Origin of the sequence: Streptococcus equinus (assembly GCF_900104225.1) — a bacterium.
In the GTDB taxonomy this organism is placed as follows: Bacteria; Bacillota; Bacilli; order Lactobacillales; family Streptococcaceae; genus Streptococcus; species Streptococcus equinus_D.
The window spans coordinates 1-46,504 of sequence record NZ_FNJK01000008.1 but is presented as its reverse complement, the minus strand read 5'-3'; the positions used below and the strand labels follow the sequence as shown (position 1 = coordinate 46,504).

The window sequence follows — 46,504 nt, the reverse complement described above, 5'->3', positions numbered from 1 at the left end:
ATCGCCGTCTGTTACCGCATGTGGATTAGTATTATTAATATCTACACGTTTATAAGTCACACCATCTTTAACAATTGTATCTGGTTTAAAGTCTGTTGTATCATAATCGGAGTCAATTGAACCTTCACGAGTATCAACTTGTGATTCTGCTAGTGGACTTCCATCTGGAAAGTCGATACGGTTACCATCTTTATCTACTGCATAGTAGTGAACGTAAACATCACCTTTTACTAGTTCATAGTAATAGTTAACATCTTTAGAACCTTCAGCAACTTTTCCCACTTCTGAATCACCGTCTGTTACTGCATGCGGGTTTGTATTGTTAATATCTACACGTTTAAAGGTTTCTGTAACTTCATTTCCATTTTCATCAACTGAGATAACACGAACGATATAATCCGGTTTATGGTCTGTTGTATCATATAGGTCACTTACACTACCACCTTTGGTATCAACAACGCTTTCTGCTAGAGGTTGACCATCATCAAATGTCATCACATCACCATTTTCATCGACAGCAAAGTAATGGACATTGACATCACCCGTAACTTCTTCATAGTAGTAGTTGATAACAGTTGTCTTTTCTGCTGTTACATTACCAGATTCACCACCTGAAATAAAAGCATCAGTACTTTCACCGTCAGCCAATTCTCCATCTGTATAGATATGCGGATTAGTATTGTTAACCGATACTAATTGATAAATTTTACCATCTGATGTTGCAATTCGTGTTGGACGAAGGTCTGTTGTATTATATTCTGTTTCTGGTGCTGTATAAGCTGTATCTTCTCGTTCGTCAGCAATTACACCTGTGACATTACCGTCTTTATCAACACCATGATAACGAACAACTACATTGCCACCTTTTTGATAAACATAAGTAATATTCTTATCTACACCAGCTTCAACGGTTCCTGTTTCATCCGTTGTATAGGTAGATAATTTATTATTAACCGTACTATCTTCAGCAAGTGTTTGTTTAACACCGTTGACTACCTTATCATCATCCTTAGTAACTAGATAATATACAGTACCATCTTCAGCAACAATAGTCGCAGGTTTCAAATCATCAGCCGTGTTATATTCAGTACCTGAATCCCCATGTTCTGTATCGACCTGTGGAACTGCAATGACATTACCTTCAGTATCTTCATAATGAACAATGACATTACCTTTTTCAACGTAGTACCAGTGAACATTTTGTAAATTTTCTTCATATGAGTTTTGAAGATTTTGAGAAGTACCACCAATTTGAATACCAGTAACCTCTTTATCACCATCAATAACTGTATTAGTTCTTCCTACAGCAATTGGGATACGAAGCTGACCATATGTCCATCCAGTTGAACCTGGCTGCGTATGAACATAACGCATATTATTAACTGTTGTTGAATTTTTACCACTTTCCACATCTGTTTTAATTTGCTCTGGATTTGCATCTTTAACCGCGCTTAACTCACGACGTTCTTGCGCAATCATTGAATCTGATGTATTACCATCACCATTTGGATCGTTCAAATCCATAATGTACCATTCTTCGTTATAAGAAGGTGACTCAATAGACTTCGTTGAATAAATAAGTGTGTAAGCTTTTTCTAGCTCTTCTGGATCAACAATTGAATCAATACGACGTTTTTGTTCTTCTTGTTCTTCGACTGGATAGGTTTGGTAATGATAAGAAGACCATCCTTCTTTATTAATATCAAGCATCCAAACTTCAAAGTGAACAGCACCTGTTTCGCTATCAAATTGAACAATACGCTTAATACCATTATTACCATTCCCAACTTGAATTCGACTACCTACAGTATACTCACCCATCAACAAACCATTGATAAACTTCATATTATCATAGGGTGTTTCTACCAACTCATAATCGCTAAAATCAAGGGCATCTGCTATTTCATAAACTTGACCAATATAACCATATTGTTTTAAATGCGCAAGCAATGTTTCATTCCCAGTAGCCTGATCGAGATAAGTTGAATCATTTTTCAAATAAGCTTGGTAAGTTTCTGAATCTACAGCATAATAATAGTTATTTTGTTCAGTGCCTTGCGGAATTCGAACATTAAAGTGATTAACTGCTGAACCTTCACGCATAGGTTCCGAAAGATTGTAAATATAAACGCTTTGGTTGTTGCAACCTACTGAAGTATCATTAACACTCCAAGTATGGTTGTGCCCTTCATCACTCGTGACAAATCCTTCCATAACTGTAGCAGAGATATTAAGGTTATAACCACTATCTTCACTACCTTGAAGAGACATCACATAATTCAAGTTATATTTCCCATTTGTAGCTCCCGTTGTAGGCTCAGCTTTTTCGGTTGTTACTTGAATAGCATCGAGAGTCGCAAAAGTAACAGTTGAAGGATTATCTATATCAAGAGTTTTTGTTTCAACAATCTTATTATTATCAGCTTTATCAACTAGATTAAGGTAAATAATTCTACCGCCGGAACTAGGTTCAAGACTAGCCGTAATATAATATTCCAGATTATTACGTTCATTGTAATCATCCGAAGTAACATGAGCATCATCCGTATTAGTTACCCCTGCAATCACATCATATGGATCTCCGAGATACCCCACTAGAATAGTTACACGACCTGGGTTTGGATCAAGTGCAAAAGAGTTTGCATCAATTGGGATTTTTGAACCATCTGGGCTTAATACCGCATATGTCAAATCAGAGGCGATTGCACGATTATAAACTCCGGCTTTTTCCTTAGCATTATTAACTGACTCATCTGTTGCCTCATTTGTCGCTCCAGTTTCAGAAGTTACTGAACCATCTGGCTTAACAATCCATTCAGATTCTTTTGTTGGATTATTTACACCATCAGTTGACGGTGTTCTGATTTCAGCTGTCTGTGGTGCTACAGCTCGCAAAGACGTTGTAAGAGCATCATTGCTTCCTGAATCCGTCAAATTTGTCGCTACTTGATCTGAATCAGGATTTGCATTTTCAGTTAAAACTGCTGTATCAACAGTTACAGTTTCTGGAGTATTTGTTTCTTCAGCAGCAGGTGTCTCTGAAGTAGCGGCTGTAGTCTGTTCACCATCCGAAGCTTCTGTAACTTGAGGAGCAGATTCCTGAGTACTTGTATCTGCTGCAGTCAAATTAGTAACAGCATCCGAGGTGGTGTCTCCTGACAACTGTTCTACTTCAACAACTTGGTCAGAACTTGTCGCATCAGAAACACTATCTGCAGCAATACTTGCTCCTCCACCAAAAATTAAGATGAAAGCAGAAATCGCAACAGAAGCAACACCTACATTAAATTTCCTAATTGAAAAGCGATAGTGCTTTTCTGACTCGTCTTCATAATGAGGACGTTTAATCGTAAACTTCTTTTCCATATTTGTACTCCTTTCACTAGTCAGCACCTATTCACAAAATGAATCAACCTCCAGAAATGTAAGCGCTTAATTATCTTACGATTTTAATTATACTCTTCAACCTTAGAGAATTCAAGAAAAAACTGTAATTTTTATCTTCGCTTTTCTATTTATTTGCATATTTTTTGTAATATTTTATAAATTTTGTGTTAGTTTTCTGAAAAAATATTTCAAGATTAGATTTTTATTATTCAAAGTATATTATTATTTATTAAAAAAGGAAATCCAGGACTTTTACCCTAGATTTCCTTTTATGATTTCCTACCCATTGGTACGTTTAACGGAATAAACGTCTGGGATAATTTTAATTTTATCAACAACCGCTGTTAGTTCTGTCAAATTAGGAATCGTGAAGCTGACGTGGATATTAGCAAACTTCATATCCTTACTTGGTTGCGCATTAACGGTTGAAATATTCTTAGTGACATTTGAAAGGACTTGAAGAACATCGTTTAGAAGACCTGAACGGTTCAAACCATAAATATCGATTTCAGCTATGTAATCGTTATTGGCACAAGAAGTATCGTCCCATTCAACTTCAATCAGACGTTGTTCGTATCCCTCTTGACTCTTGATATTGTGACAGTCTGCACGGTGGATAGCAACCCCACGACCTTTGGTGATATAACCTTCGATTGGGTCACCTGGCACTGGGTTACAACATTTGGCGATACGCATCAAAAGACCCGAAGCTCCTTGGATGATAACGCCGTTTTCACTACGAACTTTTAAGACATCTTTGTTTTCTGTCTTGATTTCGCCACCGTTCATCAATTCATCTGCTTCAGCTTTCGCTTTAGCACGTTCTTCTTCGCGGCGTTCTTTTTCAGTTAATCGGTTGAAAACAGCAGCTGCGCTAATTTCACCAAATCCAACGGCCGCATAAAGAGCTTCTTCACTACGGACACTAAAGCGTGGCAAAATAGCTTCAAGGTGTTTTTTATCAAGGTATTTATTAGCCACATAGCCTTGATCTTGGAAATAATCCACCAAAAGTTCACGACCTTTGTTGACGGACAATTCCTTGTCTTGATTTTTCAAGAATTGGCGGATACGATTACGGGCTTTGTTTGTCTTAACAATCTTAATCCAGTCGCGGCTTGGTCCAAATGAATTTGGATTGGTTACAATTTCAACCACATCACCTGTTTTTAGTTTGGCTGTTAGTGGTACCATACGGCCATTAACTTTGGCACCAACGGCTTTTTCACCAACTTGAGTGTGGATAGCATAAGCAAAATCAATTGGCCCTGAATCTTTTGGCAATTCTTGCACAGCACCTGTTGGCGTAAAGACATAAATACGTTCTGAGAAGATATCTTGTTTAACTGAGTCGACAAAGTCTACCGCATCACCATTTGAGGCGTCTTGCAATTCAACCAACTCTTTTATCCAACTCATACCGACAGCTTGTTCTTGACTGTCTACCTTGCCTTTAATTCCTTTTTTATAAGCCCAGTGAGCGGCAACCCCGTATTCAGCAACTTGGTGCATTTCTTTAGTACGGATTTGAATTTCGATTGGTCCTTTTGGTCCGTAAACAGTCGTGTGAATAGATTGGTAACCATTGGCTTTGGGCGCAGCAATGTAATCTTTAAAGCGGCCCGGCATTGGACGCCACAACTCATGAATGTAACCAACCATAGCATAAACGTCACTAGGTGTCTCCATGATACAACGGATGGCAATCAAGTCATAGATTTGGTCGAAACGTTTCTTTTTATCACGCATTTTGCGATAAATAGAATAAATGTGTTTTGGTCGACCGTAAACATCGCCGTAAAGCCCTTGTTCTTCAGTGTAATCTTTGATTTTCTTAACAATCTCATCAACCAAAGCTTCACGTTCACGACGTTTCTCATTCATCATGTGAGAAATCTTATAGAACTCAATTTCATTGAGGTAACGGAAAGACAAGTCTTCCAATTCCCATTTGATACGGCTAATCCCCAAACGATGAGCCAGTGGAGCGTAGATTTCCATGGTTTCACGTGAAATGCGTTCTTGTTTGTCCTTACGAAGATGCTTCAAAGTACGCATATTGTGGAGACGGTCTGCCAATTTTACCAAAATCACACGGATATCCTTAGACATAGCCATCAACATTTTGCGGTGATTTTCAGCAAGCTGTTCTTCATGTGATTTGTACTCAACTTTACCAAGTTTTGTCACACCATCTACGATAATACGGACATCTTTACCAAATTCCGCCTCAATCTCATCCAAAGTGATATCAGTATCTTCAACAACGTCATGCAAAAAACCACAAGCTACTGTCACCACATCAAGGTGCAGATCTGCTAAAATACCCGCAACTTGGATAGGATGGATAATGTAAGGCTCACCGGATTGTCTAACTTGAGAGATATGTGCCTTAGTCGCGTAGTCCAATGCTTTTTGCACAATTGCCACATCAGATTCGCTCATATATTGGGCCGTTAGGGCAACGACCTCTTCACCCGTCAAATTCACAATTTTTGCCATAAGGACCTCTTCTTTTGCATACAGATTTATATTGTATATTATTTTAACACTAAACGCCCCAAAATACCAATGCATTATCCATTTTAAAAGGCTTATTTTCCAAATAAAAAGAGACTTGGACAATCATCCAAGCCTCAAATGATTACTTGCTATCCAAGAAATTAGAAACAGCTCCTAGGAGATTGGCATCATTTCGGAATTGGCAAGTTTTCACTTGATAGTCTAAACCGTGAGCATCTGTTTTCTCAACAAGTTTTTGAAGACGTTTTTCAAGTTCTGGAACCAAATCTTCACGCGCAGAAATACCACCACCAATACCAACTAAATCTGGGTTGATGCTGACTAGGCAATTAAAAATACCAATAGCAATGACATCATACATTTCTGATAAGGCAGCTTTAGCATCACTATTGCCAGCGTCTGCCAAATCAAACAAATCTTTTCCTGTAAAATCAGTTAAGCCATGTTCTTTAGCGTATTTTTTAGCGACTGCAACTGGGCTAGCAAGATTACTAAGCGTAATGCCATCTTTGATAATCATAAACCCAAATTCACCGCCGTACAAACTGCTTCCTTTGTACAATTTGCCATCCAAACAAACGGCACCACCGATACCAGTTCCTAAAATGAAATAAATCGCATTTTTGCTATTCTTTCCGATACCAAACTTACTTTCAGCAAGACCTGCACAGTTAGCATCATTTTCAATAGTCACCGGAAGGCCAAACATAGCTTCCAACTCATCGATAATTTTAAAATGATGGATATAAGGAATCGCACTAAATCCTTTAATCACACCTTCTTCAGTATCTACGGCACCTGGGCTTGAGATAGCAACCCCTTTGGTATCAGCATCTGATAATTCTGTAAAGACACGATACAAGTTTTCTTTCATTTCTTCCCAAGTTTTGGGAGTTGGAAAGGAACCTTTTTTATCAATGGCACTGTCTTGGTAATGGCCATATTTCACAGAAGTTCCACCAATATCAAACACGACTAAATTCATTTTCTTCTCCATTTCTACGTAGCAAGATCACTGCTAACGATGTGTTAAAACAATCTCCAATGAAAATTCATCATAACGATGCGTACTAATTGAGTATTCAAACGCAGCTCCATTTGTTAAATAACCTGTTTGAACAGCTACTGCTACAGGATCACCTTGTTCAAGTGCCAAGTAGTCAGCTTCTTCATCTGTCGCACGTCGAACCGTAATGGTTCGGTGACCAGATTGAATCTTCAAGCCAAGGTCATTTTCAATGTAATCATAAATCGAATTTTCCACATGCTCGATTTTCAAACCTGTAATCAAATCAATTGGCATGTAAGTTTCTTCAATAACTGTTGGTTTATCATCAACCAAACGGACACGATGAATTTTATAAACAAAGCTTGTTTCTTTAATTTTTAACTTCTCTGCAATTTCAGCGTTTGCTTTTACAACTGTAAAATCAATTACACGACTTGTAATTTTTTTGTCTGGATAAAAAGCTGTTGTCCCCATCATTTGAATATCCATCAGCATTTTTTCCATTTTTTCAACCGATAAATCCATGACAAAGGTACCAGCACCACGGCGCTTATAAATCAAACCTTCTGCAACTAAAATGTCTAGAGCCTTTTTAACCGTCATTTTACTAACTTTATATGCTTTGCAAAAATCTTTTTCAAAAGGCAATTGCTCATTTGGTTGATACACACCTTCCAAAATTTTCTTGCGAACATCATTTGCAATGAGGTTGTATTTTTCCATTTTTTCTCCTTCGTTCATGTACTTACTCTTTTGTTTATCTATATTGTAAACTAGAAGCCTCGAAGTTCCAAATGTTATTTGACAATTTCTTGCAAATGATACATTTTTCTACAAAAAGTTGCTCCATCTAGAAAGGGAAACAGAGCATTAAATAATCTACTCATCTTATTTTTGACCTACAATTTTAAATTTTCTGAATATTTGATATAATGTTAGCTAGACATGTTTTATTCTAAAAGTTTTTGAGACTTTTGGCGAAAGGAGACTCTCATGAAAAATACCGTATTGAGCTTTCAAAAAGCAAAAGCAGACGGTAAGAAATTAACCATGTTAACCGCCTACGATTATTCAACTGCTAAATTAATCGACAGTACAGGTGTCAACAGCATTCTTGTTGGTGACTCTCTTGGAAATGTCATGTTAGGATACGATGATACTATTTCAGTCACTATGGAAGATATGATTCACCATGGTAAGGCTGTATGCCGCGGTGCTAAAAATGCTTTGGTCATCGTCGATATGCCATTTATGTCTTATCAAGTATCTGTCGAAAAAGCTGTGGAAAATGCTGGGCGCTTAATGAAAGAGACTCACTGCCAAGCAGTCAAATTAGAAGGCGGCAAAAGTGTCTGCCCACAAATTAAAGCAATGGTTGATGCAGGAATCCCAGTTTGTGCTCACCTTGGTCTAACCCCTCAGCACATCAATGCTTTCGGTGGTTTTAAAGTTCAAGCTAAAACCAAAGCTGCTGCCAAACAACTTTTAGAAGATGCTAAAGCCGTTCAAGAAGCTGGCGCTTTTGCCGTCGTTCTTGAAGCCATCCCAGCTAAGCTAGCTCAACTCGTTACTAAGCAGCTCGATATCCCGACAATCGGAATCGGCGCTGGCAATCAAACAGATGGTCAAGTGCTCGTCTACGCTGATTTATTAGGATTATTCTCTGATTTCACACCAAAATTCGTCAAACGCTACGCTAATATTGGTGCACTCATTTCAGATGCCGTTACATCTTATATCGAAGATGTAGCCAACCAAAAATTTCCAACACCTGATAATGAATATCACATTGATGACAGTATTATTGAAAAACTCTACTAATTAGAAAAGAGGCATGACATTACATGAAAATCGTTCACACTGTTGAAGACGTTAGAAAAGCTGTTCAAGCTTGGAAAGCAGAGGGAAAAACTATTGGACTTGTTCCTACCATGGGTTATCTACACGAAGGACATAAGAGCTTGATTGACAAAGCTGTTGCCGAAAATGACCACGTTGTTGTCAGCGTTTTTGTCAATCCCATTCAATTTGCTCCGACTGAAGATCTTGAAAGCTACCCACGTGATTTAGAGCAAGATGCTAAACTCTGTGAAGCAGCTGGTGCTAGCCTCATTTTTAATCCGGAACCAAGTGACATGTACTCTCCTACTTTTTCAAGTTTCATTGACATGTCAACATTGACAAAAGGTCTTTGCGGGAAAACACGTCCAATTCACTTCCGTGGCGTTTGTACCGTTGTTGGAAAACTCTTCAATATTGTCGAACCCAATAAAGCTTACTTTGGTCAAAAAGATGCTCAACAATTAGCTGTAATCAAACACATGGTCGAAGATTTGAACTTCAACCTTGAAATCATTGGCTGTCCAATTGTCCGCGAAGCTGATGGTCTTGCTAAAAGCTCTCGTAATACTTATCTCTCAGCTGACGAACGAAAAGCTGCGCTAGTTCTCTCACAAAGTTTGGCACTCGCTGAAAAAATGATTCGTGACGGTGAAAAAGACACTAATAAATTAAAACAAGCCATGACAACTTTCATCGAAAAAGAGCCTTTGGCTAAAATCGATTATGTTGAATTTGTTGACTGGAAAACGCTTGAACCTGTCAGCGAAATTGACCGTCCTGTTCTCAATGCTATCGCTGTCTATATCGGCAAAACACGCTTAATCGACAATCACATTTACGAATAAGGGAGAAAAAACGTGCACATTCAAATGTTAAAATCAAAAATCCACCGCGCTGTGGTGACAGGTGCTGAAGTGGATTACGTCGGAAGTATCACCGTTGACCCAGAATTATTTGAGACAGCTGGAATGGTAGAATACGAAAAAGTTCAAATTGCTGATGTTGAAACAGGTAGCCGCTTAGAAACTTACATCATCGCTGGCGAACCTGGTAAAGGTGAAATTTGCCTAAATGGTGCAGCAGCAAAACTCGTTAACGTTGGCGACCACGTTATCATCATGTCATACGCTGACCTTACGCCAGAAGAAGCTAAAACGCATAAACCGCGTGTTGTCTTCGTTAATGAAAAAAATCAACTCACGCGCTTCACACGCTATGAAAAAGCTGGGCGTTTGTATGACCTTGAAGTTGAAAAATAAAAAGAAATCCGAAAATATCGGATTTCTTTTTATTTATACTTACTTATTATTTTTCATTTGGATGACTAGCGATAATTTCTAGATTACCATCAAACTTCCATGTTTTAACGTCATTGGGAAGAATGAAATGATCTCCCTTTTTGACATTATAAACACAGTTATCCACCGTCAGACTTCCTTGACCAGCTAAGACACTAACCAAAAGGTAGGGCACTGTTTGACTAAAAGCAACCTCGCCAGAGACTACCCACTTGTAAACTGCAAAGAATTCATTTGACACCAAAAGGCTAGAACTCAAGTTATCAACATCAAGCGTTACAGGTGTGCTGTTAGCTGGCTCACCGATAGTTAGAACATCGATAGATTGTTCAATGTGCAAATCACGAAGATTCCCTGCAGCATCTCGACGATCGAAATCATAAACACGGTAAGTTGTATCACTTGATTGTTGGGTTTCTAAAATCAAAATACCTTTACCAATAGCATGCATTGTGCCACTTGGTACGTAGAAAAAATCACCTGCTTTGACTGGAACTTTTGTCAACAAGTCATCCCAGTCACCTGACTCAATCATCTGACGAAGTTCTTCTTTTGACTTAGCGTTATGACCATAGATAATCTCAGAATCTTCATCAGCAGCAATGACATACCAGCATTCTGTTTTCCCAAGTTCTCCTTCATGTTCAAATGCATAGGCATCATCTGGATGAACTTGAACACTAAGCCAATCATTGGCATCCAAAATTTTTGTTAACAAAGGAAAAACTTCTGATTTTGGGTACCCAAAAAGTTCTTTGTGTTCGCGATAAAGTGAATCTAGCCCCTGACCTTTATAGGTCCCATTATCGACAATTGAAACACCATTTGGATGAGCTGAAATAGCCCAGTATTCTCCAGTCGTTTCTGTTGGAATATCATAACCAAACTCATCACGAAGTTTAGTACCACCCCAAATTTTATCGTGCATTTGTGCTTTTAAAAATAATGGTTCTGCCATAATTTTTCCTTTCCTTCAGGCATTTTACCTGTTCAACAGTTAAGCCTGGAAACACTGCTCCAGACTTAAAATGACATCATCGACTCTTAACTATTTTTAACATCTAGCAATGAATATCCTCGTACATCATAACGATTTCGTGTGCGTGAATACTCAATTGGTCTTCCATTTTCCAAATAAACCACTTGCTCAACTTGCAAAATCGGATCATCCTTTTGACAATCTAGGTAATCCTTATCATATTGATCAGGCTTTTCAGCGGTGATATGGCGATAAGAACCTGCAAATTTAAGCTCTAAAGTATTCCAAAGATAATCATAAACAGACGCTAATAAAATACTATCATCCAGACCTGGAACTAAATCGCAAGCCATGTAAGTATGCTCAAGCGCATACGGCTCACCATCTAAGAGACGTAATCGAATAATCTTATAAACTGGCGTTGATTCTTCCACTTGAAGGCGCTCAGCAATTTCCGCATTGGGAAATTCAACCGTAAACTCAATAATTTGACTCGTTAATTGTCGAGGATCATCCTTCATATCGTGGCTCAAGCCGTTATAATTATTTAATCGGAATTTAGAATCTTCTTTATCCCAAAACGATGAATTTAAAACTTTCGTTCCATTTCCTTGTTTTGAGATGACTAAACCTTCGATTGTTAACATCTCAATAGCTTTTTTCACAGTCATTCGACTGACACCAAATTCTTTTGCCAAATCAGACTGGATTGGCAACATGGAATCAATCGGATAAGTACCATCTGAAATTCTATTTCGAATAATCCCTGCAATCTCTTCATATTTTGACATAGATCGCTCCTACTCTACTTGTATAGACTAATATTTTTAAACTATAGTCATATTATAACGTAGAGTCAGGTTGTTTGTCCAATATTCGCAACAATAGCTCCTTTTCAACTTTACTAATTTCCCCAAGCTAATTGCTTGTTTATCTATTTTCAATATGGTAAATTGGCTAAAAACACTATTCACATGAGGTGTCTTATGACAGAAAAAACACTAACCATCGTCTACATTAGCTTAAGTGGCAATGTCCAGAGCTTTGTGAAACGTTTAGGAGAATATCTTCAGAACCACTATCAGCTCTCTAGCAAAGCCATCAATATCAAGGACCTTAACCGTGAAACCTTTCCTGTAGCCTCACCTTTTGTGGCTATTTTGCCAACTTACCTAGAAGGTGGCAACGGCATTGACTCAGGTGATGTCGAAATCTTAACCAATCCGCTGGGAGATTTTATCGCTGCTCACGATAACTACAAACATTGTTTTGGTATCATCGGCTCAGGAAACCGCAATTTTAACGAACAATATTGCTTAACTGCCAAGCAATACGCCAAACGATTTGGTTTTCCTATGCTTGGAGATTTTGAACTTCGTGGGACCAGTTCAGATATTGAGCGCTTAGCCAAAATTATCGTTGAACATTATCAAAACCTTGCTCAAGCTCAATCATAATGACTTTCCCCCTTAGCAGAAACAAAGTTACTGATAAATGTTATAATAGCATTAGACTATCGGAAAATACCGATAAATGACTAGATTGTATTGGAGAAGCAATGAAAACAACAGTTGATTATATTACAAAACTTGCAAATATCCCTTCACCGACTGGCTACACAAGTCACATTATGAATTACGTGATTGCTGAACTTGAAAGCTTTGGCTACGCTCCTGTCCGCACAAATAAAGGTGGCGTTATGGTCACTGTCACTGGTAAAGATGACAGCAAACACCGCGTGGTCACAGCTCACCTTGATACCCTTGGTGCCATGGTTCGTGCTGTCAAACCAGATGGTCGTCTTAAAATGGACCTTATCGGTGGTTTTGTCTACAACGCTATCGAAGGTGAAAATTGTACCATCCACGTTGCTAAAAATGGTAAAAAAATTAGCGGTACTATCCTCATGCACCAAACTTCAGTTCACGTCTACAAAGACGCTGGTACTGCTGAACGCAACCAAACTAACATGGAAGTTCGTCTTGACGAGAAAGTAACCAACGAAAAAGAAACACGTGCTCTTGGTATTGAAGTTGGTGATTTTATCTCATTTGACCCACGTGTAGTCGTTACTGAATCAGGTTTCATCAAATCACGTCACCTTGATGATAAAGTATCAGCAGCTATTCTGATTGAATTGCTTAAAGAATACAAAGCACAAAATATCACCTTACCATACACAACACACTTCTACTTCTCAGCATTTGAAGAATTAGGTCACGGAGCCAACTCAAGCATTCCAGCAGAAACCGTTGAATACCTTTCTGTCGATATGGGAGCAATGGGAGATGACCAACAAACAGATGAATACAGCGTATCAATCTGTGCCAAAGATGGTTCTGGACCTTACAATTTCGAACTTCGCCAACACCTCGTTGAATTGGCAAATGACAATAAGATTCCATACAAATTAGACATCTACCCATACTATGGTAGTGATGCCTCTGCAGCTCTTCGCGCTGGTGCCGAAGTCAAACACGCCCTTTTTGGAGCTGGTATCGAATCAAGTCACTCATACGAACGCACACATATCGACTCTGTCCAAGCAACAGAACGCCTCGTTGATGCTTACCTAAAAAGCCCAATTGTGGAGTAAAAATTAAATACAAAAAAATAAGAGTGAATGTTATGTTCACTCTTTTATCGTTCTCTATTCGGATATAACCCTAAGTTCATGACCTTTATAATCATTTTCGTCTAGGACAATATTTTCTTTCCTATACTGTTCGCTTACCAATTTCAAAGCTTCGTTTTCATCGCTTGCCTCAATTTCTACAATTTTTTGAAGCACTTCTTCGATTTCTACGTTAAATTTTTTCATTTTTATCTCCATAATTAATCGTTTATTATTTTAATGCCATTATTGCGGATCCATTATAACACACAACACCCAAAATCGCCCCTGAAATCAGGAGCGATTTTTTTACAAAAAACAAACAAATAATTAGGAGGTAAGAATTAATTAGTAGTTAAGTTCGACAGCAAGACCAAAATGGTCACTGACGATTGGAGATTCACCGCCATCAAAGACAACGGTTGAAGATTGAATCTCGATATCTGTACTTGTAAAAACGTGATCAACTTTGAGTGACTGTTTATTGCCTTCCCAGCCATCAATATCTTCAATAATAGTATGATCACCTTGAATGTTTTGAGCCACTTTATGGCTATCTTGTAAATGAAGTGGGCTCTTCATAATCATATCATAACCAGCAGTGTCAGTAGGATTATTAAAGTCTCCCATCAATACCAAAGGTTTTGGATAGTCAAGCAAGGCTGACTCCAACTTTTGCCATTCACTTTCAAACCCTTTCCCAAACCAAGACATGTGAAGACTCACCACCGTAATTGGCTTGCCATCAACTTCTGTCTCAGCCACTAAGACACGTCTCGTATGATAATCTGTTTCATCATCCACTTCAGATACTAAGATGTCGTGAACTTTGATTGGATTTTTAGAGAGAATAACGACACCTTCATTATATTTATCATAACCAATATGGTTATAAGCCCAAGACCAGTAATAATGTCTTCCTTGGCTTTTAAGATAGTTAACCAATTGAAGAGCGTAATTATCACGGTGTAATTCAGGACTTCCAGGTAATTTTTCATACCCTTCAACTTCTTTAGTTACTAACCCACGAATATCTTGGTTGATTTCTTGAAGGCAAATAATGTCATAATTTTCACTATAAATCGTTTCAGCTAAATCGAATAATTTTTTTAACGAATTTGCCTCTAACCAAGAATGCGTATTAAGTGTTAAAAATTTTGCCATATCTCTTCCCTTCAAGTTAAAGGAGAGTCCGAGATGCCTACCTCGGACCCCCTTCTATTTAGTTTTAACCTCAATCTCTATATCACTAATAGTAATATATGCTTAAAGTTCTACTTTTGCAACAGGGGTTTTAGCAGAGACGTTTCCTGTTTGTGTTAAATTGACTGCTTTAATTTCTGCTGTATTTGTGAAGGCAACAATAATTGTTGTTTCACGTCCCGCTGAACTGATAGCTGCCAAATCAGCTACCACCAAAAGATCACCTGCTTGAACACGTTGACCTTCTGTTACCTTAACAGAGAATGGCACACCGTTAAGAGCAACGGTATCAAGTCCAATGTGAACAAGAACTTCAAGGCCAGCATCTGTCAACAATCCAAAGGCATGTTTTGTAGGGAAGACGCTTGTCACAATACCTGAAACTGGTGCGTAGACATTACCATTTTCAGGTTCTACAGCGAATCCATCACCCATCATTTTAGCTGAGAAGACTGGATCTCTCACTTCAGTGATCGCTTTTACTTCACCATCAGCAACAGAAAGAACTTCTTCTGTCACGCCTTTATATGAAACTTTAGTTACATCATTTCCTTTAACTTCTGCTAAATCGATTGTTGGGATTTCAGCACCTGAATCAAGAAGGTCTTGAATATCAGATTTCAAGATATCTGCTTTTGGTCCATAAACAGCTTGAACACCTGAGCCTTTGATGATAAGCCCCATAGCACCTGCTTTTTTCCAAGTTTCTTCATCACCAACTCGTGCGACATCTTTGACGGTTACACGAAGTCGTGTCATACAAGCATCAACATCTTCAATGTTATCGCGTCCACCAAGGAGATTAATGATTTGAACGATTTGAGAATTTGCAGATACTGTCGCACCAGTTGTTGATGCAGCAGCGTCATCATCCATATCGTCGTAATTACCGTTACGACCTGGAGTAGCAAAATTAAATTTCTTAATCATGAAGTCTGCGATGAAGTACATCACAACACCTGATAAGATACAGCAAATAACAAAGTTAATTAAGTCACCACCAAGACCTGCTTTAAGAGCCATTGGTGTACGTGTCAAAAGTTCGATATTACCAAATGAATGGAGACGAAGGTTAACTAAATCAGCTAAAGCAAATGTCACCCCTTGAACAACTGCGTATACAACGTAAAGTGGCATTGCAACAAACATAAACATGTATTCGATTGGTTCTGTAACACCTGTCAAGAATGTAGCTGCTGCTGTTGAAATAAACATAGCAGTATATTTTTTCTTCTTATCAGGATCAACGTTACGGTACATTGCAAGGCTAAGCCCCATAAGTGTACCAGTTGCACCAATCATTTGTCCGACTTTGAAGCGGGCAGGTGTTACAGTTGCCATAAGGTGATGGTAATCTGAAGGATTTGAACCTTTAAGGTTGATAAGGTCTGTTACCCATGCTAACCAAAGTGGGTCTTGACCAAAGACTTCAGTACCTTTTTGAGCACCAGTCAAAATTTCATAAGTACCACCAAGTGAAGTGTAATTCATTGGGATAGTAATCATGTGGTGAAGACCGAATGGAAGAAGCAAACGTTCCAATGTACCATACAAGAATGGAGCTAAGAATGGAGCTGAATCTTGTGATGATGCAATCCACATACCAAAACCGTTGATTCCTGATTGAACGATTGGCCAAACAAGTGACATGAACAATCCAACAAGAACTGAGCGGTAGATAACAACAAATGGTACAAAACGTTTACCATTGAAGAATGAAAGAACATCAGGTAATTTGCGGTAGTTATAATATTTATTGTAAGCTGTCGCTCCAACAAAACCTGAGATAATACCAACAAAGACACCCATGTTAAGTGCTGGTTGTCCAAGAACGTTAACAAAGTAGTCAGCTACAAGCATCTTGCCACCAAGGACATTGTGAACAACACTTTTACCGTCAGCAATCATATCAAGTGACACACCATAGACGTGCCCTGTAATAAGGTTGATGAGAATAAATGCGATACCAGCGGCAAAGGCACCACCAGCACGTTCCTTAGCCCAACTACCACCAATAGCAAGGGCAAACAAAATGTGAAGGTTATTGATAATCCCCCAACCAATTTGTGCAATAACGTTACCAACTGTAGCAAGAATAGCGGAATCTGCATTGATTAGCGGAAGTGAGTTACCAATACTAACCATCAATCCTGCTGCAGGCATAACGGCAATAACAACCATCAAGCATTTACCGAATTTTTGCCAAAATTCGAAGCTGGTCAATTTCTTAAATGCCTTCTTCATAAAATAACTCCTTAAACCTTTCTGCTAGGAAACCATTTGCTTTAATCACCAAGCAACACTGCCACTTTTATTACTTGATTCCTTAAAGTTTCAGGTTTGAGCATCATTTTAAATTTACGCAAACGTTTGCGTTGTTTTGATGCTTTTATTATAGCACGTATTTTTATTTTGTAAAGCGTTTTCGAAAATTTTTTTAAAACAAAAAGAGCAAAGAAGAAAATTTCCCCTTGGAAAATCTGACCTTTGCCCTGTTCCTTTCTAGTGTTATCAAGCATTAGAACTCATCAACTATCGTTGATTCTCTTTCGATAATTTTATGCGGAATAATCACTTTTTGAACTTTCGATTGTTTCTTTTTTTCTAGTAACAGCTGCGCAGCTTTTTCACCCAACTGATAAGGAAAAATGTCTACTGACGTCAATGCAGGATTTGCAATTTCTGTAATCAAGGAATTATTAAAGCTGATAACAGCATAGGATTTTTGCAAACGACTGTTTTTAAATAAGCGTTGCAAACGAATAGCCATAATATCATCACAAGCAATAAAGGCTTGTGTTTTTGGGTGCTTAGTTAAAAAACTTTGCAATTTTTGAATGTTCTCCTCTTCTTTGACCCTTGAAAAAGAAAGGGACAAACCTTCTTTTTGCTGTTCTTTTAGATAGTCGCTACAACCTTGATAGCGCTCTGTCTGCACCAATTCATTCATGTCAGTATAGGCAAATACCAAATGCTCATACCCTTTTTTCAACATGAAATCAGCTACATCTCGTCCGGCTTGATAGTTATCATTATCCACAAACTGGACTGATGTCTGAGTCTTTTTTTCATAAGGGCTTCCGACAACAACACATGACACTTTCTTTTGTTTTTTTACAAAGTCAAATACTGGGTCATCTTTACGCGAATATAAAAAGATGAATTTACTGATATTGCCACTACGTATTAAAGCCTGACAATTTTTGCGCAATTCATCATCTGTACGCCCACTTGCCAAGTTAACCATGTAATCATTCTCACTACACACACTTGAAATTCCCTGAATGATTTGCATAAAAAAGGGGTTATTCCCAAGAGAATCTTGACTTTCTCGGACAGGTAGAACAATCCCAATGGTATTAGTTGTACGATTAACCAAATTCTGCGCAGAATAATTGGGCGAATAATCCAGTTCTTCCATTGCACGCCTAACTCGCTCTTTTGTTGCTTCGCTAATCATGTCACTATCATGTAATGCCCTTGATGCTGTTGAAGCAGATACTCCAGCAATCCTGGCCACATCCTTTATCGTTGCCATATTTTAACCCTTACCTTGAAAATTCTTACCTCTAGCATAAGGATTTTTTAAAGCGCTGTCAATCAAAAAATATAAAAAAGAAGCTGAGCACTTTTTGCTCAACCTCTTACTTTAATAATTCCAAAGCATAACTAACACTTGATAATGCGTATAATGGAGCGGTTTCTGCACGCATAATACGTGGGCCTAAACCAACTTTTAAGCCACCTTTTTCTTCAAATGCAGTAATCTCATTTGGAGAAATACCACCTTCTGGGCCAAAGATAAAGAGAATTTTCTCTCCTGCTTTAACTTGTGACAATTCACGCGCTAAAACAGCTGTCTCACCTTCTTTAGCAGACTCTTCATAGGCAATGAAAATCTTATCGAACTGCTCAAGCTCAGCCATAAAAGTCGCTTTTTTCTCAAAAAGAGTGACTTGAGGAATCACATTACGTTTGCTTTGCTCAGCAGCACCAAGCGCAATTTTTGCCAATTTGTCTGCTTTTTTAGCTAACTTTTTGCCATCCCATTTAACTACTGACCAATCTGCTGGGAATGCCCAAAGATTTGCCATGCCAAGTTCCGTTCCCTTTTGGGCAAGGAATTCCAATTTATCACCTTTTGGGAACCCCGCAGCAATCGTTACTTCAACTGGCATTTCAACATTGCTATCCAGCTCTTCAATAATCTCAAAACGATGTTCAGCACTATCAATAACTTTTGCCAAACGTTTTACATGATCATCAAAAACAAGAACGACTTCTTCACCCTCTGTTAAACGCATGACGTTAAACATGTGTTTAATCGTATCTTTATCTGTGATAGTAACGACGTCTTGAGCCTGTCCAGCTACAAAATATTGTTGCATTTATCCTCCAATTACACCTGAAATATCATCTGTTTTTTTGAAGACACACGCATTCCATTCGCCTTGAACCATATGTGTTTCAAGGAAGAAGCCAGCATCTTCAGCAGATTTACGAACCATTTCCCATTTATCAGAAATAATCCCTGACATGATAAGGTAGCCTTCATCTTTCACAAGACGATAAGCATCTTCGGTCATGTTGACCAAGATATCCGCAAGGATATTTGCCACAATAACATCAGCTTTAACATCAACACCTTGCAAAAGGTTACCAGTAGCCACGTGGATGTTTTCAGTGTTGGCATTAAGGTCAATATTTTCTTGTGCCACGCGCACAGCCACTTCATCAAGGTCATAAGCATAAATGTCTTTTGCACCAAGAAGTGAACTTGCAATTGAAAGCACGCCTGAACCAGTACCTACGTCAATCACAGTTTCTCCACCACGAAGCACTTGTTCAAGCGCAAAAAGACTCATTTTTGTCGTTGGGTGAGTTCCTGTACCAAAAGCCATACCTGGGTCAAGACGAATCGTCTTTTCACCTGAACCAGCTTCATAATCTGTCCAACTTGGAACAATTGTCAAATCATGGCTAATACGTGTTGACTCATAATATTTCTTCCAATTTTCAGCCCAATCTTGCTCAGCCAATTCTTGTGTCTCATAGTGAACCTCACCAGCATCCACACCAAAATGTGTCAATTCAGCCAAACGTTTAGACGCTTCTTTTTCAACTTCTTCAATGTCAATGTGTTCAGGGTAGTAAGCTGTAATTTTCACAGTTTCCACTTGTTTAATTTCTGGGAAAACTTCTCCGTATTTCCCAACATGACCAAGATAATCAGCACTATCATCGATAGCAACCCCTTGACTACCCAATTCAATCAAAATATTTGACGCAGCCTCTTCTGCATCACGCAAGACCTCAACAGTCAACTCTTGCCACTTGTCCATAATTCTGATACAAAGGACGACTAGAAAACGACTGAAAAATAGGAAGCTTGATGACGTGTCGACAGACACTAGTCAAGCTTATCTTTTTTCCGAGTTTTCCGTCCGTGTTCAAAGCTGAACACTTATCCTTACACTCCTTTTCTATTTTGTTTCGGGCGGGTTCAGTTAAAAACACTAACCGAACCTATTCCTTTCTATCTAATCTATTTCAGGCGGAGCTATTAACTCCCTTTATCCACAATAAAACACCTGAACATTTACATATTATTATAAATTTTCTTCTCTCTCTTTCAAAGTACATCCATTTGAATCCTTCCAATCAGTACGACCGTTTGTAGGCATACCTAAAACAAAAGATGCTGCATAAGATGGACTATTGAAAAATCGATTTTTCTTGAGGATACCATCCTTGATAATTCCCTCTTTCAGTAACTCTTGTCGCAAGTCACGAATAGATTTTGGAATTCCTTTACCATCTGTAAGTTCAATCATACTGCCTTCAAGAACAACAAATCCCTCTGCTGTCTGTCGGCAAGTTGCAATAATTTCACGGTTTGATCGCTTAATGTTACGTTTAAGAGTAAGAACAGTTTCAGCCTCAATTGGCTCTTCATCAACAGAATTGTCACCGTTAATCATTGGAACAAATACTCGATAACCAAGGGTTCCAATTATTGTTTTTGTATTCTCAACAACCTCATCCAGTTCAGATTGCTTTTCTTCAGTTACATTGCCAGAATTTGGTTCGTTACCATTTCGAACAACAAAACGATTTGCTTCATTTGCTAGCTGAGTAAATCTGTTTTCCAAATAACTGATTTCAGTCGGCCCGAAGGAATTATTTTGCGTTGTTAATACAATGACATCATTGAAATAATCAGCATGATTATCCCTAGTATGCTCTTGAACACGTAACAAAACACCTTCACCATTCTTTCGGCTCGTTGCTTGACCAATATAAACTGTATCCTGCTGATTAGCATCATCACGACCGAATAAAAAATAAACACCGCTTTGTTTCATCTCAGGTCTTGATTTTAAATCACCTAACTGAATTCTAGGAATTTTATAAATCACGCCTGTCCAGTTGGATAAAGTACACTTAATCTTACCAGTGACTTCACCATCCATCAGAAACATATTTATATTTTTACCTCTTTTTACCATCTTAATATCTCGGATAAGCAAAGAATTCTGTTTCTTTCAACTCTGCTTTGCCTTTTTCAAAGCTTTCAGCATCCCATTCAAGGGCAAAGTCAGTTGCATTTTCATCTGCTAAGAAATCCATCAAATCATCAAGACCTTTAGTTGCAACGTCGTTTAATATTTCTGCAAAATACGCTAAAAATTCGCGTGAGAATCCTTTTTTCGCATCAAAAGGAACAGTCACCAAGTAGTCATCATGGTCAACTTTAGATTTTGCTTGGTTATAAAATAGCACGTAATCTTCAAAAACGATATCCTCGCTGCTAACCTCACCTTGGTCATCCACGGTTTCAACAGCAGCTTGGTTCTGCGCTTCCAAAATAAAAGTCACTTCCACCGCATGATTTTTCTTATTCCAATCGATGGCATAATCAAAGGTGAAGTGCTTATCCATTTCTTCTTCTAATACTGATAAAAAGCCAAATTTAGCCATTAAAAATTTCTTCCAATCTTCTTTTGTGTTACAATTATTTTATCATACTTAAGGGGAAATGACATGCAAATACGACCAATGAAGCTAGAAGACATTGAACAAGTCGTTGCAATGGAAAATAAAACTTGGGACAACTTCAATACACCTGCTAGCTTACCAGCCGCAAATAAACATAAAATCATTCAAGCCTTTCAGAATCATTCACATTATCTCGTTGCTGAAGAAAACGGGGTTATTTTGGGAGTTCTTGATTATCATGCCTACTATCCTTTCCCTAGCGCACATCACGTGGTAACCTTCATTGTCGCAGTCGACAAAGATACACAAGGTCAGGGTATCGGGCATTCTCTTATCCGAGCTTTCTTTGCCATGGCTAAAGCTGATAATTATAAAAAAATTGTCATTCATGTACTCTCATCAAATGAAAGAGCCTGTTCATTCTATGAAAATATCGGCTTCACTCTGGAAGCTACCCTTAAAAATCAATTCTACCTAAACGGCACTTACGTCGATGACCTCATCTACAGTTATTACTTGGAGGAAATACATGCCAAATAATCTCGCTTTACGGATGCGCCCAAAAAACATCGATCAAGTTATCGGGCAAAAGCATCTGGTAGGCGAAGGAAAAATCATTCGCCGCATGGTCGAAGCCAACATGCTCTCGTCCATGATTCTCTACGGTCCTCCCGGCATCGGGAAGACCTCAATTGCTAGTGCTATTGCCGGAGCAACCAAATACGCCTTTCGTACCTTCAATGCCACAACCGACAGTAAAAAGCGCCTGCAAGAAATCGCTGAAGAAGCCAAATTTTCTGGTGGTCTGGTTTTACTACTTGATGAAATTCATCGCCTAGATAAAACGAAACAAGACTTTCTATTACCTTTGCTTGAAAATGGTAATATTATCATGATTGGAGCAACCACTGAAAATCCATTTTTCTCAGTTACTCCTGCCATTCGCTCAAGGGTACAAATTTTCGAACTAGAACCTCTATCAACGGACGACATCAAGTCTGCTTTACAGACAGCATTATCTGATAAAGAACGTGGGTTTGATTTTGACGTTTCCATCGATGATGATGCTATCGACTTTATCGCAACAGCAACCAACGGGGACCTTCGTTCAGCCTTTAATTCACTTGACCTAGCAGTCATGTCAACTAAACCAGATGATAAAGGTCTTCGCCACATCAGTCTTGATACCGTTGAAAACAGTTTGCAACGTAGCTACATCACTATGGACAAAGATGGCGATGGACATTACGATGTCCTCTCAGCTCTTCAAAAATCCATCCGTGGTTCTGACGTCAATGCCAGTCTTCACTATGCCGCTCGTTTGATTGAAGCTGGTGATTTACCAAGTCTTGCTCGAAGACTCACTGTAATCGCCTATGAAGACATCGGTCTTGCTAACCCTGATGCTCAGATTCATACCGTTACAGCCCTTGATGCTGCGCAAAAAATCGGCTTCCCTGAAGCACGTATCTTGATTGCTAATGTCGTGATTGACCTTGCACTCTCACCAAAATCAAATTCAGCCTACGAAGCTATTGATAAAGCTATCGCTGATCTTCACAAAAATGGCACACTGCCAATTCCACGTCATTTGCGTGATGGACACTACGCCGGTAGTAAAGAGCTCGGAAACGCCCAAGGCTACAAATACCCTCACAACTATCCTGAAAAATGGGTTAAACAACAATACTTACCAGATAAATTGGTCGGTAAAAATTATTTTGAACCCAATCAAACTGGTAAATATGAACGTGCCTTAGGCGCTAACAAAGATCGAATCGATCATCTCTCAAAATAAAAATTGTTCAGAAGCTTTTTTCTGTAAGTTTTCTGAGATTTTTTCAAAAAACGCTTTCTAAAATTTGGGCTTTCCCCTTGAAAAAATTTTTTAAAGTGGTATCATAATTACATAAGTTAATTGCTGTGGCATACGAATTCACATCAATGTGTTGACCGACTAAATATTTGTATTTCGGGAAACAGTAGTCTTTCTCCAGTATGCAAGCCGTCACACGCGGAAGCGACTAAGGAGAAGCGAGTTGCCCACCTGCTTGTAGATCGCGGGTTCAATACAAATCGTGGATCACGGTGCCAATACAGCTTCTCATCCTTCCTTAGCTCAGTTGGTAGAGCAGTGGACTCTTAATCCATGGGTCATAGGTTCGAGCCCTATAGGGAGGATTTTCCCACATCCCTGAAACCTTGCGAAAGCAAGGTTTTTTTCTTTTCTCAAATAAATTCTCACAATAAAAACCCACGCTAGTGATAGCGTGGGTTAGAAGATTTCAATTATTTAGATTGCATACGTTTTTTAGTAATTAGGAGGACAACTGCTACAAGAACCAAAAGTGAACCAATCGTATAAAGGATTGTTGTTCCTACACCACCAGTTGATGGGAGAAGTGATCCTTTACGGCTAATGATTTCAGCAGTCAATGACCCCGCATCAAGGTTTGATTCAAAGTTGGCATCTTTAGATTCACCTGAGAGTTCTGTCGGTGTTTCTAGTTTCCTATCATAATTAGCGACAACTTTAAATTCAATTGGTTTAATGGTATTGTAACCATCTGGTGTTTTGGTTTCTACGAGGATATATTCACCAGCGTCACGTCCCTTAAAAGAGAATTTTTCTGTTTCACCAACAGTTTTTTTATCAACTTCTACTTTTTTATAAGTGTCGCCGTCTTTGACGACTTTGTAAAGGGTAAATTCAGCGCCTTTTAAGCTTTCTTTATTTTTATCAATTTCCTTAAAGACAACTTCATAAGTGTAGACTTTGACAGCTTCTTCTGGTGTTTTACCAGTACTTGCTCCAACTCCTGTATTATTTGGGTTATTTGAATAAATTAATTCTACGCTACCTTTGTTTCCCTCAGCACCAAGAACAGCGCCATCATTAAGTGTTGCTGTGTAGTTAATCACGATTTTTGAGGAAGCCATAAGGTTGCTAAGGTTTTTCAAATTATCAATTTTAAAGTTTAAGCCATCAAGTGTAAAAAATTTTGTTACATCTGTTTTTTCTTTACCATTAACGAGATAAACTTTTGCATCACCGTTATAAGTCAAACCTGATGAGAGTTTATCCGATAATTCAAAATAGTATTTATCATAAGAATCAAGGTTATCTGGCAAAGTCGCTGTCAATTGAAATGGAATTTTATCTCCCATATCATAGTCCGCAGAATCTTGCCATTCACTAACATAACCCGTTGTATCATTAGTTTCTTTAACTTTTTTTGTAACACTTGGAATAGATGTTTTTGGCGTTACTGTAACATCTTTTACCACTTCTAAAATATAGTTTGTATAAGCTTCGTTACTGCCAACTGTTTTATTTTGGACTAAGTAATAACCAGCCGTATGACCGGTTAAACCAGCCGCATTTTGAAGGTATTGTCCTGCTGTTTTAGCAAATTCTTCTGCATAGCCTGAATTTTCTTTATTAGCATCAAGCTTTTCAGCTACTTCTGCTGCAGAACTAACACCGTATTTGCTTTGAAGAGCAGCTTTACCAGCATCTGTAATACCGTTCCCCCACTCGATGTTTGATAAGGTTGTCTTATCTGATGAGAGCGTACCGGTAAAGATTTGGTAAGTTTCGTAAGTCCCTAAACCACCGTTAGAAACAGTAATGTCATAAGCCAGAGCTTTCCCACCAAAGCAGATAAAAAGAGCGGCCACCAAAGTCGCAATCGTTAGTTTAACCTTTTTCATAATAAATCCTTTTTCACTAAAAATAGAGCTATCATGCGCCCAAGCACACGAAACACTCTACAACTTTTATTTTTTTAATTAACTTTAAAAATCAAGTTATTTTATATGATACTATCATACCATAAAAATTTACTTTTATAATTAAAAGTAACTCAGTTTCTTCACACTTTAACCAAGTAATTCTTCATCTTTTGTCATCTTAATTAGAACACTCAAAAAAGTACGCCAAAAGTAGCGTACTTTTTGGTTATTGAAAAAAAGAAAAGTTTTAAAGGATTAATATTATTGTATCACATTTTTATCTCTTACCAAGATTGGCTTTTACTCTAAATCTTGTCATTCTGTCAATTTTATACCTATTAAACAAAAGCATAAACAGAAAAATCACTACCAAAACATAGTATAGTATCAGTAATTCAAATTCTATTTACTGTCCCGTACCACTATCTCTTCCAATCAAAGCAGACATGATTTCTTAACTCATCAAGAATTAACTTCTAATCACCTTTTTAAGGCACTTTGTGCTAGAATGTAGGTGAAAAATTGTTCATGGAGGTTAAGCAATGGACACTCTCATTATTTACGCACACCCTTATGACAAAAGTTTCAACCATGCTATTTTAGAAAATGTCGAAGGGAATTTGATGCAAAAAGAACAACATTTTAACCTTGTCGACTTATACAAAGATCATTTTAATCCAGCCTACACGACTGAAGAATTGGCATTATTCAAAGATGGGGGAACCACCGATCCCCTTGTCGTTCAATATCAAAAATTCCTCACCAATGCGAATCATGTCATTTTTATCTTTCCGATTTGGTGGAATGATACACCAGCAATGATAAAAGGATTTATCGATAAAGTCATGAAAAAGAAATTCGCCTATGAAGTCGGAAAAACCGGGGTTGTCGGACACCTCACGCATATCGAAAAAGCTACTATTCTGACCACCTCTACTTCACCAACTTGGTATCTAAAACTTTTCTGTGGCAATGCCATTAAGAAGGTCTTTATCAACGCTACCTTAAAACAACTTGGCATTAACCATATCACTTGGCAAAACATGGGAAATATTGATAAAAGCACAGCACAAGATCGCAAAGATTTTTTGAATAAGATTGACCTTTAGCAAAAACAGCACCCCAAAAAGGGTGCTATTTTTAATCTCCGTTATGATATTCAAAAGCAATGACATAACTTTTTTCTTCATTAGCCTGTAAGACAATATCCCCAAATCCCTTATGGTTAATAGCATCTGGTAAGAATTGTGCCTCAAGCGCAATAGCCTCAAACTCTTTTGCCATATTCCCTTTGTCACGCGCTGGGTAAATCCCATCAGGAATACCAACCATACTGTAGGCAACCCAAGCGTTACGGTCTGAGTAAAGTCGAACGCTATCGCCACTTTCTTCATCCTTTAATTCACCACAAGGCTTATCAAGTGATGGAGCAACAAGAAAGGCATCATCAAAACCTCCTGTTGTATTAATAGCATCTCCTAAATTTTGACCAATTCTGAAATCATAAGCTGTACCTGCCACATCAATAAGATCCCCTGTCGGGATAAGATCATTACGTGTTTCTAGATGATAATCTGCAGCTAAAGTAAAAGTGTGACGAGTCAAATCTTGGCACTCGCCAAGGTTAAAATACACATGATTCGTTGGGTTAAAGAGAGTCGCTTGACCACCGTTTTTACCAGTGTAGATAATCGTAAAGCGATTGTTATTATCTAGGGTAAAGCGCACTTTAACAAGCATATCTCCCGGAAATCCATCAATGCTTTCTTTGGCATTATAAGCCATCTCTACACTTGCCTGATTACACTTAGTTTTAACGCTGGCTTTCCAAAGTTGCTTATGAAAACCTTGAGGGCCACCATGAAGCGTATTGCCATTTTCATTTTGTGGCAATTGGATATCTTCTCCATCAATATCGCATTTTCCAGCTCCAATACGACCTACAACACGTCCAATGGATTGCCCTGCACACAAAGTGTTTTTACCGTACTCGGCTGGGTCATCAAAACCAATGATGATATTTTTATGTCCACCTTTTCCATCTGGTACTAAAAATTCTTGCCAAGTTGCTCCCAAAGTTAACAAACCAACTTGGACATCATTATCATTGACAATCGTGTATTTTTCAATATCTTTCCCATCAATATTAGCAATAACTTCTTGTACTACTTTCATTTCTCTCCCTCTTTCTTAGGTCTTGTCTTTATTTTACTCCTCCTAAAATTTTTTGTAAACGTTTTCTATTTGTTTTTACCAAGGTTTTACTAAAACTCAGTTTTTACCAACAAAAAACTCCTGCCCAAACGGACAGGAGTTAAATTTATCGATAAACTTATTTTACAACAATGTTTACAAGTTTATTAGGTACCGCTCAAAATCTCTGGGAAAGGTTTTGAGGTTGGAGATAAAACTAATAAACTTGTATCCAAAATTATTTCACAACGATATTTACAAGTTTATTAGGTACCGCAATCACTTTGATAATGTCTTTACCAGCGATTTCAGCTTGAATTTTTTCGTTTGCAAGAGCAAGTTTTTCAAGTTCTTCTCGGCTTGAATCTTTTGGTACAACAAGTTTTGCACGAACTTTACCTTTGATTTGGATAACAATTTCAACGTCGTTTTCAACGAGTTTTGATTCGTCCCATGTTGGCCATGCAACGTATGAAATTGATTCACCTGATTGTGTCAAGACTTGCCACAATTCTTCAGAAAGGTGTGGTGCAAATGGAGCTAGCAATTGTACAAATCCTTTAGCGTAATCAGCAAAGAGTTTGTCTTCTTTATTAGCAGCATTGACAAAGACCATCAATTGAGCAATAGCTGTGTTGAATTTCATGGCTTCAAGTTGTTCAGTAACAGCTTTGACAGTTTCGTTGTAAACTTTATCCAAGTTACCGTTGTTTTCAGCTACAACTTCTTTTGTTGTCAACAAGCGGTAAACACGGTCGAGGAATTTACGTGAACCTTCAAGACCTTCTTCAGACCATGCGATTGAAGCATCAAGTGGTCCCATGAACATTTCATAGACACGAAGAGTATCAGCACCATAACGCTCAACCACATCATCAGGGTTAACAACGTTTTTAAGTGATTTAGACATTTTAGCTGGGGCTTGTTCAAGTTCTTCACCAGTTTCAATGTGGAAGAATGAACCATCACGTTTTTCAACTTTATCAGTTGCTACGAGGGCACCACGGTGATCGCGGTAGCTTGTTCCCAAAATCATACCTTGGTTAAAGAGTTTTTGGAATGGTTCTTTCGTTGGAACAACACCTAAATCATAAAGGAATTTGTGCCAGAAACGAGCGTAGAGAAGGTGAAGTACAGCGTGTTCAGCACCACCGATGTAGATATCAACTGGCAACCAAGCTTTTAGAAGCTCTTCATCAGCCAATTTTTCATCGTTGTGTGGATCAATGTAACGCAAGAAGTACCAGCTTGAACCAGCCCATTGTGGCATTGTATTGGTTTCACGGCGACCTTTAACACCATCTTCACGTGTCACTTCAAGCCAATCAGTCAAGTTAGCAAGTGGTGATTCACCTGTACCTGAAGGTTTGATATCTTTTGTTACTGGCAATACAAGTGGAAGTTGATCTTCTGGAACAGCTGTTGTTGTACCATCTTCCCAGTGGATGATTGGGATTGGTTCACCCCAATAACGTTGACGTGAGAAGAGCCAGTCACGAAGACGGTAAGTTACTTTCTTATTACCAACACCTTCTGCTTCAAGCCATTCGACCATTTTGTCAATAGCTTGCGCTTTATCAAGACCATCTAGGAAACCAGAGTTGATGTGAAGTCCATCTTCTGTGTAAGCTTCTTCTTCAACATTTCCACCTTCAAGAACTGGAATGATTTCTAGGTTAAATTGTTTTGCAAATTCCCAGTCGCGTGTATCGTGGGCAGGAACAGCCATGATAGCACCAGTACCGTAGCTAACAAGAACATAGTCAGCAATCCAGATTGGCATTTCTTTACCATTTACTGGGTTGATAGCATAGCTACCAGTCCAAACACCTGTTTTTTCTTTAGCAAGGTCTGTACGAGCAAGGTCTGATTTAAGGCTTGCTTGGTGTTTATAATCAGCAACTGCTTGAGCTTGTTCTGGTGTTGTAATAGCTTCAACAAGTGGGTGTTCAGGAGCTAAAACAGCGTAAGTTGCACCAAATAGTGTATCTGGACGAGTTGTAAAGACAGTGAAGTCTTTATCAGTATCTTTTACTTTGAAAGTAACATTAGCACCAGTTGATTTACCAATCCAGTTACGTTGCATGTCTTTGATTGATTCTGGCCAATCAAGGTCATCCAAGTCTTCAAGCAAACGTTCTGCGTATGCTGTGATTTTAAGCATCCATTGACGCATTGGTTTACGAACAACTGGATAACCACCACGTTCAGATGTTCCGTCAGGAAGCACTTCTTCGTTGGCGATAGCTGTACCTAGTTCTTCAACCCAGTTAACTGGTACTTCAGCTTCGTATGCCAAACCTTTTTCATACAATTTTGTGAAAATCCACTGAGTCCATTTGTAGTAGTTAGGGTCAGTAGTGTTCACTTCGCGGTCCCAGTCATATGAGAAACCAAGTGAGTTGATTTGACGTTTGAAGTTGGCAATGTTTTTAGCTGTAAATTCAGCTGGGTCATTACCTGTATCCATCGCGTATTGTTCTGCAGGAAGACCAAAGGCATCCCAACCCATTGGGTGAAGAACGTTGTAACCTTGGGCACGTTTAAAACGGCTAAGAATATCAGTTGCAGTGTATCCTTCTGGGTGTCCTACGTGAAGACCAGCACCAGATGGGTATGGGAACATATCTAACGCATAGAAGTTCGGTTTATCAGCGTCTGTTCCTGTTTTAAAAGTATGGTTATCGGCCCAAAAAGCCTGCCATTTTTTCTCAATCTCTTTATGATTATAAGTTGCCATGTCATTTCTCCATGTTCTTAGTATTGGTTACTATTATACCACGAAAAGAATAAAGAAAAAAGGCGAAATCACGGGGGATTTCATGCCTTTTGTTAATTGATGAGACAAGTTTGATATCAAATCAAATCTTCGCTCATTATTTTGCTAAATATTCCTTCAAGCTTGCCATATCTTCTTTGGCATCTGCTAAGCCGACTTGGTAAATTTCTTCATATTTTTCAGGGTTTGTTTCAAGTCGTCCGATTTCTAAATTTTGGCTTGGACGAATGGCAAAGAGGTCACCTTTATTTTCCAAGTCAATAATGTGCTCAACGGTCGCATTGTAATGCTCATAACGCTTTGAAGCGACTTCTACGAATCTAGGATATCTTCTGTAAAAAAGCTTATAAAGACGACCGCTACTTGGTTTTTTGCGGTAATCAATTGGACGTGTTAAGACAACAATCAATTTATCAAAGCCTAGACTTCTTGCAAAATCAACTGGGATGCTGTCTGACAAACCACCGTCAAGATATTTTTGTCCTTTCCATTCCACGATTTTTGAAGCTAATGGCAAAGCTGAACTAGCTCTGAGCAACTCCATTTGGTCAAAGACATTATCAACTTTGTGGTATTCGGGTTTTCCAGTTGCTAGATTCGTCACCGTTGCGTAAAAAGGAACTCCTGACTCCTCAAAAGCTTTTTCATCAAAAACATCTAATTCCATTGGAACCTTGTAATAGGCAAAGTCTTTATTAACGACATTTCCTGTTTTTAACCACGAACGAAGCCCCATATAATTTGGGTAAGAAGCGTATTTTTTATTGTAACGAATGGCACGACCTTTTTGTTTTGACAAGAAATTAACGCCAAAAAGTGCCCCTGCTGATACCGAAACAACACCATCAACCTTGATACCAGCCTCTAAAAAAGTATCTAGCACTCCTGCTGTATACAGGCCTCGCATGCCGCCACCTTCTAGTACTAAACCAACAGACATTCTCTTCCTCCGTTCTTTCTAATTTGTTACTTATTATACCAAAAAGTAAGTTATTTAGAGTGTTTCTGCTATGTTATAATAGTTCTAACAAGACCAAGGAGCCATTTATGAGAAAGAAAATCTACAATATCATCGAACCAACTGATAATGTAACCTCCATTGAAAAAATCTATGATCTTTTCATGGTTATCGTGATTATTGCAAGTTTGTTGCCTTTAACCATCAAAACACATTCGAGTTTTTATGCGCATCTGGAAAATGTAACAACTATTATTTTTATTATCGACTATATCTTGCGTCTGATAACCGCTGACTTTAAACTAAAACAAGGAAAATGGTCATTTGTCAAATACCCATTTACTTTTCTAGCAATGACTGACTTATTGGCCATTTTGTCATCACTTCTCTTTTGGAATAATACTTTTCGTCTGCTCAAAATTATTCGCATGGTACGTACCATTCGAGTCTTTAAGCTTTTCCGCTATTCCAAAAGTCTCAATCTTCTCATCCATGTCCTTAAAAAACAAAAAGATTCTCTGTTAATCGTTAGTGCTCTAGTTGTCACTTATATCTTTATCTCTGCTCTCGTCATTTTCAACGTTGAGCCAACAACTTTTCAAAACTTTTTTGATGCTCTTTACTGGGCAACCATTTCTTTGACAACTGTTGGGTATGGTGATATTTATGCCGTTTCTGCCATCGGTAAATTAATTACCATGATTTCATCAATTCTTGGCGTTGCTATCATCGCACTCCCTGTCAGCATCCTAACAGCTGGTTACCTCGAAGAAATTGAAGAACAAAAACGTCGTCGTAGACACTAAAATAATCAAAAAAGCTGAACCCCTTCAAGGAGTTCAGCTTTTTTTGATTATTAGAGATACAAATGAATAACTTCAGAATTAGCTTCAAAAAAGTAACCTAGCAGGTAATCATCAAACAACTTATAAGTAACCTGACTTGTACTTGGACATTTAAAACGGATTTCTTTTTCTAGCCATTTTTTGTAAAAAGCTAACTTTTTATCAGTAACTGCTTGATGCCCTAAAAATTTATCATACATAACTTCTGAACGATTGCGATACTCTTCTAAATCCACACCACAAAGACCATTTGGAGAATAGATTAAAACATGATAATTGCTTGAGTTGGAGTAAGAGATATGTCCTTGCGGTAGGGAAATTAAGTAAGTACTAGCAACCGAGAAAGCTTGTTTGCAGATTTCTTCGGCAAAACCAAGTTCTTTCAAAGCGCGATAAACAAAATGACTACCTTGCAACAATTTTTCTCGTGTCACCTCTCGACTGGCAGCCTGATAACGAGCTAAACGTGCGCCTGTCAGACAATTTTCTAAATCATGGAAAGAATTTTGATACAAGATGACAACATTATAATTTGTTTTGTAAGATAAATGTCGCAATTTCAGCCTCCGCTTTTTCTAAGGAATGCTCTGCTTCCTCTTTGATGTGATGAGTTAGCACCAGCATTTTTTCTTTATAATCAGCTAAGTGTTCTGTAAAATCATTTAATATTTGGTTTACATTTTGCTCTAGAGGATTTTCCAGTAAAGCCGCTGCTTGTTGTCGACTAAATTTCTTAATATTCCAGAATTGTTCGTTGAAAAATGGAATGCCAATAAAAGGAATGCCTTGTGCTGCCATAGCATAAACTGTTCCCTGACCTCCATGAATAATGGCAAATTCGATGGTTGAGTCAAGCTTTGCAAAATCAAGAAAATCAATCGTTTGGACATGTGAACCAGGTAACTTAATATCTCTACCACAAGTTGTTAAAAGATAGTGACGATTTTCTGGTAACTTGGTCAAAAATTTCTCGACCCATTCTTTTTTAAAAGAGGTGCCAAAACTCAATAAAATTTTAGACTCATCTGCTGTTTTTTGTGTTGAAAAACCGACATCATCAATCAAAATTGGACCGATGGTTTTGTAAGAAGAATGACTTGGAAAATCATAAAATTGGGAATAATCCGCAACCAGATTCAAATCACCTCTAAAGAGTTCTAAAGCGTTGTTAAAAGGAAGACCACCATTTTTCTTGAGATAGTTGTTCCAGGTGCTAACGTTACTAGAGTAAAAAGTAATCATCTTCTCAACAGTCTTTTTCATCTGTTGATGATTAAGTTTAGAGCGTCTACGGTTAGATTGAAAATATTTATTATTGGAGAAGAGTCCTTCTGAATTTTCAACAATTTCACTAATATGCGTTGCCCCGGAAATAATCCAGATAAGGGCTGTATTTTCTAAGCGGCAACTGGTAATAATGCTAAGACGATAACCCGTCACCACGGCATCAAAGTTTTCTTGACGCAGCAACTCTCTCTCGAAATCACAAACTGTTTCAATTTCTTGCTTGGTTAAAAAATTGAAATCCGTTGAGAGAGAAAAAAAGGAATCATAGCGTTCTTGATTATAAATTTCGGAATCTGCTGGGCAATGATGCCAAGTATAAGCAGCATTGTCAAAGATAAAAGGATAATATGATTCTCCGATAACATGAATCTCATGCCCTTTTTGATACAAATGCTCAGCAAGTTTTGATAGCCGCTGACTCTCACCCAAATTCATCATAAACGGGGCAAATAAAAATTTACTCATATTGCCACCTATTTTTTAACAATAGCAAATGAAATACCACCAAATTTTGAATATGATAGCACAAGATAATGCCCTGAAGCCAAGTCTTCATTAACAACAAAATCAAGTTCTTCACCAGCACCGTTTGACGCAAATGCAAATTGACCTTCAGCTAAATTTTGATAGCCATAAACCTCAGCTAACCCACTAAGAAAATCATAGTCAGTGCTTGCAATTTTCTTGCGAGAATTCCAGATGCAAGCTTTAATATCTGTCTTCGTCAAAGCTAAATCTGATAAAAGCTCCGTAAAGGCAGCATCAAAAATAGCTTTAACTTCTTCTAAGCTTTTACCACCGTATTTTAATTGGCGACTTCCTAGAATAACCGCTTCGTTTTCTTGAGCCTTACGTGATAAGATTTGTGCTGAGCAATAATCAGCCCCGATGAAAGTTTGCTCATCATAAGCCATTTGTTGCCACCACAACATGTTAAATTCTGTCCATTGATTGGCTGAAACCAAAATCACATGATCAACGTGGTCATTTCGCATCATTTCTTTAGCGTATTGAATGCCATCAATAGCTCCGCTATTGGTTGAAATAACGGAAACAGGCCCTTTAATTTTAAAGAGAATGGATAGCATACCTGCTGCTGCATTCATTACAGTAAATGGAAAACGTGACGCTGACACATGAGCATAGCCATCTTTGGTGATTTGTTCTTCAATACCTTCAACCACTTCAACTGGACCAAGTGGTGTCGCAAAAACAATACCAACTTTTGAGGTATCCATTTTTTTCAAATTCAACCCACTAGCACGAAGAGCTTTGTCTGTCGTCAAAGCAACTAATTTTGAAAAGTTGTCCATTTTACGAAACTGTGCCGGGTTAATGGTCTTAGGAGGCATAGCTTTTTTGAAACGATAAGCTTTGATGCCGTTAAAATCATTGCCACACAATTCATATTGTTTACTGTCCTGTACTGCTTTATCAAGTGAGCTAGCAGAAGCTAACAAAGTTAAGGTCACATCAGAATCTGCTGGGAAGGTTTCTAATTCTGAATCCAATGATGACAAAAGCACACCGCTGTTATTACCACCAAAAGCAAAAGAGAAGTTCATGGCATTTTTAATATGATGTTTGCGTTTTTGATTGTAAATAAAATTATCCGGGAAACCTTCGTGGCCGATAGTATTTTTAGTAGCTGGCACTGTTTGTTCTTCTATAGCCGCTAAACAGTTAATCAACTCAATAACACCGGCTGCTCCTAATGTATGACCTGTCTGACCTTTGGTGCTACTGATAAGCGTCGTTTCTGGGAAAAATTTCTCATACATATTTTTTTCCATTTTATCATTGGCTTGAGTTCCTGTACCGTGACCGTTGATATAATCAATAGCCTCAAAATCAATGCCTGCTTTTTCCACCAAAGTCTGAGCAATGTGAGCTGCTCCTTCACCTGTTGGTTTTGGAGCTGTGATATGATAGGCATCTGATGTAATCACACCGCCGATAATCTTACCGTATTTTGCTAAAGCTTTGTCTTTTACTAAAATAACAAAACCTGCTCCTTCACCAAGATTAATCCCTTTTCCAGATGAATAAGGTTGGCAAGCCATATTGGCACTAATAGCGCCAAGAGAAGTAAAGCCTGCTAGAGAAATATCACTCAATTCATCACAACCACCGCAGATAGCAAGATCACAATCACCAGCTTGCAAAAGCTGAGTTCCCAAAATAACAGCATTATTGCTAGCAGAACAAGCCGTTGAAATAACATAAGATGAGCCGACAATATCGTGATAAGCCATTAATTCATCAGCAATATGGTGAACAGAGGTTATTCCCATCAATTCTGCTTCAATCTGACGATCCCCATCTAGGAATCGGTATAAAGCTTCCTGACCAGCAACCTTACCGCCAAGAGACGTTCCCAAACACAAGGCAACTTTGTGATAGTTTTTCAAATCAACCCCAGAAGATACCAAAGCTTCTTGAAGAGCTGCAAAAGCAAATTTAAAATTTCGAGTTTCTTTTTGATAACACTCTGGAACTTCAGGATCATCAAAGATACGTCCTGTATAAGCCTCAAGTGTCCAATCATGATTTTGATAAAGGTTTTTAGAAATGCCGTCTTTCATGGCAAATAGATTGGCTTTATGCTCTGCATAATTTTTACCAAGAGAAGAGACAATTCCTACCCCACTAACATATACTGTCATTATTTGTTCCAACTTTCTGGGATACGATATGGATTTGAAAGAGTTTCAATAACTTGACCATCTGCTGTCACAAAATGAACACCAGAATAAGCAAAGTCTTTGCTCACTGTCATCAAACCAAGGTAACGGCCACTTTCACTAAGATCATCCGCTGACCAGCTGACTTTCCCTACAACCTGACCATCAAATAATACGTCTGTTTGCGCAGCAATTTTTTCAGATGCTGCAAATCCAAGACTACGTTGCTCAGTAGCTTGAGCAGCTGCCAAGAAAGCTTCTCTACCACGGAATTCTTCTTTCGTGAAATCAAGATTCCAAGAATAACCAAGTTCGTAAAGAGTGTGTTCTTTTGTAGCAAAAATGCTTGTAAGCGGCTGACCAACTTCAAAACGTAAGAAATCATCTAAACAGTCATCATAAGTTTCGATTCCAGCAAAAACATCTGCCACAAATTGGTCAAAAACAGCAACAGGTAAAAAGAATTGGTAACCAAATTCACCTGAGAAACCAAAACGAGCAAAATAACCTGCTTGATCTTGATAAGTCATTTCTGCCATACCACGGAAACCTAAAGTTGAAATATCGTAGTCGTAAAATTGTTGTGCAATTTCTCCAGAGTTTTTACCTTCAATTTGCACCATTTTATACTCAGCTGAAATATTTTTCACTGAAAACTCAAAGTCAAGTCCCGCAAAATAATCATCCAAAGCATTGTGACTGGCCACCCAATAACTGTCTTCAAATTTATAAAAAGTCACTTCATCAAAAACGCTACCGTCTTCATTAAGCAAAAATGTATAGCCACATGTTTCAGTATCCGCAAAAACAATATTTTTTGGAAGAACAAGATCCAAAGCTTCTTCACACTCTTCACCAGTTACTTCGTAAAGGTAACCGTCATAAATTTTATAGGCTTTATCTGTTCGTAATGTCGTATAAATACTAGTCATCGTTAACTCCTTTTGTATTCTGTTAATCTCACATTAATCGTGTGAGGAGGTGCTGTGTCAAAAACACATCTAATTTTTAAACTATTATTTTCCTTATATGAATAAAAAACGCCATCTGGGCAAAGCAATTGCACATAACGATCTTGTTTTTCATCATAAATCACAAGCTGTCCTTGATTTTCTAAAATATGAGCCTTATTCTGATAAGAAATGCGTTCAGAAAAACGCAACTGTTCAAGATTTCCTTTCATCTTTAACGTGAAAGAAAGTGAGGCTTGCTGACAATCTTTCGGAATCGCATTTTCTGGCAAAACTAGCTGATTGTGAGCTAAAACAAGCGAATCTATCGCAAATGTTTTTCGATTTTTGATCAAATGTTTGGTTCCATAACCAAATTCTTCTTCCAAACATAGTTTGGAAATGTATTTTAGTAAATCCTTCTTGCTGGCTGGATAAAGCTCTTTATCAAAACTATCTTCCTTGCCAAAATCCCTTGCCTCAAAAGAAATCTGATAAGAAGCTCCATTTAAATCACTGGCTTGACAAAGACTCAATGGACGAAATTGCATTTGATTACTAGCCTTCGCTAGTGGCTGATAACTGATATGATAACCTTCACTTGGAATATCATATTCAAAGTTCTCTTGCACAAATTGACTCGCTCGTAAAAAGTCGTCGTGTTCCAAAGGATAATAACCTGGTCGATTAGCCAAATAGTGATGACCATCTTTTAATAATTGCTCTTGGCAAAAAATCCTAAACCCTTGTTTTAAGAGTTCTGGCATCATAGCTTCTGCTTTACGATTACAGCTATAAGAGCACATTATGTGATGACCTGCTAATCTGATTTTTTTACAGATACGTGCTCCTTGATAGGACCAAATGATGTCTAAGCCAGCTTTTTTCTCAATGATTTTGTAAGTTGACTCTAGGGGCTTACTGAACATGATAAAAGTATCTGAAAAAATAACACGCTGATTTTTACAAAAAAGTAAATCACCTTCTGGAGATACCTTCAAACGATACCCTTGAAAATCCTGTTTCAAAAGCTGTGTCTTACCAATAATTTGACGAGAACGGTACTCCAATTGCACAGCAATCGTTCCGTGCTTGGTCAGGATTTTAGCCTGTACCTTATAAGACCTTCTTCCTTTTCCCAAAGTACACCGACAATGGTTGGGACCTAAGCAAACAAAACGATGACCAATTTTGGCTTGAATTTTCTCAACATCATCTGAAAAGAAATGAGCTTCTAGAAAATACCTGCCATTTTCCTTAACTACAGCCAATTGAAACAAATCCATTTTCAAGAAATAAGGCAAACTCGCCTGATCTTGAACCTTAAACACCAGTTCTTCATCCGATATTTGTGTTCGAATCAATGTCTCCTGATTTGTAACATCTTCAACTTCTTCTAAAATTTCAAAGGTCGAAATATCATAAGTTTTACCATGATAATCTGATAACCAAAAAGTCTTAATTACTTTTGGCAAATTGCTACGCAGCAAACGACAATGCAAAATATCTTCATAAGTCTGGCTAAATTCATGGAAACCATTTAGACGTGATAAAGAAAGAGAGGGTTTGTTGTATTTGCTGATTTCTGTAAAAAGATTTGAAAAACCAAGCTCAGCAATTCTCTCTAAAATAGCTCGATACAGATAACTAATAGCTTGACCACTACGATTTTCGGAATCAATGAGCAAAAAGCCACTGAAACTACTATTCCAATCTAGACACTCTAGAGTTATAAATTTGAAAAAGGCTGATGTTCCAATTAATTTATTTTGCTGACGTAGGAGAAAAAATGGTTGAACTTCCTTAACTTTCATGGTCAAATCAAAATCTTCTGCACACAAAGGATTACCATCTGGAAACTGATAAACCTTATTTTTATTAAATAAAGCAACAATTTCAGGATAATCAGCTGGACATGCTTGTGAAATCTCTAATGGATGTTCTTCTTTCATTTTTTAACCTTTTTAATCACAAAGTGAAGGAAAAGAAAAGCCAAGATAATTCCAAAACAATAAAGCATCATAAAATGATTACTCAAAGAATCTCCGCTGGCATTTTTTAAAATAACACCGTAAGATTCCTTATAATCTGTCAGTACTGAACTATCCGCCTTATCAAAGACTTTAGTCAATGAATCCTTCATCAGAACTTGTTTTAAAAGAGCGTTGATTTGCGTCAATGGAAACCAAGTCATGACTTGTTGCAAAGTTTTTCCAACCGAACCAATTGACAAATAAACCCCAGAAATAAAACCGATAAACGTCCCGACAATTGTACTTAAGGTCGTAAAAGCTGAGCTGGTTTGGATAAAAGCCAAGATTGGTAAAATAATAGATGCCGATAAAACAGTTCCCAAAGAGACAATACCGAAAATTTTCACATAATCCATGGCTGAAAAATCAAGCAAAGATGAAAAGCCATTAAAAATACCAATAGCAAACACACATGAAAACATGGTCAAAATAATGCCAAAAAGTGTTGCAAAAATAGCATACGATAGCTCAATTTTCATGGCTGAAGTTGGACTAACTTTAAAATCTTCACTCAATTTCTTTTCGCGGTCAGCCACCATAACCCCGAATGCCCCCAGAGTTCCTGTCATCGAAATAATAGTCGTCAAACCAGCAATCAGCCAATAATTAACCATTTGAAGGGTCTCTGTTGAAACGGTATTACTGTTGAGAGCAGCTTTAATCGCATCAATCTGAATTTGTCCCAAAAAGACTTGATAAACCACAACAAGGATGATGACAGACATAAATGACATGAAAAATGCCATCCGATCGCGCGTGTAAACCTTGCGATTTCTAGATATTAATTCAAACATTTGTCTCTCCTTCTTTTTCCTTCAACAGATTCAGATAAGCTGTTTCCAAGTTAGAATAAGCTACATTGAAACTTTCAATAACTGACTTATCGTGGTTGTCTGCGATAATTTGCATCATTTCATCGACCGTTAAATCTGAAAAGACAATTTCTCTTTCAGAAACCACCCTACTTTTAGCAACAAAAGAAGCTATTGACAGTGATGCCACCGAACAACCCTCTTTTAACAAGAGTTTTAGATTAGTTGTTGAATGAGCTTTGATAAAACCTGAAATATCTCCAGAATAATAAAGTTTCCCAGCAATCAAGACATTCAAAACATCACAAGCCGCCATTTCTTCAAGATAATGGGTAATCAGAACAACCGTCATGTGAGCTTCTTTGTTCAAATGGCTAATTGCCTCCCACAAATCATGTCTAGACTGTGGATCCAAACCAGTTGTTGGCTCATCCAGTAAAAGCAAAGAAGGATTCGGCAAAAGCGCACGCGCAATGTCCACTTTACGTTTTTGCCCACCAGATAACTGACCATAATATTTCTTTTGAATCGGACGAAGATTCAAGTAAGCTTGCAACTCCTCAAGACGCTTGTGAACTTGATTTTTTGACAAGCCATACAAAGCTCCACGAGCTATTAAATTTTCTTCAACTGTCAGGTTATCATCCAAGCGATTACTTTGAAAAACAATCCCAATATGTTGATAAAATTCCCTATCTGTCAGTGACTTGCCATTAATTTCCCAAGAAATATCTCCAGAACTTGGTTTAAAATTCTTAATCAATAAATTAAAAAGAGTCGTTTTCCCCGCGCCATTTGGTCCTAGTAAGCCATAAAATTTTCCCTCTTCTAAGGCTAAATCAACGCCCCTTAAAGCCTCAAAAGAGCCATAACTTTTTCGAATATTTTTTAATCTAATCTCCATTTTCTGACACCAGCATCCTTCCCGAAGCAACTTCTTGTTTCTTCTCATCTCGAATAATGGCTTGAATTTCTAAGAGCTGACCAAGTTTTGAACAAGATTTACAAGTAATGCTGAGCTGGTCCCCGGGAGTCACGATTTTTTTGAACTTAAAATTCTTAACACTTGCCAAATAACCAACTTTCTCAGCAACATTTTCAGCACTTAAATCAGCCAATGAAAAATCAGCACCACCCAGTGAATCCAAAATATAAAGCAAAGCCGCTGACTGCGCAGCCATTTCAATCATCAAAACCCCAGGAACAATTGGACGCCCAGGAAAGTGCCCTTGGAAAAACGGCTCATTGACAGTGATATTCTTACGACATTCAATAACACCAGTTTTATACTTCAAAACTTTATCCACTAACAAAAATGGATAACGGTGGGGTAACATCTTGATAATGTCTTCACTGTTAATCTTAACCATTGAAATCCTCACTATTTTCAATCACAAAATCAGCTAGTTTATTAACTGATGACAAAACTGCCATGTCATCATCATTAATCTCAACACCAAAAGTGGTAGACAAGCCAATTGATAATTCCAAAGCATCGATAGAATCCAATTCCAAACCACGCCCAAACAACGGTTGGTCATTAATAATCAACTCTTTATCAATGTCTAACATCAAAGAGTCAATCAAAACATCTTTAATTTGATCAACCACCTCTTGACGTCTTTTAATCACTTGTTTCTCTTCGTTCCAATTAATCATTAATCATTCCTCCATCGATTACCAAATTTTTTCCTGTAATATAATTAGCCTTATCACTGAGTAAGAAAGCAACTGCCCAAGCCACTTCCTCAGGTTGTCCAAATCTTCCCAAAGGAATGATGTGCTTTTCAATGTCTTCCTTATTACGCAATTCACTCGTCATATCTGTTTCAATAAAACCCGGGCTAACACAGTTAACCGTGATATGATCTTTAGCAAATTCTTTTGCCAAGGTCTTAGTAACCGCAATAATCGCACCCTTACTAGCTGAATAGTTAGCCTGACCAACTTGTCCAGCCACACCACTAGTTGATGAAATATTGACCACCTTACCTTGAATATGCTTAGCTTTCATAATGCGCAAAACAGCCTTAGTCATATTAACCAAGCCCATCAGATTGATGTTCAAAACATCATGCCACTTATCTTCGGACATCATCAAAAAATAACCATCTCGAATAATACCAGCATTATTAACCAAACAATCAATGCGACCATAAGTACGGAAAATACTTGTCACTAATTTTTGAACAGCCTTAGCATCTGAAACATCACACTTATACACTTCTAAACCAGGAAGTTCTTCCTTTAAAGCCATCGCTTTGGCATCATTGCCAGCATAAATGGCAATAACTTGGTAACCTTCTTTGTGCAATTCTGTTGAGATGGCTCTTCCAATTCCACGAGTCCCACCTGTGACAATTGCTACCTTCATTTCTTTTCCTTTCTGCGTTTCATCTTCATCAATTGTTTTGAAATAAATTTATTTGGCGATAAGTCAAGGACATCAGTGTCCTTGCTTAGAATTTCTTCCTTGATTTTTTGCCAATCAAACAAATGATCCCACTGATACAAGATTTCATCTTTTAAATCATCACAATGAAAAATGTAGCTAAAGTCTCGATTCTGAACAATATTTAAATCATCAACCAAATCGCAATAGTCATCCTTAGCCTGACTTAAAAAGCTAGTATGATAAGGAGCTTTAACCCCTAAACGCTTCACCTTTAACGGACAAGCTGCTTTTTCAGCCAACTCCTGCAATTCGGCCAAACTATCTTCTTTCATTGCCAAAACACCTGAAATCTCATCTGTTAAAATGGCTAACTGAAATTTCTCCGGATAGCAATTTAGAACCTTTTGTCGCAAAAGGTCCATGTCTTCTGTTATGACAAGCCACAATTCTTCCAAACGTGATAAGTTTTCAACTAATTGCGCCCGTTTTTTGATAAATAAAATAATGTCTTGAAAATTGGCACTTTCACTAGCCAGCAAGACATTAAAAATACCAGCACTATGTGCCGAAAATCTTGTTCCCGTAACAATTGCCTCTGCCTGTGTTAACCAAATATTATAAAGAAAAGTCGATAGCATAGCTGCATGCAAACCATCCAAACCACACTTTTTCTCTAAAATATTTTGAAACAATTGATACGACTCTAAATCGCACTCTTGCAATTGCAAAAGTAAGGCCTGTCCTTTTTCAGTCTTCGCCATTTGATGCAAATGTTTTAACTGAACATTACCTTGACCACCATAGATTACTGTAGACATCACCTTTGTATCCTTTCCACAAGAAGGATGGGAGCATTATAATCAACAATCCCCCCATTCTGGCAATATTTCTTGAGAATCTTTACTGCTTCATAAGTCACATAATCATAAGCCAAGCCCAAAATCTCCACCCTTAATAAAATAGCACCTTTTTCACAGATGCCACCTTCAACGATTCCTTCAGCATAATAGACCTTTCCTACTAAATGTGTTGAAATCAATAAACTATTTGTCAGCCGTGTATCATATAAACAATATTGATGATTAGAAAGCGTCTCATTCTTTCCTAAAATATTTGATGTTTTCACAAGCTTATCCCTCCAGCAGAAACGAGCTACTTTCGGAGTTACTCCTGCTCTTTAACAATAATTTTGGCATTTTGTCCAATTGTCCCTAGCAAAATTTTCTTCTGACTCTTTTGCTCAAGCAGTGTTAATTTAAACAGCTCATCATCCACCCAAACCGAAACTAATTTATTCTTTTCAGTCGTATTATTTAAAATCAAATAAGAAACTTCTTCAATCTTCTTTTCGATATTGCTCGTTATCATTGCTGTTATATCCTCTAGAAATACTTTCTTGTATTATTCTTCCCCTAATACTGTTTGGGTTAAACAGTATTCCTATTCAAACTAAAAAGTTATTTTACTTCTTAGCCTTTCCAAAAAATTAAAAAATTAAGCAACGTAAACATATCCTTCATCCTTTCTTATTTGTTGTCATTAGTATATATCTCTTTAATATCATGACGTGAGGACATTTATGTCCATATGAAAAAAACAGTCCAGTGGACTGTTTTTTCACGAGCCTTAAAATTAAAAAGCGAGTTGCTACAAGTGGACTGTTTTTTCACGAGCCTTAAAATTAGTAAAACAAATAGTCACTCAAAGGTTTTCACCAGGTTCTTTTTCACCCCCAAAAATAGTCATATCCTTATGCCACTCACGTTGCATATTTTGTTTAATCAAATCCTCTGATAAGAGATCTGCCATAACAATTGATTTCTCGTATTTTTCTTTAGCCTCCTTAAAATCACCCTTTAAAAAAAGAGCTATCTTCCATTGAAAAGCATAGATAAAAATATTATCCCTATAATCGTTACGTTTGGTCATGATACCACGCAAAACCCCAATCACATCTGGCAACAATTCATACTCACCATAGCAGCACAAAACTCCAGCAGCTGAAATAATCACATCTTGAATTTTTCCTAAATCAGCCAGAGGAAAATAACGAACCGCTAGAATCACCTTACTTAGCAAATCAATAAATTCTATTTTATCAAAATTATGAATCGCTAAAGACAACAAACGCAGTTGAATAATTTCAACATCATTAAAAGATAAACGACTCTTTCGACAAGCTTGCTCCAAATATTCATCCAGCAAGCCTTGATCAAAAGAAGCATTCCCCGTACATATCATATCCACAGAAGCTTGAGCGACTTGAACCGCAATCTGCTCCTCTTCTGGTAAGTAATCAAAATAATCTTCATAAATCTGCTCGATAATCTGCTCACGCTGCAAAAGACGTTCCTTATTTCCGTAATGATAAAGCGTGCGTAACTGATAACGAAGATTAATATAACCCTCTGGTAACTCTAAACCCTTCTTATTAATTAATTTATCTAGAGAAACTTCCAACTTCTCAGCAATATAAATGGCAGTAGCAATCGTTGGCAAAGACTGTCCCTTTTCAATCCGTTGCAATTGTCTGGTAGTTAAAACATCCTCAATGCCACAAACCATTTGCCGACTCAAACCTTTTTCTTTCCTTACCGCTCTTACTTTCTCTCCAAATTCCTTTTTTAAGTTCATGCAAAAATCTCCCTAATCTAAAATTGCTTCAATTGGAATAGTTTGATAATCAAAGTATTTATTTGCATTTTAACCGCTTTGTAATATTCTAAATATAGCAGATAAATGAGAGAAATACAAGATAGCCTAAAAAAATGTTCGATTTCTTAACAAAAAATACCCCAAAAAACGCTCCTAAGTCATCAAACCTAGAAGCGTTTAAAAATATAGTTATTACAATTCAGCGATTTGGTAAAGTTCCAATTCAGCTTGTGTTTCAGTGCCGAACATGTTAATCATCAATTTAACTTTATTATTTTCGATTTCAACAACACGTCCTTCTTGACCAACGAAAGCACCATCGATGATTTGAACCACATCACCTGGTTTGATGTTTGTATCAACAACATCAACAGTTTGTCCCATTGAAATAAGGATTGCGCGGATTTCTTCTTCCAAAAGTGGTGTTGGTTTTGAACGGTTACCATGTGAACCAACGAATCCAGTAACGTTTGGTGTGTTACGAACAACGAACCAAGCTTCGTCTGTCATAACCATTTCAACCAAAACATAACCTGGGAAGCGATTTTCTTCAACTTCTTTGACTTTACCATTTTTTTCAACGTTAACTGTTTGTGTTGGAATTTCGACACGCAAGATGTTATCCAACATGTTATAAGTTTGTGCACGTTGCAACAATGTTTCTTTAACTTTGTTTTCGTAACCAGAGTAAGTCTGTAGGACAAACCAACCTTTATCAAAAGAATCTAACATAATTTCCTCCATTATAAAAAGCCCCTAAGGGCTCTTTAGGTGTTTTTCTTTATTTTATTATAGGAAAAATAGCTGACGCTGTCAACGAATTACTGCTTACGGAAGTGAGTATTTCAGAAAGGGTCTTTTGCCCACTATCAAGCAATTGAAAGAGTTCATCTGATAATTCATAGACGACACGTTGAGGAGCAATCCCTCCCTCTTCTGTGACAAAATAATACTGCCCATTATGACGCCAAACAGTTTGACCGTAGCCTTTAATTTCTTCAAATTGACTAACGTCTTTCCAGCTTAATTGACTATGTTCCATAATGTTATAGCCATCCTTTAGCTTTTAAAAATTTATCTGGTATACGAAGTTCAATTTCTTCCATGATATCTTTAAGATAACTGTCCCAATCTGCAATCTCGCTGTAAGCTAGTCTTTTCCCCAAAGATGTTCCAAATTGGTCATTAAAAACTAGTGAAAAACCGCAAAGTCCGTTTTCATAGTTAAATTGAATCCAGAAATAATCATAAGCTGCAAAATTAAGTTTAAACATATGATGATTCGGAACATCGACAACATCATAGACAGTAATAGTCTCTACTC

General features: G+C 37.7%; 44 protein-coding genes, 1 tRNA gene, 1 other RNA gene and 1 pseudogene. 11 read left to right on the top strand and 36 right to left on the bottom strand.

The window, feature by feature from the left end:
• The 4 genes from BLP98_RS08560 to BLP98_RS08545 all read right to left on the bottom strand — a co-directional run.
• Nucleotides 1-3,366: YSIRK-type signal peptide-containing protein (locus BLP98_RS08560; RefSeq protein ID WP_142349367.1), on the bottom strand; the 3,366-nt coding region annotated here is incomplete at its 3' end.
• Nucleotides 3,367-3,666: 300 nt separating this feature from the next.
• Nucleotides 3,667-5,889: a RelA/SpoT family protein gene (locus tag BLP98_RS08555; protein WP_074482909.1), complete on the bottom strand. Its 2,223-nt coding sequence runs from the start codon at nucleotides 5,887-5,889 to the stop codon at nucleotides 3,667-3,669.
• Nucleotides 5,890-6,031: 142 nt separating this feature from the next.
• On the bottom strand, nucleotides 6,032-6,895 hold the full coding sequence (locus BLP98_RS08550; RefSeq protein ID WP_074482908.1) for an ROK family protein: 864 nt from the start codon (nucleotides 6,893-6,895) through the stop codon (nucleotides 6,032-6,034).
• A 33-nt stretch (nucleotides 6,896-6,928) separates the two neighbouring features.
• Complete coding sequence (locus BLP98_RS08545; RefSeq protein WP_074482912.1) at nucleotides 6,929-7,642, bottom strand: GntR family transcriptional regulator; 714 nt, start codon at nucleotides 7,640-7,642, stop codon at nucleotides 6,929-6,931.
• Between the two features lie 270 nt (nucleotides 7,643-7,912).
• Between BLP98_RS08545 and panB the strand changes: the two genes are divergently transcribed.
• Genes panB through panD form a run of 3 tightly spaced genes read left to right on the top strand, consistent with a single transcriptional unit; the run spans nucleotide 7,913 to nucleotide 10,020 of the window.
• Complete coding sequence (gene panB / locus BLP98_RS08540) at nucleotides 7,913-8,740, top strand: 3-methyl-2-oxobutanoate hydroxymethyltransferase (RefSeq protein WP_074482907.1); 828 nt, start codon at nucleotides 7,913-7,915, stop codon at nucleotides 8,738-8,740.
• A 23-nt stretch (nucleotides 8,741-8,763) separates the two neighbouring features.
• Nucleotides 8,764-9,606, top strand: coding sequence for a pantoate--beta-alanine ligase (panC, locus tag BLP98_RS08535; RefSeq protein ID WP_074482906.1), 843 nt, complete (start codon nucleotides 8,764-8,766; stop codon nucleotides 9,604-9,606).
• 24 nt (nucleotides 9,607-9,630) lie between these two features.
• Nucleotides 9,631-10,020 carry an aspartate 1-decarboxylase gene (gene panD, locus BLP98_RS08530; protein ID WP_419177417.1) on the top strand — a complete coding sequence of 130 codons (390 nt, stop codon included), beginning with the start codon at nucleotides 9,631-9,633 and terminating at the stop codon, nucleotides 10,018-10,020.
• Between the two features lie 46 nt (nucleotides 10,021-10,066).
• Here the strand turns inward: panD and manA are convergent, their stop codons facing one another.
• Both manA and BLP98_RS08520 read right to left on the bottom strand, forming a co-directional pair.
• The gene (gene manA, locus BLP98_RS08525) at nucleotides 10,067-11,017 is read right to left on the bottom strand and encodes a mannose-6-phosphate isomerase, class I (RefSeq protein ID WP_074482904.1); all 951 of its coding nucleotides are present in this window, start codon (nucleotides 11,015-11,017) and stop codon (nucleotides 10,067-10,069) included.
• An 86-nt stretch (nucleotides 11,018-11,103) separates the two neighbouring features.
• Nucleotides 11,104-11,829: a GntR family transcriptional regulator gene (locus BLP98_RS08520; protein WP_074482902.1), complete on the bottom strand. Its 726-nt coding sequence runs from the start codon at nucleotides 11,827-11,829 to the stop codon at nucleotides 11,104-11,106.
• A gap of 195 nt (nucleotides 11,830-12,024) precedes the next feature.
• Between BLP98_RS08520 and nrdI the strand changes: the two genes are divergently transcribed.
• Nucleotides 12,025-12,495: a class Ib ribonucleoside-diphosphate reductase assembly flavoprotein NrdI gene (gene nrdI / locus BLP98_RS08515; protein ID WP_234792819.1), complete on the top strand. Its 471-nt coding sequence runs from the start codon at nucleotides 12,025-12,027 to the stop codon at nucleotides 12,493-12,495.
• A gap of 101 nt (nucleotides 12,496-12,596) precedes the next feature.
• Nucleotides 12,597-13,634 (top strand): M42 family metallopeptidase, encoded by a 1,038-nt coding sequence (locus tag BLP98_RS08510; protein WP_074482900.1) that lies wholly within the window; start codon nucleotides 12,597-12,599, stop codon nucleotides 13,632-13,634.
• A 54-nt stretch (nucleotides 13,635-13,688) separates the two neighbouring features.
• On the opposite strand, the gene BLP98_RS08505 is transcribed toward BLP98_RS08510, so the two are convergent.
• From BLP98_RS08505 to BLP98_RS08465, 9 genes are all read right to left on the bottom strand, one after another.
• Nucleotides 13,689-13,859: a DpnD/PcfM family protein gene (locus BLP98_RS08505; protein WP_074482899.1), complete on the bottom strand. Its 171-nt coding sequence runs from the start codon at nucleotides 13,857-13,859 to the stop codon at nucleotides 13,689-13,691.
• 141 nt (nucleotides 13,860-14,000) lie between these two features.
• Nucleotides 14,001-14,816: an endonuclease/exonuclease/phosphatase family protein gene (locus tag BLP98_RS08500; RefSeq protein WP_159427432.1), complete on the bottom strand. Its 816-nt coding sequence runs from the start codon at nucleotides 14,814-14,816 to the stop codon at nucleotides 14,001-14,003.
• A gap of 102 nt (nucleotides 14,817-14,918) precedes the next feature.
• Nucleotides 14,919-17,099 carry a PTS transporter subunit IIBC gene (locus BLP98_RS08495; RefSeq protein ID WP_074482896.1) on the bottom strand — a complete coding sequence of 727 codons (2,181 nt, stop codon included), beginning with the start codon at nucleotides 17,097-17,099 and terminating at the stop codon, nucleotides 14,919-14,921.
• 41 nt (nucleotides 17,100-17,140) lie between these two features.
• Nucleotides 17,141-17,374, bottom strand: a complete 234-nt coding sequence (locus BLP98_RS08490) for a hypothetical protein (RefSeq protein ID WP_074482894.1) — start codon at nucleotides 17,372-17,374, stop codon at nucleotides 17,141-17,143.
• Nucleotides 17,374-18,393 carry a LacI family DNA-binding transcriptional regulator gene (locus tag BLP98_RS08485; protein WP_074482892.1) on the bottom strand — a complete coding sequence of 340 codons (1,020 nt, stop codon included), beginning with the start codon at nucleotides 18,391-18,393 and terminating at the stop codon, nucleotides 17,374-17,376. Before BLP98_RS08485 ends, BLP98_RS08490 begins: the two co-directional genes overlap by 1 nt.
• A 106-nt stretch (nucleotides 18,394-18,499) precedes the next feature.
• Nucleotides 18,500-19,243, bottom strand: a complete 744-nt coding sequence (locus tag BLP98_RS08480; RefSeq protein WP_074482890.1) for a 16S rRNA (uracil(1498)-N(3))-methyltransferase — start codon at nucleotides 19,241-19,243, stop codon at nucleotides 18,500-18,502.
• Nucleotides 19,244-20,197 carry a 50S ribosomal protein L11 methyltransferase gene (gene prmA, locus BLP98_RS08475; protein WP_074482888.1) on the bottom strand — a complete coding sequence of 318 codons (954 nt, stop codon included), beginning with the start codon at nucleotides 20,195-20,197 and terminating at the stop codon, nucleotides 19,244-19,246.
• A 267-nt stretch (nucleotides 20,198-20,464) separates the two neighbouring features.
• On the bottom strand, nucleotides 20,465-21,364 hold the full coding sequence (locus BLP98_RS08470) for a GIY-YIG nuclease family protein (RefSeq protein ID WP_074482886.1): 900 nt from the start codon (nucleotides 21,362-21,364) through the stop codon (nucleotides 20,465-20,467).
• Between the two features lies 1 nt (nucleotide 21,365).
• Entirely contained in the window at nucleotides 21,366-21,836 is a 471-nt protein-coding gene (locus BLP98_RS08465; protein WP_074482884.1) for a DUF3013 family protein, read from the bottom strand.
• 63 nt (nucleotides 21,837-21,899) lie between these two features.
• Between BLP98_RS08465 and BLP98_RS08460 the strand changes: the two genes are divergently transcribed.
• The 4 genes from BLP98_RS08460 to BLP98_RS08445 all read left to right on the top strand — a co-directional run bounded on the left by BLP98_RS08460 (nucleotide 21,900) and on the right by BLP98_RS08445 (nucleotide 24,035).
• Nucleotides 21,900-22,394, top strand: a complete 495-nt coding sequence (locus BLP98_RS08460; RefSeq protein WP_074482882.1) for a GNAT family N-acetyltransferase — start codon at nucleotides 21,900-21,902, stop codon at nucleotides 22,392-22,394.
• The gene (locus BLP98_RS08455) at nucleotides 22,384-23,652 is read left to right on the top strand and encodes a replication-associated recombination protein A (RefSeq protein ID WP_074482880.1); all 1,269 of its coding nucleotides are present in this window, start codon (nucleotides 22,384-22,386) and stop codon (nucleotides 23,650-23,652) included. Before BLP98_RS08460 ends, BLP98_RS08455 begins: the two co-directional genes overlap by 11 nt.
• Nucleotides 23,653-23,769: 117 nt before the next feature.
• A non-coding RNA gene (gene ssrS, locus BLP98_RS08450) (6S RNA) lies at nucleotides 23,770-23,961 on the top strand.
• Between the two features lies 1 nt (nucleotide 23,962).
• Nucleotides 23,963-24,035: transfer RNA gene (locus BLP98_RS08445), tRNA-Lys, on the top strand.
• A gap of 108 nt (nucleotides 24,036-24,143) precedes the next feature.
• Here the strand turns inward: BLP98_RS08445 and BLP98_RS08440 are convergent.
• Nucleotides 24,144-25,568 (bottom strand): isopeptide-forming domain-containing fimbrial protein, encoded by a 1,425-nt coding sequence (locus BLP98_RS08440; protein ID WP_074482878.1) that lies wholly within the window; start codon nucleotides 25,566-25,568, stop codon nucleotides 24,144-24,146.
• A gap of 563 nt (nucleotides 25,569-26,131) precedes the next feature.
• On the opposite strand from BLP98_RS08440, the gene BLP98_RS08435 reads away from it, so the two are divergent.
• Nucleotides 26,132-26,698, top strand: a complete 567-nt coding sequence (locus tag BLP98_RS08435) for an NAD(P)H-dependent oxidoreductase (protein WP_074482876.1) — start codon at nucleotides 26,132-26,134, stop codon at nucleotides 26,696-26,698.
• A gap of 31 nt (nucleotides 26,699-26,729) precedes the next feature.
• On the opposite strand, the gene BLP98_RS08430 is transcribed toward BLP98_RS08435, so the two are convergent.
• The 3 genes from BLP98_RS08430 to BLP98_RS08420 all read right to left on the bottom strand — a co-directional run bounded on the left by BLP98_RS08430 (nucleotide 26,730) and on the right by BLP98_RS08420 (nucleotide 31,501).
• Entirely contained in the window at nucleotides 26,730-27,764 is a 1,035-nt protein-coding gene (locus tag BLP98_RS08430) for an aldose epimerase family protein (RefSeq protein ID WP_074482875.1), read from the bottom strand.
• 256 nt (nucleotides 27,765-28,020) lie between these two features.
• On the bottom strand, nucleotides 28,021-30,522 hold the full coding sequence (gene leuS / locus BLP98_RS08425; RefSeq protein WP_074482874.1) for a leucine--tRNA ligase: 2,502 nt from the start codon (nucleotides 30,520-30,522) through the stop codon (nucleotides 28,021-28,023).
• 136 nt (nucleotides 30,523-30,658) lie between these two features.
• A complete protein-coding gene (locus BLP98_RS08420; RefSeq protein ID WP_074482873.1) occupies nucleotides 30,659-31,501 on the bottom strand; it encodes a patatin-like phospholipase family protein in 843 nt (280 codons plus the stop codon).
• A gap of 107 nt (nucleotides 31,502-31,608) precedes the next feature.
• Between BLP98_RS08420 and BLP98_RS08415 the strand changes: the two genes are divergently transcribed.
• On the top strand, nucleotides 31,609-32,325 hold the full coding sequence (locus tag BLP98_RS08415) for an ion transporter (protein WP_074482872.1): 717 nt from the start codon (nucleotides 31,609-31,611) through the stop codon (nucleotides 32,323-32,325).
• Between the two features lie 50 nt (nucleotides 32,326-32,375).
• Here the strand turns inward: BLP98_RS08415 and BLP98_RS08410 are convergent, their stop codons facing one another.
• The 17 genes and pseudogenes from BLP98_RS08410 to BLP98_RS08330 form a co-directional block, all read right to left on the bottom strand.
• A complete protein-coding gene (locus BLP98_RS08410; protein WP_074482871.1) occupies nucleotides 32,376-32,921 on the bottom strand; it encodes a hypothetical protein in 546 nt (181 codons plus the stop codon).
• Entirely contained in the window at nucleotides 32,890-34,116 is a 1,227-nt protein-coding gene (locus tag BLP98_RS08405; protein WP_074482870.1) for a glycosyltransferase, read from the bottom strand. The genes BLP98_RS08410 and BLP98_RS08405 overlap by 32 nt, the downstream gene beginning before the upstream one ends.
• Before the next feature lie 8 nt (nucleotides 34,117-34,124).
• The gene (locus BLP98_RS08400; RefSeq protein WP_074482869.1) at nucleotides 34,125-36,317 is read right to left on the bottom strand and encodes a beta-ketoacyl-[acyl-carrier-protein] synthase family protein; all 2,193 of its coding nucleotides are present in this window, start codon (nucleotides 36,315-36,317) and stop codon (nucleotides 34,125-34,127) included.
• A complete protein-coding gene (locus BLP98_RS08395; protein ID WP_074482868.1) occupies nucleotides 36,317-37,267 on the bottom strand; it encodes an aminomethyltransferase family protein in 951 nt (316 codons plus the stop codon). Before BLP98_RS08395 ends, BLP98_RS08400 begins: the two co-directional genes overlap by 1 nt.
• 2 nt (nucleotides 37,268-37,269) lie before the next feature.
• Nucleotides 37,270-39,237, bottom strand: a complete 1,968-nt coding sequence (locus tag BLP98_RS08390) for a GNAT family N-acetyltransferase (protein WP_074482866.1) — start codon at nucleotides 39,235-39,237, stop codon at nucleotides 37,270-37,272.
• Nucleotides 39,234-40,112 carry an ABC transporter permease gene (locus BLP98_RS08385; protein WP_074482865.1) on the bottom strand — a complete coding sequence of 293 codons (879 nt, stop codon included), beginning with the start codon at nucleotides 40,110-40,112 and terminating at the stop codon, nucleotides 39,234-39,236. Before BLP98_RS08385 ends, BLP98_RS08390 begins: the two co-directional genes overlap by 4 nt.
• Nucleotides 40,105-41,034: an ABC transporter ATP-binding protein gene (locus tag BLP98_RS08380; protein ID WP_074482864.1), complete on the bottom strand. Its 930-nt coding sequence runs from the start codon at nucleotides 41,032-41,034 to the stop codon at nucleotides 40,105-40,107. Before BLP98_RS08380 ends, BLP98_RS08385 begins: the two co-directional genes overlap by 8 nt.
• Nucleotides 41,024-41,500: a 3-hydroxyacyl-ACP dehydratase FabZ gene (gene fabZ, locus BLP98_RS08375; protein ID WP_074482863.1), complete on the bottom strand. Its 477-nt coding sequence runs from the start codon at nucleotides 41,498-41,500 to the stop codon at nucleotides 41,024-41,026. The genes BLP98_RS08380 and fabZ overlap by 11 nt, the downstream gene beginning before the upstream one ends.
• Nucleotides 41,493-41,789, bottom strand: a complete 297-nt coding sequence (locus BLP98_RS08370) for a phosphopantetheine-binding protein (protein WP_074482862.1) — start codon at nucleotides 41,787-41,789, stop codon at nucleotides 41,493-41,495. The genes fabZ and BLP98_RS08370 overlap by 8 nt, the downstream gene beginning before the upstream one ends.
• Nucleotides 41,782-42,504, bottom strand: coding sequence for a 3-oxoacyl-ACP reductase FabG (fabG, locus tag BLP98_RS08365; protein WP_074482861.1), 723 nt, complete (start codon nucleotides 42,502-42,504; stop codon nucleotides 41,782-41,784). Before fabG ends, BLP98_RS08370 begins: the two co-directional genes overlap by 8 nt.
• On the bottom strand, nucleotides 42,501-43,343 hold the full coding sequence (locus BLP98_RS08360) for an ACP S-malonyltransferase (protein ID WP_234792818.1): 843 nt from the start codon (nucleotides 43,341-43,343) through the stop codon (nucleotides 42,501-42,503). Before BLP98_RS08360 ends, fabG begins: the two co-directional genes overlap by 4 nt.
• The gene (locus BLP98_RS08355; protein WP_074482859.1) at nucleotides 43,343-43,651 is read right to left on the bottom strand and encodes a hypothetical protein; all 309 of its coding nucleotides are present in this window, start codon (nucleotides 43,649-43,651) and stop codon (nucleotides 43,343-43,345) included. The genes BLP98_RS08360 and BLP98_RS08355 overlap by 1 nt, the downstream gene beginning before the upstream one ends.
• Before the next feature lie 38 nt (nucleotides 43,652-43,689).
• Nucleotides 43,690-43,893, bottom strand: a complete 204-nt coding sequence (locus BLP98_RS08350) for a hypothetical protein (RefSeq protein WP_074482858.1) — start codon at nucleotides 43,891-43,893, stop codon at nucleotides 43,690-43,692.
• A gap of 333 nt (nucleotides 43,894-44,226) precedes the next feature.
• Nucleotides 44,227-45,159 (bottom strand): helix-turn-helix domain-containing protein, encoded by a 933-nt coding sequence (locus tag BLP98_RS08345; RefSeq protein ID WP_074482856.1) that lies wholly within the window; start codon nucleotides 45,157-45,159, stop codon nucleotides 44,227-44,229.
• A 213-nt stretch (nucleotides 45,160-45,372) separates the two neighbouring features.
• A complete protein-coding gene (gene nusG, locus BLP98_RS08340; RefSeq protein ID WP_074482854.1) occupies nucleotides 45,373-45,912 on the bottom strand; it encodes a transcription termination/antitermination protein NusG in 540 nt (179 codons plus the stop codon).
• 109 nt (nucleotides 45,913-46,021) lie between these two features.
• A pseudogene (locus BLP98_RS08335) lies at nucleotides 46,022-46,222 on the bottom strand (hypothetical protein); the annotation flags it as partial.
• A 4-nt stretch (nucleotides 46,223-46,226) separates the two neighbouring features.
• Nucleotides 46,227-46,504, bottom strand: a 278-nt coding sequence (locus BLP98_RS08330; protein WP_142349366.1) for a hypothetical protein, incomplete at its 5' end; no start/stop codon positions are given.

Bases quoted from the DNA above. Each gene is read 5' to 3' on its own strand.
- BLP98_RS08555 (WP_074482909.1), bottom strand. From the start codon at position 5,889: ATGGCAAAAATTGTGAATTTGACGGGTGAAGAGGTCGTTGCCCTAACG.
- BLP98_RS08550 (WP_074482908.1), bottom strand. From the start codon at position 6,895: ATGAATTTAGTCGTGTTTGATATTGGTGGAACTTCTGTGAAATATGGC.
- BLP98_RS08545 (WP_074482912.1), bottom strand. From the start codon at position 7,642: ATGGAAAAATACAACCTCATTGCAAATGATGTTCGCAAGAAAATTTTG.
- panB (WP_074482907.1), top strand. From the start codon at position 7,913: ATGAAAAATACCGTATTGAGCTTTCAAAAAGCAAAAGCAGACGGTAAG.
- panC (WP_074482906.1), top strand. From the start codon at position 8,764: ATGAAAATCGTTCACACTGTTGAAGACGTTAGAAAAGCTGTTCAAGCT.
- panD (WP_419177417.1), top strand. From the start codon at position 9,631: ATGTTAAAATCAAAAATCCACCGCGCTGTGGTGACAGGTGCTGAAGTG.
- manA (WP_074482904.1), bottom strand. From the start codon at position 11,017: ATGGCAGAACCATTATTTTTAAAAGCACAAATGCACGATAAAATTTGG.
- BLP98_RS08520 (WP_074482902.1), bottom strand. From the start codon at position 11,829: ATGTCAAAATATGAAGAGATTGCAGGGATTATTCGAAATAGAATTTCA.
- nrdI (WP_234792819.1), top strand. From the start codon at position 12,025: ATGACAGAAAAAACACTAACCATCGTCTACATTAGCTTAAGTGGCAAT.
- BLP98_RS08510 (WP_074482900.1), top strand. From the start codon at position 12,597: ATGAAAACAACAGTTGATTATATTACAAAACTTGCAAATATCCCTTCA.
- BLP98_RS08505 (WP_074482899.1), bottom strand. From the start codon at position 13,859: ATGAAAAAATTTAACGTAGAAATCGAAGAAGTGCTTCAAAAAATTGTA.
- BLP98_RS08500 (WP_159427432.1), bottom strand. From the start codon at position 14,816: ATGGCAAAATTTTTAACACTTAATACGCATTCTTGGTTAGAGGCAAAT.
- BLP98_RS08495 (WP_074482896.1), bottom strand. From the start codon at position 17,099: ATGAAGAAGGCATTTAAGAAATTGACCAGCTTCGAATTTTGGCAAAAA.
- BLP98_RS08490 (WP_074482894.1), bottom strand. From the start codon at position 17,374: ATGCTTGATAACACTAGAAAGGAACAGGGCAAAGGTCAGATTTTCCAA.
- BLP98_RS08485 (WP_074482892.1), bottom strand. From the start codon at position 18,393: ATGGCAACGATAAAGGATGTGGCCAGGATTGCTGGAGTATCTGCTTCA.
- BLP98_RS08480 (WP_074482890.1), bottom strand. From the start codon at position 19,243: ATGCAACAATATTTTGTAGCTGGACAGGCTCAAGACGTCGTTACTATC.
- prmA (WP_074482888.1), bottom strand. From the start codon at position 20,197: ATGGACAAGTGGCAAGAGTTGACTGTTGAGGTCTTGCGTGATGCAGAA.
- BLP98_RS08470 (WP_074482886.1), bottom strand. From the start codon at position 21,364: ATGGTAAAAAGAGGTAAAAATATAAATATGTTTCTGATGGATGGTGAA.
- BLP98_RS08465 (WP_074482884.1), bottom strand. From the start codon at position 21,836: ATGGCTAAATTTGGCTTTTTATCAGTATTAGAAGAAGAAATGGATAAG.
- BLP98_RS08460 (WP_074482882.1), top strand. From the start codon at position 21,900: ATGCAAATACGACCAATGAAGCTAGAAGACATTGAACAAGTCGTTGCA.
- BLP98_RS08455 (WP_074482880.1), top strand. From the start codon at position 22,384: ATGCCAAATAATCTCGCTTTACGGATGCGCCCAAAAAACATCGATCAA.
- BLP98_RS08440 (WP_074482878.1), bottom strand. From the start codon at position 25,568: ATGAAAAAGGTTAAACTAACGATTGCGACTTTGGTGGCCGCTCTTTTT.
- BLP98_RS08435 (WP_074482876.1), top strand. From the start codon at position 26,132: ATGGACACTCTCATTATTTACGCACACCCTTATGACAAAAGTTTCAAC.
- BLP98_RS08430 (WP_074482875.1), bottom strand. From the start codon at position 27,764: ATGAAAGTAGTACAAGAAGTTATTGCTAATATTGATGGGAAAGATATT.
- leuS (WP_074482874.1), bottom strand. From the start codon at position 30,522: ATGGCAACTTATAATCATAAAGAGATTGAGAAAAAATGGCAGGCTTTT.
- BLP98_RS08420 (WP_074482873.1), bottom strand. From the start codon at position 31,501: ATGTCTGTTGGTTTAGTACTAGAAGGTGGCGGCATGCGAGGCCTGTAT.
- BLP98_RS08415 (WP_074482872.1), top strand. From the start codon at position 31,609: ATGAGAAAGAAAATCTACAATATCATCGAACCAACTGATAATGTAACC.
- BLP98_RS08405 (WP_074482870.1), bottom strand. From the start codon at position 34,116: ATGAGTAAATTTTTATTTGCCCCGTTTATGATGAATTTGGGTGAGAGT.
- BLP98_RS08400 (WP_074482869.1), bottom strand. From the start codon at position 36,317: ATGACAGTATATGTTAGTGGGGTAGGAATTGTCTCTTCTCTTGGTAAA.
- BLP98_RS08395 (WP_074482868.1), bottom strand. From the start codon at position 37,267: ATGACTAGTATTTATACGACATTACGAACAGATAAAGCCTATAAAATT.
- BLP98_RS08390 (WP_074482866.1), bottom strand. From the start codon at position 39,237: ATGAAAGAAGAACATCCATTAGAGATTTCACAAGCATGTCCAGCTGAT.
- BLP98_RS08385 (WP_074482865.1), bottom strand. From the start codon at position 40,112: ATGTTTGAATTAATATCTAGAAATCGCAAGGTTTACACGCGCGATCGG.
- BLP98_RS08380 (WP_074482864.1), bottom strand. From the start codon at position 41,034: ATGGAGATTAGATTAAAAAATATTCGAAAAAGTTATGGCTCTTTTGAG.
- fabZ (WP_074482863.1), bottom strand. From the start codon at position 41,500: ATGGTTAAGATTAACAGTGAAGACATTATCAAGATGTTACCCCACCGT.
- BLP98_RS08370 (WP_074482862.1), bottom strand. From the start codon at position 41,789: ATGATTAATTGGAACGAAGAGAAACAAGTGATTAAAAGACGTCAAGAG.
- fabG (WP_074482861.1), bottom strand. From the start codon at position 42,504: ATGAAGGTAGCAATTGTCACAGGTGGGACTCGTGGAATTGGAAGAGCC.
- BLP98_RS08360 (WP_234792818.1), bottom strand. From the start codon at position 43,343: ATGTCTACAGTAATCTATGGTGGTCAAGGTAATGTTCAGTTAAAACAT.
- BLP98_RS08350 (WP_074482858.1), bottom strand. From the start codon at position 43,893: ATGATAACGAGCAATATCGAAAAGAAGATTGAAGAAGTTTCTTATTTG.
- BLP98_RS08345 (WP_074482856.1), bottom strand. From the start codon at position 45,159: ATGAACTTAAAAAAGGAATTTGGAGAGAAAGTAAGAGCGGTAAGGAAA.
- nusG (WP_074482854.1), bottom strand. From the start codon at position 45,912: ATGTTAGATTCTTTTGATAAAGGTTGGTTTGTCCTACAGACTTACTCT.